We start from the raw sequence: 56040 nt of genomic DNA, 5'->3' as shown, positions 1-56040 counted from the left end.
ATTGGAAAGTCGTCGAGTCACGGTTCGACCGGTTCCGTCCGACTGTCCGTGACCGTTGGCGCGAGAACGCTGGGCCGGGCGCGGGCATTCTATTTGACCTCGGCAGCCACTTGATCGACCAAGCACTCGTCTTGTTCGGGAAGCCGGACAAAGTATCGGCCGATGTCATGGTTCAACGTGACGGGGGCCAGTCCGATGATGGGTTCCATGTGACGTTGCATTATGGAGAGAAGCGGGTCTATCTTCGCTCGAACCCGTTCATCGCCATCGAGGCGCCGCGGTTCGAAGTGCACGGGACGGAAGGCAGCTTCCTCAAATTCGGGCTCGATCCACAGGAGGCGTGTCTCCGGAACGGAGAAGTCAGATGCCCCGACCGTGAGACCGGAGCGGTCGTCACGGATTCGGAAACAACGATTGACATCGAACCGGGCGGCTATGTGACATTCTATCAAGCGCTCGCGGATAGCTATACGACACGACGTCCGCTCGTCCTACTTGAGGACGCGCTATTGACGACACGTGTCATCGAGACGGCCCGTGAGTCGTCCCGTTCCCAACGTGTCCTCGACTTCAACTCATAATTTTGTAGGGCGACCTGCCGTGTTCGGCACGGTCGTCTTTTTCCATAATTTAAAAGAAATCATGATGATTTTATTGTGAATGAACAAACTCGCTTCATGTTTGTTAACAACAAAAAGCTATCCGTCTCTTTCAAATAGTCAGCGGTGAATGGGAACAGGACATAGGAAACGACTTCAGACTGTCCTGTCACGCTTCGAACCAATGACGAATATTAGGAAGAGGGGAACGGATGATGTTCAATCAAATCGTGAAACACCGTTGGGAGTGGGAGAACTGGTTGCGGGAGGTCAACTGTGATTCGTATGACCATTACGACTACGTGTTGGCCAACTGTGAACCCGGCGAGCAGCCTGAGTTGTATATCGCGGCCAAAGATGACGGGATCTTACTCTACCCGTACATCCGTCGTCCGATCGCGCATCGCCACGACGACCTCGTGACGGCGTACGGTTATGGCGGCCCGTTCCGTAAAGGCAACTTCACGAACGAGGACGTCAAGGAGGCACGCAGACTTTTTCTGCAACGCCCTGAAAATCAAGCAACCGTCACCGAGACGATTCGTTATCATCCATGTCGCGTCGATCCGGACTTGATGCAAGTATTTGGGCAAGCCGTCCCGATTCGGCAGACGGTCCACGTCCGACTTGATGATTCGTTCGAACAGCTTGAGCAACGTTTCAGCAAGATGACGAAACGGAACGTGAAGCGTGCTGTACGTGAACAGGTGACGGTCGCTCGTGGGCAGTCGAATGAACTGTGTGAGTTCATTCGACTGTATCGGGCCACGATGGACCGGCGTGCTGCGAACGACATCTATTACTTCCCGGACCGATACTTCGAGGACCTATGGAACAGCGATACGTGTGAGACGGAATTATTGTTTGCCGTCCATGACGGCATCATCGTGGCGGGCGTGTTCATGTTGTTCGGAGATGACGGGGCCCACTATCATCTTGGCGGGTCGGAAGCGGACTATTTGGCGCTCCGGCCGAACCACTTCTTGTTCCGGGAGATGATTCGTCGAGCGGTCGAGAAGGACAAGGTGTACCTTCATCTCGGTGGCGGTGCGACCGGGGAAGATGCGCTCTTTCATTTCAAGCAGAATTTCTCGAGTGACGAGCCGCTCACGTATTACATCGGTCAAGCCGTGCTCGACGAGGTGGTCTATCACCGGTTGAATCAAGATCATCTGCTCCGCCACGGACCATCTGATTTCTTTCCGCTCTATCGGACACCGGTCGCAGAGACGGTCGCCGAAGTGCAAGCGGAACGATAACAAAAAGGTTCTCACTCCATTTCGAGTGAGAACCTTTTTGTATTAAGCGGCTTCTTCGTCAGAAACAGCCATTTTTTCGGTTTGGCGCGTGATTGGGAAGTTTTTGAACAGCTTACTACCTACGAGTCCGGCCACGATCCCGACTCCGAACAAGATGAGCGCCGTCACGGTCACGGTCTGCCAATCATTGAAGCCGTACATGACGAGCAGTCCCGGAATCCCGGCAGCAGAACCTGGGGCATCGTTCACCATGCCGGTCATGGCGACGATGAGTCCGGCAATCGCACCGCCGACGAAGTTGACGCTGTAAATCGGGATCGGGTTCGCCGAGATGAGGTCTGCTTGCGTGAGCGGTTCAATTGCGACCGATAGTTGGTCTTTCTTCGTCCCGATGTTCAAGCGCTTGAACAGCAAGAAGTTCATCGAAATCGACGCCGTCAACGCAAGGGCGGCAATGGCCATTGGCACACCTGTCAAGCCGAGCATCGCCGTGAGTGCCATCGAGCTGAGTGGCGACGTCGAAACGACCGTGACGATCCCCCCAAGGACAAGTCCCATCACGACCGGGTTCTGTGTCGCGGCGAGTTCGATGACCGCACCGATTTGTGTCAGCGTGTTCGTGACGAGCGGATCGACGCCTGTCGCCACGAGACGGGCGAGCGGAGCCATGATGATGACGTAGAAAATCATGTCGACACCGGCCGGCAAGTGCCGGTCTAATTTACGACCGGCGAGCGCGAGGATGTAGCCGGCGAAAAAGCCGGGAAGAATCCCGAAGCCCGCGACCGATAGTCCGAGCATGAGCGCGTAGACCGGATTGATGCCGAGGGCAATCGATACGAGCGCGGCTGCGGCCGGACCTGATAATGAACCGGCTGCTTGTCCGACTTCTTCATATAAAGGAAGCGGGAGCAGACCGCCGATGGCGTAGGCGTTGAATGCCTCGACCAAGAAACTGGCGATGGCGGCGCCGGCTAGGGCGCCCATCGCTTTCATCCCGAACGGAGCTTTGTAGCTGAATAATGTGAATAAGGCAAGAATCAACAGTAAAAGTGCGATACCTTGAATAATGACCATATGGTGTACCTCTTTCTCTCTGTTCTATATTTCCTCTATAGTTAACCATTCGAACGGTTCTGTAAAGCCATTTCATCCATCTGACACGACTTTTTTTGGTGGTAGCGTTTCCATCTTAGGTATTGGATAATTGTGAACAAAATTAACTGTGAAATTCACGAAAAAACAAGCTCATATGTGTCAGTCCGGTCCGGAGTGGGAACAGAAAGGGGAAAGACTTTTGATATAGGAATGACCAAGGAGGAGTAGAGATGCAAATGGAGACAAAAAACTGGCACGCACTCGAACCGGATGCGGTAAAGAGTTTGCTCGAGACGGACACAAACAGCGGTCTGTCAAAAGGGGAAGTGTCAAATCGGCAAGAGCAGTACGGGAAGAACGTACTGCCCGAGAAAGAGAAGACACCTGAAATCATAAAATTTTTGCGTCAATTCAATGATATTCTTGTCTTCGTCTTACTTGGTGCCGCTGTCGTCACCGGCTTTTTAGGGGAGTACATCGATACGATCGTCATCGTGCTCGTCGTGACGATTATCGCGGTCGTCGGTTACCTTCAAGAGAACAAGGCCGAGCAAGCGTTAGAAGGTATCAAAAAGTTACTTGAGACGAAAGCGAGCGTCATCCGTGACGGCAAGCAGAGCCAAGTCGACTCGAGTGACCTCGTCGTAGGGGACATCTTGGTCCTTGCCGCCGGGGACAAGGTCCCGGCTGACGCCCGTGTCATCCAAGCCGAGAAATTCAAAGTCGAGGAATCGGCATTGACGGGTGAAGCGACGACGGTCGAGAAGAAAATTCAAGTCGTCCCGGAAGACGCCGTCCTCGGTGATCGCAAAAACATGATTTATTCGGGTACGAGCGTGGCGACAGGAAGCGCGAAAGCAATCGTCACGTCAATCGGAGAAGGCACGGAACTCGGCCAAATCAACGCCTCGATTGCTGAAGTCGAGACGGTGAAGACGCCGCTCATTCGCCAGACGACGAAGTTTGGTCAGACGGTATCCATCGCCATCCTCGTCATCTCGGTCGTCATTTACGCGTTCGGTTACTTCGTCCGCGATTTCGATCCGATTGAGTTGATGCTGACGACAATCGGTCTCGCCGTCGCCGCGATTCCAGAGGGATTACCGGCAGTCATCTCAATCATCCTTGCGCTCGGTGTCCGGAACATGGCCGAGAAGAAAGCCATCGTCCGCAGCTTACCATCGGTCGAGACGCTCGGTGCCGTATCGGTCATCTGTACCGATAAGACCGGGACGTTGACGAAAAATGAGATGACCGTCAAACAAGTCGTCACGGCTAAACACGACATCGAAGTGTCAGGGAGCGGTTATGAGCCGGACGGTGATTTGGAATTGAACGGCCAACCGTTCGATTTGGATGATGACGAGTCGATGATCGATTTGCTAACGGTCGGGAAAACGTGTAATGACGCCCAGTTGTATGAAGAAGGCGGCGAATGGGTCGTCAATGGTGACCCGACGGAAGCATGCTTGCTCACGCTCGCCGAGAAGGCGGAGCGGCCAATCGAACGTTTGGACGTCATTTCGAAGATTCCATTCGATTCGGAGTACAAATATATGGCGACGCTCGTCGATTATAAAGGCGAGCGCATGATTTTCATCAAAGGGGCGCCGGACCGCCTGTTCGATATGGCGGAAGACACGGAGTTTGACCGCGCCTATTGGGATGAGAAACGAAAAGAGATTGCCGATCGCGGACAACGCGTGCTCGGAGGCGGCTTCAAGCGAGTCGACGCCTCGAAAGAGACGGTCGACCACGAAGACGTCGAGAACGGCATCACGTTCCTCGGGCTTTATGGTATCGTCGATCCGCCACGTCAAGAAGCAATTGAAGCGGTCGCGGCTTGTCGTGACGCAGGAATCCGTATCAAGATGATTACCGGCGACCATAAAGACACGGCCGTCGCCATCGCGCGAGAACTCGGTATGGAAGTCGAAGGTGCCCTCGAAGGGAAAGAATTGACGAACATGACCGACGAAGAAATCAAAGAGGCGTCGATTCATAATGATGTCTTCGCCCGGACGAGCCCGAACGATAAACTTCGTCTCGTCAAAGGGTTGCAACAGAACGGCTTAATCACGTCGATGACCGGAGACGGCGTCAATGACGCACCAGCCTTGAAACGGGCCGACATCGGTGTCGCGATGGGGATTAAAGGAACGGAAGTCGCGAAAGAGGCCTCGCAGATGGTCCTCGTCGATGACAACTTCAAGACGATTTACAACGCCGTCCGTGAAGGACGCCGTGTCTACGATAACTTGAAGAAGACGATTTTGTTCTTGCTCCCGACAAACGGTGGACAAGCACTTCTCGTCGCCATGAGTATCTTGCTTGGTGCAGCGGCACCACTTAGCCCGGTTCAAATCCTCTGGGTCAACATGGTGGTCGCCATCACGCTCTCGCTCGCTATCGCATTCGAGCCGCTTGAAGAGAGCACGATGAAACGGCCGCCGCGCCCTGCGAACGTGCCGTTGTTAAGTCGCTATTACATTTTCCGCATAACGTTCGTCTCGATCTTAATCGGGGGCGGTAGTTTAATTATCAACTATATGCTCGGTGATTTCGATTATTCGACCGATAAGTTGCAGACAATTACGCTCAATACGATCGTCATGGCGCAACTGTTCCACTTGTTCAACTGTCGGACGGAGCTCGCGCCAGCGTTCAACCGTCATTTCTTCGACAATAAAATCGCCTTTGTCGTCTCAGCACTACTGATCGGGCTCCAGTTGTTCATCACCTACGTCCCGTTCATGCATACGCTGTTCGGTACGGCACCGATCGAGCTGCAAGACTGGATTTATCCGGTCGCGTTCGGTCTCATCGTCTTTGTCATCGTCGAAATCGAGAAAGCCATCTCGCGTCGTGTCATCGGTAACAAAGACATACACTGATGTTTTAGTGAAGACGGAATGTGGAATTAAAGCATTATGCAGAGGAGGGATGCTCAATGAAACGTGATGAATCACAACCTGGGGTACACCCAGATCCAGTCCCGGATGAAGAGTCAGATCCGGCCACTAAACCGGCACCGACCCAACATCCAGATCCGGACCCGGAACAGGACAATGACGACTCAAACTAAGGACGCCGATGCTTGATAGGCGCTTCATACAAAAAGGGATTTCCGATCAATGTCGGAAATCCCTTTTTACTGTTATTTCTTCGGTGCCGGGCTGCGATACTCGGTCATCTTGTCGAATTCTTTCTCATTGAAATACTCGACGACGACGAAATCGCCGACCGGACATTCCCAACGGTCTTTGGCGATTTGACACTCTTTCAGTGTCACTTTCTGGTCGTACATATCAAGCTCGAGCGTGTCCTTCAAAAACTGATCGACTTGTTTGTCGTTAATTTTGAAGTATTCGCTCAAGATGATGTCTTCGCCTCTGTCGTTCGTATGCGTCATCACTTTAAAAAATCTCATTGGTGTACCTTCTTTCGTCTGTAAGCTGAATTCTCAGTATAAAGGAGCTGGACTGATTTGGGAACCGTCATCCCGGTTTCCATAGAGATGCCCCTTCCTTGTTGAATGTGAAAGGGGCTCGTCTCATTTTAATTTGTGGCGGTTCGGTGGTGCCTCGTTGAACGGTTGTTTATGGCGAATGATTAGCCAGAACAACAAACCGAACAAGGGGATATAAGGCAGAGGCCACAAACTCATCTTGTAGCGCCTGGCATCCCGATTCATCAACGTGATTTGGATGAAGGCGAGCAAGACGAAATCGACCGTCATCGTCCGGACGAACTGGTTCTGTTCGACGTAAGACCAATATTCGGCCACGTTCCCGGTCGTTGATGCGGCGATGAACAAGCCAATCGTGACGAGCAAGAGTAGCACCCCGAGCAGTCGCGTCGGGAGCGGCTTAATCGGTGTCGGATAAGGCGACTGCCGCGCGAACGCCAAGTACGGGGCAATGATGAAGCCGCCGACGATGAAACCGGTCGCTGCCGGTATGAGAGGATTCGGGCGCAACTGGTTCACCTCAGACCAAAGAAGCGGGAACAAGGCGAGCGGATAGACGCCTAGGATGCTGAAAAGGGAAAGCGAATATCCTTCATAGGCGTCCGTATTATACGTGATGAAATCGAGCAAAAACCGGCTCGAGAACGGTTCATTCGGACCGAGGAGCGCGATAGCAATCGCAGTGGACCACGGAATGAGTAAAAACTTTCTAGTCATGCCCAACACCTCGAGTCTGTCTCTGTTTCCATTAGTATACCCTGGAATCAAGCGAACAAAAAATGAGAAGTGTCAATCGACACGTTCTCATTGATTTTCACGAGCATACGCTTTAATCATCGTCACGAGTTGCTGGGTCTCGTCTGAGTCTGATTCGAGTCGGATCCCGTAATCATATAAACTTCCCATTTGTCCGCGGTGCCTGACGTGGCCCGTTAAGTCGAGCGGTTGAATCAACGGGACGAGATCCAATTTGACCTGAACTTTCAGCCCTTCGGAAAGTGGGAATAAGTAGTCGCACCGCATCTTCAGACCGTGGGCGCTGATATTGAGCAGTTGTGCTTCCCCGTCATGCAGTTCTTTGTCTTCCCAAATGAGGCGATATGGGATGAAGCGGGGATTCGGTAAAATATAGCGAAACGTTTCTTGTCGTCGATAGCGCATCGGTTCACCTCATTTCTCTACCTAGATTATCGGCTATTTGAAGTGAATCGTGAAGGGGTGAAGCCACCAAAATTTAGGAAGCGCGGTTTACAGAATTGCAAACGCTTTCTATAATAGAAAGACAGAGTTGGTGAAGGAGGGATCGTATGAACGTCAAGGACTTACTCCGACGCTATTCGATCGACGAACCAATCATCTACGCGAAAAATCTACACGGGCAGTGGATCAAATTGGAACAACTGCCGCCCTACACCATACTAGAGGTCGAGGCGACGGACGAGGCCATCGAGGCGCTCGCCATCGACGCGTACGTGGCGCTCACCGTTTGTCGGGAGAAATCGTCGCTTGAAGATGCACGCCCTTATGCGGTGCGGCTTCATATCAAAGGAAAGTAAAAACCGCGAGCCCATCGGCTCGCGGTTTTTGATTAAGCAGCTTTTTCTGTCTCGCCGTCCTGTGGGACGGTCCGTTTCGCATAATACATGAACGGTGTCGCCATCCAGGCGATAATGAACTTGGCGACATATGTCGTGATGAAGATGTTCCACCAGATATCCCATTCCATGCCCCAGAAGGCAATCGTACAGAAAGTGAGCGTATCGATGAACTGAGAGACGACGGTCGAACCGGTCGTCCGAAGCCACAGTTTTTTCTCACCCGTTTTGGCGCGAATCTTCGAATAGATGAAGACGTCGAACAGTTGCGAGACGAGGTACGCGGCGAGACTACCGAGCGTGATGAGCGGAAGCATCGAGAACAGCGCTTTGAAGCTCTCATGCATGAACAGTGCCTCTTCAAACGGCTCATAAAGCAATGCGAATTGCATGAGCACGGTCGAGACAATCAAGATGAAGAAGCCGAGCCAGACGCCTTTACGGGCGGTGTGACGACCGTATTTTTCATTCAAGATATCTGTCGCTAAATAAAGGGAACCGTAGACGATATTCCCGAGAGTAAAGATGAAACCACCGATTACAATCTGCTGCGTCACTTGGATGTTGGCGACGACCGAGGCCATCGCGATCCAGGCGAACAGTCCGACGCGTCCGAACAGCTTGTAGCTGAGGACGAGCAGACCGAGCGTGAGCAAGGCAGAAGGAATCCATAACCATTCATTGAGCATGGGGATCGTACTCCTTCCAAATCATTCATTCTGTCAACTTTACAAGTTTATAGAGGAACGGAAACTGTGTCAAGACAGTTTCCATGACCAAAAGAAAAAGCGACCTGTCCTGATAAGGAAAGGTCGCTTCATTTGATGCCTCCGACGAGAATCGAACTCGTGCTGCAGCATTGCCATTACTATTTTGGTTTTTCGTGGAAGTTGAAACATTTGAAGAATCGTGTCATTTGGGGATTCTACTAATATGAAACTTTAAAATTCTGTGGAATAAATTGTAAATTATCCTGAGCGTGGGTGTTAGGTCTGCACAGTGCTGTGCGCAAGCTCATTGTATTGAATGATATATGGGGAAGGAACGTTATTCGGAATCGCTGCTACGGAGTACGGTCCTAATTTCACTTGTTCTTCTATCTGACTATCTGACTCGGTCTCGGTTGCTTCGACATTATTAGTCTCAGATACTCCAGTATCCTTAGACGGTGAAGAAAGGTAAATCGCAAACGCGAACAATAAAACCGCTCCAGGCACACCCATTATTTGTCCAGATACCCTTCTCATTTTGAGCATTTTCTTTGTTGGGACTCCTTGCAACTCATTATCCTTTTTAATCTCGCCTTTTGTCGCAGAATGAAGTAGGAAAGAGACAGCTAATACCGAACCGGACAACATGAATAAAAGATCTAACACTATTATCACTCCTTTCATTTTGTCCATTCCATTATGTAAATTGTAGCACCCACACTACACATAACCACATTTGTTAAATAAGGTCTTTAATTGTAATTATAAACCTATTTTAATGGACTTATGGAAATGACAATATTGTTTATTTTAGGAAAGGAGCGGAAGTGACTCGAGAAATCAGTTATAATATCACTTGAAAGGTGGGCAAATTATGAAAGTTATATCGGCAGTGATTTTATTATGTAACTCTTTATGGATGACGATTTATTTGTATGGCGAGTATGCTGTCAGTTCCACTAAATTTAATCCTTCTTTAGTAATATTTCCTGTAGCACTTTTTATACTGTCTATCATTTTCTTTTTCACTTCTAAAGAGAGCTATCAACCCAAAGAAAACAAATTGAATGATCAGTTAAAAGTTTAGAAAAGACTAGGGAATGCATCAAATGAGCAATTAAGCGTCCTTAGGGGCGTTTTTGTCGTCTGTCAAAGCTTCATTCACGAATTAATAAAAAGCACCTCTTGCAAGATACAGGAAGTGCTCTGAACCTCTTGGTTGAGCGGTATTTTTGATGCTTCCGACGAGAATCGAACTCGTGCTGTAGCATCACCGTTTCTATTTTGGTTTTCGTGGGAATGCGAACGCTCGAGAATTCGCGCCGTTATGTGGGTTTAAAGTCTTGAAACTATAAGAAAATGTTTGAAAAACTTTGAATTCGCCTGTGCATGGGCGGTGAGTATGACTTTACAGTGCACAATATCAGAAGATTAACTGCTTAGCAATTTTGTCTTTTGCGCATCAAATTCATCTTGTGATAAAACGCCTGCATCGAGCAGTTGCTTGAGTTTTAATAATTCGTCCGCTGCGCTGATTGAAGTGGCAGCAACGGTTTGTTGAGTCGGTTGAGCTAGCAGATCCTCGACGTAATCACGAAGTTTTAAAGCAAGGTAGTACTCTTTTTTTACAAATAAGATTGAATTTTCATCTTTCACTGCATCCATGACGCCCGCTGTATCTTTACTTCCCGAGAAGATGAATTGGATGTAACCTGTCGTGAGTCCAGGCTTCTTCACTTGAACCCCAGAGAGCGAGCTGATGCGAATATTTTTATCACCGCCACCGTTGTTGATTCGGTTCATAAAACCACGTCGTGAAATCTTGATAAATCCATTCTCTACGGTCACTGTTGTTTTACCATTCGACTTGAAATCGAATACGTTACTCATTGCTATTTCCTCCCTAACTATAATCGGGTATATGGTGTGAGAAATTATTTAACTTTAATCTGTGTACCATTCATTTTCAAAATCTGACCATCTGAAATCGTGACATATGTCGGAGACTCGATATTGTTGTTTGTAACGATATCCATTAGGTTGCCTCGTGTGCCATTTGTGATTTCGTAATAACCCATGCCCGAAGTGGGTTCGATTTGGTATTCACCGGCGGGGATATCAGTCCCTACTCGATACATACCCTCAACGTAATATCCGCTCTTAGGCTTCAGTTCGTCATTCACTTTATCTAATGGCATGAACCAGCCGCTCGAGACAGTTAGATATTCGCCGTCGTTCATAGTTAAAATAGCATGCCCTATTATATTATCGTTTGTAATGATTGATGTAAGTTCGCCAGTCGAGTCTTTAGCGAGCTGGTAATACGTCATTCCACCATCGGCTACAATCAAATAAGTTCCAGCGTCGATATCTGTTCCAACTTTATAGTTTCCTGCAGGTTGCTTTCCTTTGGCCTCTTCAGCAGCTTGCGCTTCGGCCAGAGCTGTTTCTTGCTCTTCTTTTTTCTTAGCTTCTTCAGCCTCTTTCTTGGCCGCTTCTTCGGCCGCCGTTTTGTCTTCCTCGCTTGTGTCAGCTGTTGCGGTTGCAGGTTCTTCTACTAAAGGTTGTGTAGCCGTATCTTCCGGATCGCCTGTGAATGTTGAGAATGCAGCTAAGCCAATGACGACAGTGACGATAATTCGAGCTACTTTGTTAAACTTTTCATACTTCCACATTAGGAAAAGACCCAATGGGAAGAAGAAGATTAACGTCAGAATAACAAACCAAGTTTTTTCGAAAATCCTCATAAAAATTACCTCCTATTTTCAATTCGGCTTTAGTATATCATCGGATTTATGCAAATCGCTTTACATTAAAAGGAGATTTATAGTAATCGTTCGACAAAGAATTATTATTTTCGACAATGAAAAACAAATTGTGCAATTTTTGTTCAATGACAAAAAAGAAAGCACCTCCTGCAATATACAGGAAGTGCTCTGAACCGCTTAGTTGAGCGGTATTTTTGATGCCTCCGACGAGAATCGAACTCGTGCTGCAGCATTACCATTGCTGAGGTCTGCCACTAACCTACAGAGGCGGTTACATCTAGTATGTTACACAGTCTGTCATGAAATTTCAAGCTTTTTTAGAATAATAAGACCCCCGTCCTCCTCATGGTGAGAAGGGCGGGGGTGCGTTGGATCAAGCTTACTTCGTCCGGACCCAAACAGCTCCAGCCGAATTGTCTTTCGCTTCGCCGACGACGTCGACGACGAGTCCGTATTGTGGAAGTTTACGGCCCGCATCTGGGATGAGCGAGTTGATGTACGTTTTGGCGTCGTTGAACTGTTTCACGCCTAGTTGAGCTTTGTAGTCATAGATGCCACGGCTCGGTGAATCGATGTACCATGGGAGCGTCTTATCTAAGCTGAACGCCGCATCTGCGATCTGGTAGCGCGTGCTGCCAGCGACTGTCTCTTGACCGTTCAAGTTACCGATAAGGGCCTCAGGATGCGAGTCGACGACACCGAGGAAACCTTCACCCGGGTGAATCCCGACCCAGTTGTCTGAGAACGAATCATCCGCATACCAGACGACGAGACCTGTGTTGTACTTGACGCCACGGCCGTTCAAGAGACCTGTGTCTGCACCAGCATGGTTGCGCCATTCAAGGTAATAGTAGTGAGGTTTCGTGTCATAGCCGTCCGACTTGACGAAACCGTCGAGCGTGACTTTCTCTGCGCCTTCCGCATCGTCTGCGAGAAGCGATTGACCGCCTGACGTAATCGACAAGTTGTCGAGTGCGAACCCTTCAAGGGCAAGTCCACCGTCTGTCACGTATTCGAAGACGATTTGCACGTCTTGACCCACGAATTGAGACAAATCGTACGATTTGTTCACCCAAGCACCGTTCGTCGATTCCGCACCGTTTCCAGTGTTGTCATCGCCGTAGACGTCAAGGACGACTTCTTTGCCGCCGCTGAGTGCTTTCACGTACAAGTAGTCATAGTCAAATTCGATATCGAAACGTGTGTCGAAAGCGAGCGTACCGTCCGCGCCGAGTTTGACCGTCGGTGTTGCGAGTTCGGTATGCAAGTTATCGCCTTTTGTCGAGTAGTAGTAATACTCGCCGAATGCTGGCTCGATGCCTTTTACTTTCTTGTCTGGAAGGTTTACTTTCAACAATCCAGGGTTCGTCGATTTCGTCACGGATTGATCGAGTTTCGAGACGAAACCTTGTTGTGTGATGTCTTCAAGATCAACTTCCGTGATGTTCGCCCAGTTGCCGCCCATCAATTTTTGGAAGTACTCTTTGTTTTGTGGCGAGAAGCTCGTCGGCTCCGTACCTGCCACTTTACCAGCCCAGCTGCCGCCACTCATGATCGACCATGATTGGACCGGTTCGCCTTGACCTGTGTATTGTGTGTCGTATTCATCTGGAAGACCGAGGTCGTGACCATATTCGTGAGCGAAGACGCCGACTGCGCCGTCTTCCGGTTGAATCGTATAATCGAATGCCGCCATTTGACCGCCCCAGTACGGGACGTCTGCTGTCGTTCCAGCTACACGGTAAGGGCTGTTCCCGACGACCCAACGGTGTGACCAGACTGCGTCATCACCAAGGACACCGCCACCCGCTTCTTGGCCAGTACCGGCATGGATGATCATCAAGTGGTCAACCAAGCCGTCCGGCTCGTTGAAGTCGCCGTCACCGTCGAGGTCATATAAATCGTATTCATCGTATTCGGCGAGGTCCATGCCTGAGGCGACCGCCGCGTTCAACGTATCTTTGACGAGTTGACGCGGACCTGGTCCGATGTTGTCATTCCCGCCAGCCGGATTATCACCACCGTAGTCTTTCGCCGTACCCGGGACAGTCAACCAGTCAGAAACCGTGCCGTCGACCGTGTAGCTGCCGCCCGACTGCTCTTCATAATATTGTTTGAACGTTTGGACTTTTTCACCGTTGAACAGTTCGAACGACTCATCGCCGAACATATACTGCTCGTAGTGTTCTTTACTGAAGTTGTCGCTATAGAGATAGCCTTCTTCTTGTACAACGTTGTTATGTTTGAAGTCGCTATACTCGACGAGAAGGACGAGTACTTTGTCTTCACGGACGGCTCCGTTATAGCCAGCTTGCTTGGCCGGGTCGACTTTGACTTGACCGTTCGGCTTGCCTTTCCGATAGTTCGCTTGTCCTTTTTTCGCTTTGTCGAGGAGACGTTTCGATTCTTTCTCGAATTGGTTATGTATCTTCTCTTTCGCTTCAGCGGCTTTATCGTTCAAGCCGTGCTTATGGGCGTCTTTCGCATTGCCTTGCTTCTTCTCGATATAGGCATCGACGGCCTTGTGGCGCTCAGTAGCCGAAAGCCCTTTTTTGATGACGCCTCGTTTCTCGAGCGCTTTGGCGAGCCGATCCTCATCGATGATGTTGTGATCGAATGGAGCATTCGTGCTCGGGGTTGGTAGCGGTGAGGCGGCGAGTGGAGCGGCACCGACGGCCGGGATCGCACTGACGCTCATGACCGATGTCAGCGCGACGGCGAGCGTCGTGCGACGGATGGAACGTTTTTTCATTTGTACTAACCTCCTGTGAAAATAATGGGAAATTGTGTGAGCTTGAATCCAACATTAAACTTGTGTCGGATTAATGTCAATATTCAGAAAATAAGAATCAAAAAAAGAGACTTTCGTCCCGATTGGTCCTAAAGACCTAAGGGGTCAAGTCTCTACATCGATGATGCCGTAATGAAATTTGGACGTTTTGCGAACAATCCTTTTAAATCCAAACGTTTCGAACGTCTCACTCTCAAAATGAGCCTTTAGGACAATCCGTCTGGCCGCGACACGACGGGCCTCCGTCATGAGTTCAAAAGACAGTGGATTCGTATTGGCGAGCGATCGTAATGGGTTCAAGTGAACCGATTCTGAAATCGTCTTTTCGAACATCGGATCGAAGTAGACGACGTCGAACGAATCGTCCGGACATGTCTTCAAATAGGTGAGGGCTTCCATCCAAACTACCTCGAGTCGACGCATCGCCTCATTGACCGCGTCGTGTTTCTCTTTCCAGACGGTCAGGCCTTCCTTGACGAGCATCGCGGTGACGAACTCACTCTCGAGTCCGACGGCGCGACCGGTCGGACCGACGGCGTGACTGAGGACGATGCTGTCCGAACCGAGCCCGAGCGTGCAGTCTAGGACTCGGTCACCTGGCTTGATTGCGGCAGCATCGACGAGCGGGTCGTTCCCACCGCGCGCAAGTTGCTTCACACGGAAAACCGAGCTCGATGGGTGGAAAAAGAACGGTTCATCTCCGTCGAGCGGGGTATATTCGACACGGCGCTTATCAAAGACGAGGACGCCTGTCTGGTGGCGTTGCTTTAACGTGTCGATGGAGTGTTTGCGTCGGGGGATAAAACGGACGTCGTACGTTGCTGCGTGAGCCGCGGCCCGTTCGATGGTTGCCTCGGTCGGGCGTAAACAAGTCGTAACGATATAAGTCATAGTATCTCCTTACTGAAAAAATGAGACGCAGAGGCGTCTCATTTTTTCTTGCTGAGTAAATCCGACAATTCATCGATGAGCGCCTTATGCGAGGCGAGTTCTTTCTTCTTCTCATCGTTCGGGTTGATCGGGCGTTTCGAGCGGCTTTGAAGCGCTTCGAGCGTCTCATCGATTGACGATTTGAGCGTGTCGCGATCTTCCGGCTTGAGCGTCACTTCATGCGGGTTTTCACCGCTTGCGTCGAGTTCGCGTAGACGAGCCATCAATTGTTTTGCTTCTCGGTTCAAATCGGCGAGTAATCTGTCAATTTGTTCCAAACGAAGCTTGATTCCATCACGTTCTGTAAACATTCGTTTCACCTCTTTTGTTGGGTAACCGTTAGGTATCTTCTCATTTACTTTACCATAATTATCGAAAGACGAAACTACCGGGAATATATTCCATTTTATTTGACTGAGGGAAACACTGTTTCTCTATGCCCACACGACATTCGACTGGTATACTGACTTAGCTAATAAGGAGGTGGTCGGATGCAGTCGACAACTCATCCACCGAAAGCGCTCAAAGGCGCCATTTTATCCATCACGACGTATTTGGTCTTATCTGTCCTAAAAGTCGTATTCGGTTATTTGTATAATTCGGAAGCCGTCCTCGCCGACGGATTCAATAACACGACCGATATCATCGCTTCAATCGCCGTCTATATCGGCATTCGCATCGCCGCGCTGCCCCGAGACGCGGAACATAAATACGGGCACGCCAAGATGGAGACACTCGCCGCACTCGTCGCATCACTGATCATGGTCGCCGTTGGGGTGTTCGTTCTATTGAACAGTATCGCCACTCTGATTGGGGGCGAATACGTGGAACCGAACCCGCTCGCGGCCGTCGTCGCGTTCGTGAGTGCGCTCGTCATGTTCGGCGTATATGCGTACAATTCGAGATTGGCCAAGCAGACCCGGTCACTCGCCTTGAAGGCGGCAGCGAAAGACAATCTCGCCGACGCCATGATTTCAATCGGGGCTACGCTCGGCGTCCTGTTTGCCTACTTTAAATTGCCGTGGATGGATACGGTGCTCGCCGTCCTCATCGCGGGGATGATTATCCGGACGGCGATTCAAATCTTTCTCGACGCGACCCATCAGCTCTCGGACGGGTTCCCACCGGACCTTGTCGATTCGTATGAAGAGACAATCCAACACTTTGATGCCGTCAAGGAAGTCCGTGAAATCAAAGGACGTCACCTCGGCAATCACGTCATGCTCGATGTGACGATTGCCGTCGAAGGAAGCCTCACCGTCGAGGAGGCGCACGATTTATGTGATGACATCGAGCGCGAACTCGACGAACACCATGCCGTCGATACAGTCCACATTCACATCGAACCGGTCTGATTTCGGTTATCTTTTGCGCTTCACGGCGCCGTTCGTATATAATGAGTGTGGAAAGACAATGAGATAACTGTTAAGGAGGGCACGGGATGGAAATCGTGCGTCAACCTATTCGTCAGATTGATGAGATCGAATATGAGCATTTTAAAAAATACGGTCAAAGTTCTTACGGCATGTCAGCCGAAGAGTTAAAAGGCATCTTTGTCGAGATGGGCGAAGAGCAGGTGTACTCAGCCGACGCCCATAGCTATGGGGAAGACTTCTATTACGACCTCCGTGTCGATGGTCAAGTCGTCGGAAAAGTGTTGCTCTTGAAACTGGCTCGTGTCTATCAGCTTGATTTGATGGTGTTTGACCCATACAAAGACAAGGGCTATGCGACTGAAGGGCTTCGCCTCGCGCTCGAGCAATCCGATTTGAAAGAAGGGCATACCGTTCGTGCCGGCATCCCGCCGACTAGTCCGCATCAGAAAGCGGTACGCCATGTCCTCGAGAAGAACGGCTTCGAGAAACGGAACGGTCTTTACTATTTAAACTTTAAAAAACGATATGTAATCAACCATTGAACTGACGGCGTCTGACGCGTCAGTTTTTTCGTATGGAGGTTTTTGAGATGAAACAAGTGACAATCAATGACATCGCCAAACTGGCCGGGGTCGCGAAAAGCACCGTTTCCCGTTACTTGAACGGGGGCTCGGTCGGACAGGCGACCCGAGACAAGATTGAGCGCGTCATCCAAGAGACGAACTATGAGCCGAACCAGTTCGCGCAAAGCTTGAAGTCAAAACAGACAAAAATGATTGGTGTCATCGTCCCGCGGCTCGATTCCTATGCCGCTTCGCGGACGATGATGGGCATCGATGAACGACTGACCGAACGCGGGTATCAAATGCTCGTCGTCAACACTGCCCAACAGACCGAACGGGAGATTGAGCAGCTATATAACTTGGCGAAACAAAAAGTGGCCGGCATCATCTGGCTCGGGACGACCGTGACGGAACGGCACTTACAGGCGATAAAAGATATTCAAATCCCAGTCCTATTGATCGGTCAGGAACATGGACACGTTCATAGCCTCGTCTATCCCGACTTTGACGCGGCGTACGCCCTCGGAAAGCAGTTCATGGATTGGGGGCATCGCGATGTCATCTATGTGGGTGTCGAGGAGTACGACATCGCCGTCGGTCAAACGAGACGTGACGGTTTCTTACGCGCTTTCAACGAGGCAGGGGCGGATGTGAAGACGTACACGACGTCATTTAAAATCGATGACGCGATTCCGATTGGGGCTCAGATAGGGCATGAACTGTCGGCGTCACTCGTCGTCTGTGCGACCGACAACATCGCTCTCGGCGTATTGAAGGGACTTGCCAACGCCGGCAAGACGGTCCCGGGCGACATCTCGGTGAGTGGATTTGGAGGCTATGATTTCACCGAAGTGCTCCATCCGTCCATCACAACGGTCCACCTCCCATACCGTCGGACCGGGTCCCGAGCGGCTGACATGATTCTCCAGTTGTTAACAGGTGAAACCATCCCGATGAAAACGTTCACAATTTTTGAATTAAAATTGCGCGAAAGCGTTGACATTTTAAATTAAATCGTTTACATTTGTGTTGCGGAACCGGTTCCGCAACATTTTTTATTCGCTTATGGAACCGGTTCGATAGAAGCTACGAAGCAACACATTTGGACATGGAGGTGGACGGATGAACACCGTACATTGCATTGGTGAACTATTGATTGATTGGGTTTGTGAGGACGCGTCGAGCGACCTCGTCAACGGAACGACTTTCGTAAAGAAAGCAGGGGGAGCACCGGCAAACGTCGCCGCGGTCGTCAGTAAACACGGCGGAAGCTCAAGTTTCCTTGGTCAAGTCGGGGCAGACCCGTTCGGGCGCTTTTTAAAACAGACGCTCGTCGACAATGGCGTCGGTGTCGAAAACTTGGTGGAGGAAGGGGACACGACGTTTGCGTTCGTCTCGATTCAAGAGGACGGGGAGCGAGACTTCACGTTTCGACGCGGCAGCGATGGCGACTATGCCTTCGAGTCAATCGACTTGTCGGTCTTCAAATCAGGGGACATCGTCCACTTCGGCTCGGCGACGGCACTCCTCGACGGCGAGTTAAAGAACGCCTATTTCAAACTGCTCCAGTTCGCCAAGCGTGACGGCCTGTTCGTCTCGTTCGACCCGAACTATCGGGACGCGCTCGTGACCGACCTCGAGGCGTTCAAACAAGATTCGCTCCATTTCATCGCTGAATCCGACTTCGTCAAATTGAGCGAAGAAGAAGCGCACTTGTTGACGGGGCTTGACGATTTAGACGGCGCAATCGCGTCACTGCTTGAAGCGGGTGCGAAACGAATCGCCATCACGCTCGGCTCGCGCGGGACACTGATTGCGACGAAAGATGTCAAAGACGTGATCGCTTCAGTGAAAATCGACAGCGTCGATTCGACGGGAGCGGGCGACGCCTTCGTCGGAGCCTATCTATATCGGTTGTCGACACTCGGGATGGATGACGACCGACTCTTGCAGGACATCGAATATGCGAACGTGACCGGTGCACTCACGTGTACGGCCTACGGCGCGATTCCAGCCATACCATCACAACAACGCGTGCTTGAAGCGCTAGGAGGGAAACCAGCATGAACTACAGACAAGAAGCAGAAGCGATTTTAGAGGCGATTGGCGGGAAAGACAACGTCGCCGCCGCGGCCCACTGTGCGACCCGGCTCCGCCTCGTCTTGAACGATGAATCAAAAGTCGATGAGAAGAAATTGGACGCCTTAGACGTCGTCAAAGGAACCTTTTCGACCGGTGGCCAGTACCAAATCATCATCGGTGCAGGTACGGTCAACAAAGTGTACGCCGAATTTGCTCAATTGACAGGGCTCGGCGACATGTCGACAAGCGACGTCAAGTCGGCCGGCGCAAAGAAAGGCAACCCGCTCCAACAGTTCGTCAAGATGTTATCGGATATCTTCGTCCCGATCATCCCGGCCATCGTCGCCGGTGGTCTCTTGATGGGGATCAACAACTTGCTCACGGCACCTGATTTGTTCTTCGACGGCAGCTCATTGATTGACCAGTACCCTGGCATCGCTGATCTCGCCGCGATGATCAACACATTCGCGAACGCCGCCTTCGTCTTCCTACCTGTCCTGATAGGTTTCTCCGCCGCCAAGCGGTTTGGGGGTAACCCGTACCTTGGCGCCGCGCTCGGGATGATCATGGTTCACCCGGACCTCGTCAACGCCTATGCACAAGCAACGGTCGGCGATATCCCGGTTTGGAATATTCTCGGCTTTGAAATCGAGAAACTCGGTTACCAAGGACAAGTGTTACCGGTCCTCGTATCCGCTTATATTTTGTCGAAACTTGAAATCAATATCCGTAAATTCATGCCAGCTTCACTCGATATCTTGCTCACACCGCTCCTCTCGCTCCTCATTACGGCGTTCGTCACGTTCGCTTTCGTCGGACCGATCACGCGTGAAGCGGGTAACTTGATTATCGACGGTCTCGTTTGGACGTACGACTCACTCGGCTTCTTCGGCGGTCTCGTCATGGGTCTCTTGTACGCACCGATTGTCATCACAGGGATGCACCACAGTTTTATCGCTATCGAGACGCAACTTCTCGCCGATATCGCACGTACGGGCGGATCATTCATCTTCCCGATCGCAGCTATGTCGAACGTCGCACAAGGTGCGGCCACACTCGCTGTCTTCTTCTTGACACGTGATCAAAAGATGAAAGGTGTCGCTTCGGCATCTGGTATCTCGGCACTCCTTGGAATCACGGAGCCGGCCATGTTCGGGGTCAACTTGAAACTACGCTATCCGTTCATCGCGGCCATTATCGGCTCAGGAATCGCCTCGGCGTTCATCGTCGGACGTGAAGTCCTTGCCGTCGCCCTCGGTGCGGCAGGTCTTCCAGGGATCATCTCGATTGCACCAGCGTCAATCATCTCGTATATCATCGGTATGGCCATCGCTTTCGCGGTCGCCTTCGGATTGACGTTCGTGCTCGCAAAACGCCAAGCGAAAAAAGAAGCAGTAAAAGAAGCAGCTTAAGAAAAAGGAAGTGATGTTATGAGTTGGACGAAGGCAGAGCGTTATCGCTCGTTACGTGACGTGAGTGCCCTCGAGATGGAGACGCTCCGCACAAAGACGGCGGCTTCCCCGTGGCGGTTCGGATACCACATCCAACCGCCGACGGGACTCCTGAACGACCCGAACGGATTCACATATTACAACGGGGAATATCACATGTTTTATCAGTGGTTCCCTCTCGGACCGGTACACGGTCTCAAGCATTGGTATCATGTCACATCACCCGACCTCGTCAAGTGGACGGACCGCGGGGTAGCGTTAGTCCCGGAGACGACCGAAGATTCACACGGTGCCTATTCAGGCAGCGGGTTCGTGAAGGACGGAGAACTCCACGTCATGTACACCGGCAATCATCGGACGGATGACTGGACGCGTCACGCCTCGCAAGTAATCGGTGTGTTACGAGATGGGAAGATTGAGCGACGTAACGTCGCGATCCCGGACGTTCCGGCCGGGTACACCGAACACTTCCGTGACCCGAAAGTGTGGATCGAGGACGGTATCTATTACGCCGTCGTCGGCGCACAACGCACGGACGAGACAGGATGCGTCGTGTTGTATCGCTCAAGCGACTTGGACGAGTGGACGTTCCTTGGTGAGATTGAGACGGGACTCGATTCGTTCGGCTACATGTGGGAATGTCCTGACGTGTTCGAACTGAACGGGCAGCATGTCCTCGTCTTCTCGCCGCAAGGGATTGAACCGGATGGGCATCGCTATCACAACATCTATCAGTCCGGATTCTTGATCGGCAAGCTCGACCTTAAAACGTTGACGTTCATACACGGCGCGTTCGAGGAGCTCGATTTCGGTTTCGATTTTTACGCTCCACAGACGACAGAACAGGACGGACGTCGCGTTCTCGTCGGTTGGATGGGACTCCCGGAAATCGAGTATCCGACGGACCGGTTCGGCTGGGCCCACGCCTTGACGTTACCGCGTGTGCTCACAATCGAGGACGGATCGCTCAAGCAGCGTCCGGTAACGGAGATGACAACGCTTCGCCAAGACACATTCCTCGATGAGTCTGGAACGTCAATCAGCGTCGCGACACCGGAACGGTACGAGCTGGAGCTGAAAACGGACGGCTTAGACTTCAGCCTCGACTTGCTTCAAGTCGGAGACGAGTCGCTCGTCATCCGTTACGACGCGTCGGCGGGCGAATTGACAATCGACCGGACGAATGCCGGCGAGCCGTTCGCGACCGAGTATGGCACGACACGGACGAAAGCGATTGCCGTGACGTCGCTCCATGTGTTCGTCGACTCGTCGAGTGTCGAGTGCTTCGTCAATGACGGTGAAGCGGTCGCTACGCTTCGCGTCTTCCCGAGCGAGCTCGAGAAACAGTTGCGCTACGAAGGCGCGACTGCGAGCCTGACCGGTTGGACGTATCAATAAGGAAAAGCTGAGCTTCGGCTCGGCTTTTTTGTTTCCCATTAAATTGAGCACTATATGCTATTCTGAGAATAGGTAATAAATTACATATGATAAAGGGGATGGTTTACGTGTGGATGATTTTGGGATTACTGGCGATTGGGGCGACACTGGTCAATTTATATACGTTCAGCGTCGGGAAAGATTACAAGCTGCCGATGGCGATTGCGTTGTCCTTGACAGCATTGACAGTATGCGCGGATTACAGCTATTTATCTGTCTGGGTCGAAGCGGAGGATTGGAGTGCGTTGGCGGATGTCATACCAGGTATGGGACGGGCATTATGGGTTCTCACCAGCATCTCAATCATCTTGAACCTGTTGCCGATTTTCTTAGAGAGATCGCGAAGACAGGCATGAGTGATTCGATGTCAAAAATTGTGAAACCTTTCGTCCGGATTTTCGTAAAAGATGACTATCAACGCGAATGGGGTGGAGGGAATGAAACGAAATCGAGCCATTATGACAGTGGCTTCGGCGATGTTCAAGGCTTTCATAGAGCCGGAGGAAAGTGAATTGGATAGAGAAGAAATGATTCAAGCGCGAGTCGCCCAGTCGTCAGGGATCGGTTCGTTCAATGAGACGGATTTCATCATGTTCAATGGAATCGAGAAAGTGAGACCGTTTGCGGACATGTTGCGGAATGCAGATGAGGCGCTCGAAGATTCCATTCACGGGGAACCTGACTTTGACCTGGAACTTCATTGGAAGGGCGGCGTGATGGCACAGTATCAGCTTTGGCTCGGTCAGAAACAGCAACCGAGCTATTTGATGGACGTGACCCATCCACACTTTATCTATCGCGTGTCGGGAGACACGACGAATCAGTTGATTCAAGTGCTTGGGGTGGATGAGTGACCGACTGACGTGTGATGTGAAACTTTACCTGCTTGATTTGCGTATATCAACCATATACAGACAGAGGGAGTCTATTTTATGAAACAACGTCATATATCAGTTCTTGGTCTGACTGTATTAACACTTACTTTGACCGGCTGTGGCTCGAACGATTTCCGGACGGATGGGATGGAAGAGGTCCGTGTCTCGGAATCGGATGGATTCTCAAGTTTTCAGGAGAGTGACATCGTGACGTTCGACGAACCTGAAGCGATTCAAGTATTCGAGAACATGCTTCGTGAGGCAGACGAAATTCCAGGTGTTGCCAATGTGGTCGGACCGGAATACGATATCGAAATCCGGTTCGAAGATGGGGAGACGGACCGCTATTACCTGTGGCTCAATGATGATCCGAAATCGGACAGCAGCCTTTACGACGCGGACGACACGAACATTGGTTACCGCCTGCCCGCTGACGTGACAGAGGAATTGATTGGGCTCCTCGAGTCAGGTGACTAAAAAAGACGCCTTGCTGGCGTCTTACGAGTTGAAGCGGATAAAGCGTTCAATTCGTTGCTCACTCTTTCGCGCTTGACGCCCGATCCAAATCAAATGGCCGGGGCTGTTCAAGATGGTGAGCTGGGCATGCGGGATGAGTCGCTTCGCATGATGCGCGTGTCGGACCGGCACGGCCTTGTCATTTTTGGAGTGGACGATATACGTCGGGCACGTCACCCCGAGCAGCGCTTCATCGGTCACTTGTTGCCGCAAGTCGAACTGGGCACCGAGACCGAACGCCATTTGGTTCGCGACCCGTTTCAATAAGAAGATATCGTACGGGGTCACTTCGTCACGAATGACATCGAGTGCGAGCAGGCTCGTCGATTGAATCATGCGGGCTGTCGCTTCGAACGGCTGTTTTTGAATCGCCCGGAGGACGAACTTTCTCATCGCGAACTGTAGTGCGATGAACGCCGGTTGGGCGACGTTACGGCTGACGTAGTGCCGATACGGGAAGTCGACGACACTCGTCACTGCGGCCGCGAGCGTGAGACTGAGCGCATGCTCATTCTGCGACGCGAGCTCGATGGCGGTTGGTCCCCCGGCCGAGATGCCGTACACGTGATACTGATTTATGGCCATGACTTCCATCATGCGACGCAAGCTAGCGGCGAACGCTTGCGGTGAGGCTGAAAATGAGTACGGAGTCTCACCGTAGCCGGGACGGGATGGGACAATGACCCGGAAACCGGACACGACGAGCCGGTCCACATGGTATGGTTCGAGGCTTGACGACTGGGTCCCATGAATCAGGATGATGACCGGACCGTGACCACGGTCCATATATTCGATTTTCGTGCCGTTGACGTGCGCGTAATGTTTCAAAACGGAATGGCCTCCTTAAACCGATTGTAATGGAAAATAACTTTATTTCATGGAAATAACATGCTAATGTCTGTTTATACATATTATACATAGAGAAGTGAAAGGGGATTAAACCGTGAACAACCGAGAACGGTTACTCGAGGTGAGACGGTTTTTCGAACGCCACACAGATGACAATCATCCAAAGACGTTAGAAGACTTGCTCGAATATTTATCTACTATCGGAGATACTTCTAAGTTAGCAAAAAAATCAGTGAAAGACGACATCCAAGCATTGACCGATTCGGGGTTCGAGGTGCAGGATGAGCTCGAGAAGAACGGCCTTGCCAAAAAGTATTGGCATTCGGCCCGCCTCTTCGAAATCCATGAGCTCCGGATGATGGTCGACGCCATCGTCGCGGCCAAGTTCATCTCGGAAGACGTGACGGAGCGCATCGTCGAGAAGCTCCAAAAACTGACGAGCATTCCGGAAGCGGAGACGCTCCAGTCGATTATCAAGACACCGAAGAAGAAACACGGCCAGATTCCATACCATATCGACCGTATCCAGCGCGCGATTCAAGAGCAGAAGGCAATCTCGTTCCAATACACGGACGTCGTCGGCTTTGACGCCACGAAGCGGACGTTCCCGCTCCGTCGGGATGGTGAACGTTACGTCGTCAATCCGATTGACCTGCACTGGAACCATGAGCAGTACTATTTGATCGGCATCGATGAATCAATCGGGGAAATCCGAAACTATCGCGTCGACCGGATCGTCAACTCAGAAATCGTCGAGGACGATCAACCGCGCATGAAACATCATTTGCCGGACGACTATTTCCAAAAGTCGTTCAACATGTATAACGGGCTCGACGAGGAAATCGTCATCGCCGTCGACGAGCGGGTCCTCCCGGTCATCTTCGACAAGCTCGGCGAAGACGTATCGATCACGCAAGACGGGGACCGCTTCCTCATCCGTTTTGACGCGGCCGTATCCGACGGCTTCGTCTATTGGCTGTTGTCACTCGGCACCCAAGTCGAGGTAGTTGAACCCGTTACGCTCCGTGATCATATGCGAGAGACAATCGTAGCGATGGCAGACCGTTATGACAAAGCGAGCATTCACTGAAACGATTGAAATGAAGGTGTGATATACTGCTTGCGACACTTGTAGAAGGGGGACAGGCGGATGTTGAATTGGATGCCTTTAATCATTCCGATTGTCGCTGTCATTTTTGTCGCCGTCGTCGCACGACGCGCTATGAAAATGGATCAAGAGAAATAAGCAAAGAACGGACATCCGCCTCAGCATGAGGGGGATGTCTTTTCCATCATCAAAAGGAGGAGACCGTTGGATACGATTACACATACGCTATTCGGTTTGACGCTCTACGGAGCAGCCGATAAGCGTGAGCTACAGAAAAACGAAAAACGGGCCTTGTTCGTCACGACGCTCGTCGGGAGCCAAATCCCGGACAGCGACGTAATCTCGCGCCTATGGGACACGGAAGGCATGTATCAGATGTGGCACCGCGGCATCACCCATTCGATTTTCCTCGTGCCATTGTTCGCATTGCTGATCTACATACTCGTGCGTCTCTTGTTCAAGGTGACCGATGTCCGTTATTTCTGGTGGGCGCTATTGTCCGTGTTCATCCATAATACGGCAGACCTGTTCAATGCCTGGGGAACGGGTTACTTCGAACCGTTATCGGATGTCCGGGTCACTTTCGGCGTCATCCCGATCGTTGACTTCGTCTATTGGGGCATCTTCCTCGTCGCCTGGCTGATTGCACGTCGAACGGACGTCAGGCACACGGTGTATCGCTACGCCTGGGCAGCGATTGTCGTGCACGTCCTGATTCAAAGTGCGCAAGGCGCGTATTTGTATCAGTCGTATGCATCCGATCACGACGAGGTGGCGCTGTCGGCCTCGTTCATCTCGACCCAGTTCACCGTCATCACGAAGACCGATGAGTCGGTGTCGATTTACAGCGACTCGGTCTATCAAGAACCACAACTCCAGTATGAGTTGACGAGTGCGGATGATGCCGATTTGAATCCGCTCTTCGCCGAGAATAAAGAAGCGATCACGCTCAAACAGTGGTCCCCATTCGTTGTCGTCGTCGAGGATGGCGAGCGGCTCGGCTTATACGACCCGCGCTTCTTTGATGGCGAGTCGTCATTCCTTTATGAATACATCGAATTGTAGGTGATTCCGTGCGACGTCTCCGGTATTTATTCATTTTCGGTTACGAACAGGCACTAAGTTGTATCTTCCCGGTCGCCATCTTCGGGGCACTCGCGTTGACGAAATGGTTCGACTTTCCGATTCCGCGTTATGACGTGCTCTTCATCTGGTGTCTGTTCGTCCAAGTCGTGCTCGTCAAGACCGGGCTTGAGACGATGGAAGAGGTGAAGGTCATCAGTTGGTTCCACGTCATCGGGCTCGGTCTCGAGCTGTTCAAAGTCCAGATGGGGTCATGGAGCTATCCGGACGAGGCGTTGACGAAATGGTTTGGCGTCCCGCTCTATGCAGGGTTCATGTATGCGAGCGTCGGCAGCTACGTCGTCCAATCGTGGCGTCGCCTCGATTTGGAATTTCTCAAGATGCCACCGCCGCTCATCGCGTTCGGCCTGGGAATCGCCATCTATTTCAACTTCTTTTGGCACCACATTTGGCTCGATTTGCGCTGGGTGTTGATCGGGCTCGTCTTTCTCGTCTTCGGCCGGGCCATCGTCACGTACCGGCTCGACGACCGTCGTTTCACGATGCCCGTCGTCGTCGCCTTCTTTTTGATTGCCTGCTTCATCTGGTTCGCGGAAAATATCGTCACGTTCTACAATGGTTGGGCGTATCCGAATCAGCTGAGCGGCTGGGCGCTCGTCGACCTCGGCAAGTTGTCGTCGTGGTTCCTACTCGTCATCATCAGCATCTTGCTCGTGGCGTGGCAGAAACGAAGACAGGAGCTCTCATGAAAAACGTGTGCAACCGTCGTTGGCTGCACACGTTTTTTAGGTCGTTGGTTGTTTGGAGCGGGCGACCATATGGACGATGAACACATAGAGCGGGAACGTGAATGTGAGCGCGATGATGAACAGCCCGACGGCCGGACTAGGCCATGCCGCTTCACTAGGGGCAGGGATGATGCGTGTCCAGACATAAGTGAACAGCGCCAAATAGGGGAGCCATAACACGTATAGGGAGAGGTTCCATGGGGAAGGGGCGAGTTGCCTGATTCGTTTGACGATGAGCCGCGTGAACAAGACGAGTGAAGCAAGACCGATAGCGGTGATGAACATCATATAAATATTACCCATTATCAAATAGAGCCGTCCGCTGTTGGCGAGCAGTTGAATGTTCAATAATAGCAGAACCGCGAGGAAAATGGAGATAGATTGTAACTTGAGGAAGTGGGCCATATAGGACTCCTTAATCTGATAGGATGATGAAACATTATTCGGCAATGTTCGTATAATATGAAAGAGGTGATCAGGTTGGCACAATTAATTGCGTTTTGGTTTGTCGGATTCATATGTGTGCTTTCGACATTTGTATATATGTCACAATGGCGGAGCGAGCGCAAATTGATGAAATTGCTAGGAGCTATATTCAGCATATGCATCGCAATCATTTGTTTTATGATTGCCATACCTGATACATATGATCGCGCGCTTGGCCGTTATGAGACAGAAACTGGGAGTTGCTATGTCGTTGACAATCAGTCGAAACAAGGCGGCGTGACGCTCTGGTTTGAAGAGGAATCTTACGATTTTCCGGACATACCGGAGGACGTTGCATATGGACCAGGCACGTTGTTTGATTGTACCGTCACGTTGACGAAAGTGAATTCGACTGGAGTTGACTATGTGTCGAAGTCGAAAGATGGCGATACGCTCTTTTCAACATACTAAAGTATTCTTCTGATTAGAAGGATATTTTTTTATGGTTTTTCTGCCATTCATCCTATGAATTTAATTATTAATTGAAATTTACTTTTCCGATAAAGCAATAAGGTGAGTCCAGCGGAAGTCGTCAAGTTTTAAAGAACGCTGATTTTCATTTAGAAACTATTTAATCAAGAGACAATTTAGATTTCTGAAATTTTCGGAATATTGTTTTTATTCATAAATGATTATGATAAAATCATAACAGTGCAAATGGGGAAATTTTACTTCGGGATGAAGGATATGCTTTATTTTGGAAGCGTTTTTTTGGATTTTATAGTTTATGGTTTATAAGCAAGTTCGAAACGGTTATGAGATTGTACTTGTTTTTTGAAAGGAGAGAATCGGATGGATTGGATTGCTCAAAAATCGGCTCAGTTTTTCATCACGCTATTTGTATTGATTGCGATCAGTGCCTTGCCGTCACTCGTCGTGCAACTCGAGTTCGTGCCATCAAATTACTGGAATGGGATTCAACAACAATTCAGTCAGTTGGCGAAACTCGATGAGATTACATACTACAACGTCACCGCACAACGCGAGTTACCGTTATTGCCAGACCTCGCCCCGCTCATGAAAGAGACGGTCATCATCTTTATGACGTCACTCATCGTCTCGGTCGGGTTCGCCCTTCTGTACGCCTATTTCTTTTATCGGAGCGGAAAGCGCGTGCGCACGGTGCTCCAGCAAACGAGCCAGACGCTCGAGATGATCCCGGATTTGTTTTGGCTCATCTTCTCGCAATTTCTTGCCATCACGATTTATAAGAAGACAGGGTTCGATCGAATTGAAGTCGCAGGTGGGTTCGCCGAATACATACGCTTTTTGCCGATTGTGACGTTGACGCTCACGATTCTGTTCTTCTTCCTCAAGTGGTTGACGAAACATATCCTCGAGGAGGAGGTGTCGTTGTTTCTCGAACTGGCCCGGGCCAAAGGCGTCCGACCGGCCGCCCTGTTCTGGAGACATTTGCTCCCGAATTTGGTGTACCGCTTCTACCTCTTTTTCCGCTCGAACTTGATCACGGTGCTCTCGAGTCTGTTGATTATCGAGTATTTGTTCAACGTGCAAGGGATTTTCCGGTTCGCCGTCTATAATCCGGTCATGCCGATCCTGCTCGTTATCTTGTTGGTCGTCTATATCCCGATTTTCATATTGGATTTAGTAGCGGAATGGCTCATCCCGAACGCCTGGAAAGGAGGGATTTGATGCGACGCACGTTACTGCGGGACCCGATTTTCATCATCGGGTTCGTCATTTTTGCCAGCTTGCTGTTACTCAGTATCGGGAATACCGTATTCCGCGATGGCCAAGTCGACCAATTTTTGAACCGTTACTCCGACGAAGGTCGGTTGATTGGCATTCCACCGCTTGAACCGTCGAAAGATCAATGGCTCGGTACCGACCGGGCCGGCAACGACTTGTTCCAGATGATGATCGAAGGCTTTAAGTGGACGGTCGGTATTTGTGCGACCGTTGCGCTCGGACGGATGGCGTTCGGCCTATTGATCGGGATTCCCCTCGCTTTTCGCGGGGCGCGCGTGAACCGAATCTTCAAAATGGTGTTAGATGGTTTTTTGATTCTACCCATCTCTTTGTTGGCCATGATGATGCTGTTCCCGTCCTTTTTCTTCGCAGACTCAACCATGGTGCCACCGCTATTGGACCGCGTGACGCTGCAGTTGACGGTGTTCGTGGCGCTCGGATTGCCTGCTGTCACACTCTATTTGATTACCGAGGTCCGGCAGTTGCTCAAACAAGAGTTTATGATCGTCGCCGAGACGTTAGGCGGCAGTGTGTGGCACCGGACAAGGAAACACTTATGGCCGCACCTCGTTCCGACGTTGGTCATCGTCTTCATGCAACAGTTCGTGCAAACACTCATGTTGCTCATTCATCTGTCGTTGTTCGGCGTCTTTTTCGGAGGCACCGTCTTCCTGTTTGAAGGGGTCCGACCGACGCTGTTTGAATGGTCGTCGATGTTCGGTTTTTATTTCACGCAGTTCACAGCGACGACATGGATGACGAACCATATGTTCCTCGTTCCGGCTCTCGGCCTGTCACTGCTCGTCTTCCTCAGCAACTTGCTGACGAGCCGCCTCGAGCGGGCGTTCCGATTACGACGCCAAGAGGCGGTCGTCACGGAAGAGACGATGTCTCAAACGGAGGCGGCGGCCGCGTCGCTCGCGGATCCGTTCACACTCGTTCATACAAATCATTCGACTCAATTCAAAAAACCGCCTTCTTCTATTTAGTTAGATTGGAGAAGGGGTTCATCGAACGCAAATCGAATGAAAGTGATGTAAAGGATAGTTGGATGTCATCCAGTGTCGACGTAAAAGCGTTTAGAAACAATTCATTTCAAAGGAGATCATTAGATGGAATCAAATACAGTGACGGTGTCATCAATTATTGAAGCACCTATCGACAAAGTATGGCGACTTTGGACGGACCCTGAACACATCAAACAGTGGAATCATGCATCCGAAGATTGGCATACGACGGAAGCTGAAAATGACTTGAGAGCCGGAGGAAATTTTCGAAGTCGGATGGAGGCGAAAGACAAGAGTATGGCCTTCGATTTTGAAGGTGTGTATGATGAGGTTCAAATTAATCACCTCATTCAATATCGCCTCGAAGACGACCGTAAAGTAAGCATTTCATTTGTTTCAGAAGGTGAGCAGACTAAAATCGTTGAAACTTTCGATGCGGAATCGATGAATCCGCTCGAGTTACAGCGCCAAGGCTGGCAGGCAATCCTCGATAGTTTCGCAAAGTACGTTAGAGAAAATTAATACGAAAGACACTTTGTATACATGTTAGCATCGACATATACACAGAGTGTCTATTCTTTATTATTTATGAGCCAATTATTGGATGGATTGTATCATTTTCTATTTGGTCGGGAGACTTTACGATTCAGTGCAACCAGAAATGGAGGTAGGAGACGATAAAGATCAAGACGTTCACACTCATGTTTATCATCGTCTATGTAGTGATAAGCCTTCCCGCAATGTTAGGAATTGGCTATGTGATTGATTGGATACCGGAAGCGAGTCTGTCCCAAAAACTAAAGGGATATGTGATTGAAGGATTGACGAATGGATTTCAGCTTAAGATTGCAATCTCAGCGATAGCCAGTCTGGTGCTAATCTTCTTGCTGTCGAGACGTAGAGCCAATCAGTCGCTTCGATAGACATCAAGAGATACTTGCGTTTGTTGTGGGATTTCTTCAAGGTGCTTCTCCTTCGTGTCAGTCGTCAATCACATTTTCTCCGGCTTGCCGCAGGTTCTCAAGTGAGGCCAGCATATGCGCGATTACATCGTCCGGGTGGCGTTCCCACGCACTGAGCTCGGCCACGACTTTGAGCGGGGCTTTCGACCGGTACGACCGGGTCGGGTTGCCAGGGAAGCGTTTGTCCGTCAAGTTCGGGTCGTTCTCGAAGTCACCCATCGGTTCGACGAGATAGATACGCTCACGAGCCTCACCGCTCGCCAGTTCGGCACCCCATTTGGCGGCGTCGAGGGAGGCCGTGAAATAGATGTAGTTCGACTGCTTGTCTTGATAGTTCGAGCGTCGCTTCGGTTCAAGCAAATCCCCCAGCTTCAGTTCGGCTTTTGTGCCGTGGAAAAACGGGCCGGGGTCGAGCGGTCTCATGTCATCAGTCATGCTTCATCTCTCCTTCAGTCAGGTTGTCTTCACAGTATAGTGGATGAATTTAGGAGAAGACAGTCTGTTTTTGGCTCGTAAATCACGATATAATAAAGACGGGAAGAGCGTTCGGCTCTTCCTTTTTCGTTACATAGAAATCAAAGTTGTTTACGGAACGAATAACTCGTGATGGCGTAGTCCATCTTATCTGTATAAAAACGGTGCGCCTCGGTTCGAGCGAGTCCTGACTCGAGGGCGATGTATTTGGCACCAAGGTCGCGGGCGTATTCGTGGACGAAGTGAAGCAACATCTCGCCGTATCCGTTCGAGCGATGGTTCGCGCACGTCACGAGGTCGTAAATGAAGACGTGCTTCTCGAGATAGAGATTGACACGTACCTCGATCCCCGCGAGTGAGACGATGGTATCGTCGGCGTATAACGCATACAGTTCATAGCCTTGCGGTCGCATAGCGGCGACGAGCTCGCGATAGGCCTCGAGCGTCAGGTCGGTGCGCAGTTGGTTCATGACAAGGAACGAGTCATCGAGTTCGCGTGACGACTCGATTGGTTTGATGGAATAGATGGTCGATGGAATGGGAATCATGCCTCCTTGAGGGGATATTGTATGTAGATTTCGCTCTCGTCAGTCAGGATTCCTTTCCTTACTTATAAACGGACAGAAGGGACAGATAGATCGTGAAACATGCGTTAGTGATTGGCGGCAGCGGGATGCTGGCGGGGACGGTCCTTTGGTTGGCAGAGGTTGGGTATCACGTGTCCATCATCGGACGGGATGCCGAGAACATGAGTCGATTGACCGAGCAATCGCCGGGTCGGCTGTTTGCCGTATTGGTCGACTATCGGGACGACTTGCGTCTGAAGGAGGCACTGCGACGTTCGATGGCGATTCATGGAGATTTCGACCTGGTCGTTGCCTGGATTCATTCTGACGCAGCTGACGCCTTGCCGTGTGTGTTGTCAGTACTGCGCGGGGGCACGGACGTGTTCCATGTTCTCGGGAGCCGCTCCAACTCAAGCGATGTGAGAAACGGTCTGACAATCCCTGAAGACGTCCGTTATCACCAAGTGCAACTCGGCTATCAGGTCGAGAAGGGGGAGCGCCGTTGGTTGACGCATGAAGAGATTGCCGGAGGCGTGGTCGAGGCAGTTCAAGAGAAGAAACCTCTTTATTCAGTCGGGTTTACTTCGAAGTGAGACGATTGATTCTAAACAAAACAAATGAGAGAAGGATGTGCGGTACAAATGAGGATTCTGATCGGTCAACCCCAAATGGAGCAACACCTAGAACAATTCATTCAAGATATCAACGCGAACCCTACGGTCGACTTGATTCTGTATCCAGAGGGTTATTGTCAGGTCACACATCTGGACGAGGTCAAACAGCTTGCGAAGCGATTCCAGAAATCTGTCGTGATGGGCTATCGGAACGAGCAGAACGTGGACCGCGCCCTCATCATCAACAAGCGAGGGGAGACGTTGTTGGACCGTGCCAAGACACCGGAAACGATGCCGCTGTTCATGCCGTCAACCATCGAGGACGACGGTCACCGATACGGGTATGTGCTCTGCCGAGAAATTTTCATGGGGCTGGACGGACTCAAATCGGAAGAAGACATCCAACTCATCTTCAATCCAATCGGCGTCGGCATGTTCAGCGAAGAGCAATATGCGGACTGGTCTGACGAAGCGAAGAAAATCGCGATGCAACAACGCTTCATCATTCTCGGGACGAGCCACGCCGACAGGTCGTACCGAAACTGTGGATTTTCGATTCCGATGGCGTATTGCTTTGATAAGACGGGTGAACCCGTATTCCTCTCGAAAAACGATACGCGTACGCGGATTGTCGATACGGAAGCGAAGACCGTCGTCGTGCTTGAAGATTCGCTCCCATGTCACTGACTCAAACGATTCAAACGACCGGTGTGTCTGCGTTGAAAGCCGTGTTCTTTGATTTGGATGGCACGCTGCTGAACCGGGATGAATCCGTGCGTCGGTTCATCCATGACCAGTATGCAAGACTGAAGGGACATCTGACCGGCATCGAAGAACGAGATTATGTCACGCGCTTCATCGAACTCGACCAGCACGGCTATCGATGGAAAGACGCGGTGTATGACCAGTTGATTCAGGAGTTTGAGATTAGCGGAATCACTCGACAAGAACTGCTCGATGACTATGTGAACCAGTTTCAGCATTTCTGCGTCGCGTTCCCGAATCTAAAACCGATGCTAAGCGCCTTGAAAGCGCGTGGGCTTCGGCTCGGCATCATCACGAACGGGTTTGGCGAACTCCAAATGAAGTCGATCCATGGTCTAGGCATCCGCGATTATTTCGATTGTGTGCTCGTCTCTGAATGGGAAGGCATGAAAAAACCAGACCCCGCGCTGTTTCAACGGGCGCTCGAACGATTAGACGTTACAGCAGGAACTGCTATGTATGTCGGGGACCATGCGCTCCATGACATCCAAGCCGCCAAGCGAGTCGGCATGCGGACGGTTTGGAAACGGAATGACCGCTGGGCGGAGTCCGAAGCAGACGCCGATGAATCGATTGATGATTTGTCCGAATTGATCATGATGCGATGAATCTATCGTTAGGAGAGGAAGGTGCGTTATGCCGCTTGATGTAGCATATATCGAGGAGCGGATGAAACATCATCGCGTTCCGGGTTGTAGTATCGCCTGGCTTGAACATGGGCAACTGACGGAATCCAAACAGTTCGGTACGGTATCGGCGGGGAACGGTCGACCGGTGACGGCGGACACGCGCTTCAATGCCTGTTCGATGAGCAAGTTTTTGACCGGTGTCCTCGTTCTGAAGTTGGTTGAAACAGGACGGTTAGCGTTAGATGTCCCCGTGAATGACCGGCTCGTCTCGTGGCAACTCACAGATGTTGCCTCAAAACGTAGCGAGGTGACGTTGCGTCAAGTATTGCGTCATGAGTCCGGAATTGTCGATGCGACGGACAGTTTCGGAGAGCTTGATGTCACCTTCGGACGACCTTCGATGACCGCTTTGTTGAACGGAGACACGCTGTATCACGACGGACCGGTTCATGTGACGGGTGAGCCGGGCCAAGCGTTTCACTATTCGGACGCCGGGTTCTGTCTGATTCAACTATTGATTGAGGACGTCATGGAGCGTCCGTTTGCGAATGTGATCCGTGACGAACTGTTCATCCCGCTCCGTATGCATGCGAGTGGATATGACTTCGAGGTGGAAGGTGTGGCGTTTTCGAGCGGACACGACAAGCACGGTCATTCCGTCGCCCCCATCATCCCGCACTATCCGTATCCAGCGGCGGCCGGGCTCTGGACGACGACTGAGGATTTGACGCGCGTTGTCATCGAACTGATGGATGCGGTGAAAGGGAACGGTCGCGAACTGTCTCCTCGAGCGGTAAAAGACATGCTGTCTGCTTCGTCTTTAAACCCTTTCGTCGGACTCGGCGTCTTTTTGGATGGGGAACAGGAGCTGCGCGAACTGTCCTCGCTCGGCTGGGGGATTGGTTTTCAAAGCATGCTCGTGGCATACCCGTACATAGGCAAAGCAATGATCATCATGACGAATGCAGAGTTAGGGGTGCACCAAATGGATGGTCTGATTGGGGATATATATCGCGCGACATTCAACTGATTGCGGACATGTTCGCAATGATTTCGTCGACGACCGTGTTGCTATTTTCTCGATTCACATCATAAAACGTATCCTCATGCTTCAACGACACGTGTTCACCGCTTTGGAGCTCGTACTGTTCGAGTAACGGACGAATCCGGTCATGGACGACGCGGGTGGCCTCTAGGGACGTATGTGGATAGATGATGGCGAACGTGTCTAGGGCGATGCGGTATTTATGATCTGTTCGTCTCGTGGCCAGGTGGAGCTCGTCGCTGAAGTAATTCAAGAACCATTCATACTCGGTCCGTCCAAACCGTTCCTCGAACTGTCTCAACTCAGGAATCTGAATGAACGACACCGTGAAGGCGTCACCGTGGCGAATGAGGCGATCGCGCTCTGCAGTCAAGTCCATCCGAAACCGTTCGGCGTTATCGAGCCACGTCTCAGGGTCGACGGCCACGAGCTGTCGTGCCCGTTCCTCTAACTCGAGCCGTGATAGCTGCACGTTCTTCACGAGTTGATGGACGAGGCCGGACAAAATGGACATGACGAGTAGCAGAACTGTAAAACTGATGCCTCTGCCGTTGAAAAACTGAACGTTTCCTGCTTCATAGATGGACGCGAACCATCGGAAATAGATGAATAAAAAGAGGAGGAGCGTGACAGACAGGGTCAGCCCGACACGCATCCCGAAGATGAGGGAAGATAAGACGATGGCGGGTAAAATCAAGTAGCCGAGAAGCCCGGTGTTACTCTCAAGCAAAAGGACGGTGTACGCCATCGTGCCGACAACCATACAAGCGATGAGCCCGAACAAATAAATCGAGTCATTGGTCCATTGCTTCATGTTCATCCCTCCATTTGTTTCGAATCGGCTCGCCATGAGCCACCTCCTCAATTACCCGCTATATGTGGGGAATAACCAATCAAAGATGTCCGTCACCTTCATTATAGAACATCGATGGAAAACGACGAGCTCATTTTTCGAATCGGGGCGAGTGCGTTCTTCGAGTGAATCAAGTAAACGACACCACCGACATCTGTGCCGGTGGTGTCGTCAGTTATGGCGCTAAGTTGGTCTGGCCGTCGTGAATCAACGTGCCGAGAGATTCGCCCGAACAGATGCGCTTCATCGCGCCCATCTCTTCAAAGTCGAACACATGTACCGGGAGATGATTGTCCCGCGCGAGGAGCAGCGCTGACTGATCCATTACCTTCAAGTCATGGCGCAACACATCGTTATAGTGGAGCGACGTATATTGTCTCGCCGTGTTCGATTGATTCGGATCGTCCGTATAGACGCCGGAGATTCCGTTCTTGGCGACGAACAGGGCATCGCAGTGCATCTCGACCGCGCGTTGAACAGCCGGATAGTCGGTCGAGACGAACGGCTGACCGTTACCGCCTGCGAAGATGAGGACATACCCTTTGGTAAGATGGGTGAGCGCCTTCAGTCGGATGTACGGCTCGGCCATACTCGGAATCGGCATGGCCGTCATGACCCGAACTTCGCGGTCGGTCTTGCTCTTGAGTACACCACGCAGCATTAAGCTGTTGATGACGGTACCGAGCGTGCCGATGTTGTCGGCCTCGACGCGATCGATGCCCCATGCGTCGGCCATGTTGCCTCGGAAGATGTTCCCTCCGCCGATCATCAGGGAGACGTTGATTCCCATGTCGATCAATGACAGGATTTCATCTGCAATTTGATTGAGGTTGTGTGCGTCGAAATTTGAGTTGTCTTCGCCGGCGATGGCCGCCCCGCTTAATTTGATGAGCACGTTTTGATAATTGTTCAACGCTACACTCCCTTTCGGATTCCAAATCTCTAAAACTATATAGGTTTTTCAATTAATTAGCAATCAATTATCTGTTTTTTACCGTCACTACTAAACAAAAATAAACTAGACTTTATCAATTAGACGTGTCAATAGGTATAGTTCAGTTCATGGGAGTGGTGGTAGTCAATTATCTTCATCATCAGCTTCAAAAAAATTTTGGTCATTCATCTGTCCTTCAATTGGTTTGACATAGGATTCACAGTGCAGATTTCAATGCCATTAGGATCTTGCAACTGTAGAACGTGCTCACTTGAAATCGTAACGTGTGTCAAAACTGCGCGCTTTGCTTGAGATGCCGTAACTTCAAGGACCGGTCGATTAATTAACTCATGTAAAAACACTTCAAGGCCCATTTTTGGTGTATCAATTCGAAGATGGAGAATCTGCTCGCCCGAGTTTGATTGAATCGCATCTAGATGCGTCTGCAATTCAATTCGAAATCCGTAGGGCGTCTGAATGAAAGCACGGCGCTCATTTTCCTGAACTGTCAAGCCTAATTGTTCTGCTCGTTGCAACGTCTTCACCTTGTCCGCTTCAGTTAACAGAAAACCGATATGATCAAAGATAACTTTTTTTCCGTAACCAAATGTGATGTTGATTGTGCTTTTTTCATCTCGATGATACGGAAAAGGATGTGTTGATGTCGGAAATCGTCCCAGTCAAGCGGAGGATTAAACGCTGTGAAGTCTCCGTCATGTTTTCCAATGCGTTGCGTTACTTGAAAACCGAGCTGTTTATAAAACCTTTCTGTTTCTTCAACAAATGGTGTCCACATATGATAATGAAATAACATAAATTTCTCTCCTTTAGAACCGAAGTTGTCGATATTACACAGTTCCACAACCCGATTGTCATTTTTAGATGAGTGTAAAAATGAGCGGAATCCAGACCACAAATGACGATAATACATTCCAATTTACAGACTCGATATTCATCAACTTTTCACGAAACATTCGATTCCATCGAATCCATCTCAAACCTCCCTCGTTTCGAACGTTCAAGCACTACCCGAACCGTGACCAAGCCGACGAGTAAGAAGGCGAGCGAGAAGGCGACATATGTCGAGCGAATCCCGACATATTCAGCGAGGAGACCGATGCCGAACGTTAACTCGATAATCAAGACGGACTCCGCTACGTTGATCACCCCGGAGAAGCGGCCCATCAGGTCGGTCGGGACGTTGTTTTGATAGAACGACAAGAAGCCGGTGTTCGCGAACGACAAGGCGAATGTGAGCAAAAAGAACCCGACTGCTGCAAGCACGAATGACTCGGAGAAAGCGAAGACGAGATAGCCGACAGGCGTTAGGATGGCACCGAAGCTGATTAGGAATGGTAACGTCAGCCGGGCACTGAACGTCGCGTTGATGATGGAACCGGTGATAATCCCGGCTCCGGCGACACTGACGAGAAAGCCGTAGCGGCTCTCGGAGAAGCCAAGCACTTGCGTCGCGAACGACGCCTCGAGTGAGTCGAGCCCCGACATGAAAATCGTCATGACGCAGAATAGACCATAGACGAGTGTCACGTAACGCATGGTCGACGCGAATCGGACGACCGACTTCCAGTCCTCGATAATCATACGCAGGCTTAATACCTCGACCTCGTCGCTACCGGTGAACAATGTCGGTAGAAGTGAGAGAATCCCGACGGACGCGAGCAACGCCAACGCGTTCAACTGGATGGCTAACGTCGGTGTGCCGATCATGAACAACAATCCCGCGATAGCCGGGCCTAAGATGAACCCGGCCGATTGGACGAAGTTTTTGAGCGCGTTGAACCGTTGCCGGTCACCGCTCGGGACGAGCTTCGTCATATAGACGAGGGAGGCCGATTCGAAGACGGAGCTCGCGACATTCAAGACAAACACGAGCACATAAATGAGCGCGAGTGAGTCGATGAAGGCGAGACTGAAGACGACAATAGCGCGGAGCGCATCCAGCCACATCATCAAGCGGCGCGTATCGGTGCGGTCGATGACCGAGCCTGACCAAACGTTCGCGCATAGTGCCGCGAGCGGGACGAGGATGTAGAGGACCGACACAGCGAACGGTGATTGCGTCATCTCAAGGACAATCAAGTTGAGGGCGATGAAGTACACCCAGGCGCCGAGGTTCGAGATACCGACACCAGCAAGTAAAAGTAAAGGTTGTTTCCAAGTACGCATATCCAACGTCCCCGTTCAAAAGTAGATTTTGAACAGTATGTCACAAAAATGATTGATACACCAGAAAAATCCAAATGATTTCAAAATTTTATGGATTTGATTATCCGACTTGCTCACTTTCCATAGATTGGACAAAGAGGCTGCGATATACTTTTTGATAGAGCCAGATGGCCGTCGCCCCGAACGTAATATAGACAACCGCCATCAGGAGCGGCGGAATCAATCCATACAACGAGACGCTCACGGCGCCGATGAGCAACGCCTGGTGAATCGGGACGTACAACAACTCCCCGAGTGTGAACACGAGCGTGCCGATCAGCATCACCACGACGGAGCCGCTGACGAGGAGCAACGCGAAGCCGCCACTGAACAGGACGACCCCGGTATATAAGACCGAGCGCTCGTTGAAAGGCTTCGTCCATTTCAAGACGAGAAAACTGAACAGGAGCACGAGCACCGTGTTCTCACTCCGCAATACGCCGAGCAGCATCGTCCCGTCTAACGAGACGCCGAATAGCGACTGTGGCGTCGTGAACGTGTCTACGAAATGAATCGCGAGATAATGGGTCAGCTGCAGCTCGAGCGACAACGTTAACACGCCGGCAATCAGATAGATTGTGAACAATCGGTCGCGAAACACGATTGCGTATCCGTGACAGAGCCCGCGCCAAGAAAGTGGGGTCGTGCTCGGCTTCGGTCGATATGTATCGTTCAGTCGCATCCGGATCATCAGCATGCAAGCGAGTGAAGCCAGCGCAGCGCCTATCAAGAGGTCGAATAGATGCGCTTGAAACAGGAACCCCCCGACGATACTGCCGACAACGATGGAAATGTTGAGCGTCCAGTAACTGAGCGCGTACAAGAACTTCCGATTGTCCGTCGTACTGTCATCAATCAAAATCGCCTCGTTCGCCGGTGTGACGATGCCGTTGACAATATTGTTCATCAAAAAGAAGACGAACGTCAGTGTCGGGTCGCTCAAAAACGTGGAGTTGCAGATTGCCATACCGCCGAGGCTCAAGAAGCCGAGGCGTTCGCCGGAAACGAGCACTCGTTTGCGGCCGTAGCGGTCAGCCCAAGCGCCGCCATACAGACTGCCTATGAAGGACAGCACGGTCGTCGTTACAATCAAGACGCCGGCAAGCGTCACGCCGAACTGTTGGGCAAAGTAGATCGTCATGAATGGAAAGATGGCCGTCTGCGTCAATTTTTGAATGAAGTTGATGCTGATGCGGATTTTTAAATTGGGATGTAACGAGTGGAACATAGGGTCACCTGACTTTCATCGAATTATCGACCTGTGATTGGTCTACCTCGATTATGGAAGGTGTGGCGGTTCGCGTCGTATCGAGAATTGCGCAATTGGACCGCAATAATAGGAGGGTCATCATGCAGTTAAAGATGGAGTTGTCGAATGCGAGGATTCATGTCAGGAAGGAACGAAGTGGGTGGCAAGAGGATGTGATCGAGACGGATAGGCATCGATTGACCGTGACGCTCGTGGGGAAAATCGGGGTTCGTCTCGAATCGCGTGAATTTCGATTACAAGACGGAGAGGCGATATTAAGTGAACCAAAGGTACTGTACCAGTGTTTCGTCACGAGTGAACAGGCCACCTTCGTGACATTCGACTTCGATAAGCATGACTTCGACCGTTGGTGGCATCGGTCGAGCGGAGACGATGCACCGGTCATGTTTCAAGAGCTGTCGACGATTGTACCGGAGACGTTGAAGCGCCATCTCGGTATGTGGACGCGCGATTTCATCGAGGACGGACGAGCAAGTCTGGAAGACGATGTCTATTCGTTCCTCAAGACGTATGTCGCGGAACATGCTACGTTCAGCGAAGATGAGTCATATGACGCCGTCTTTACGTATATCGAAGAGAATATTGCATCGGTCATCCGTATCGAAGAATTGAGCCGGTTGGCGAACCAGAGCAAATATCAGTTCATCCGCAACTTTAACGCGTTGACCGGATACACCCCATCACAATACATCACCCGAATGCGGCTCCAAAAAGCGAAACATTTGTTGCGCTATTCAAATTTGAATTTGCTCGAGGTGAGCATCGCCGTCGGGTTCAGCAGCCCGGCCCAGCCGAACAAGCATTTCGCCGACTGGGTCGGCTGCAAGCCGGCACGGTTCCGGGAGAACAAGGGGGCATCGGGTCGAGACGACTTAACGGGTTGTGTCTGCGAAGTGGGCTGTAATGGCCTGAGGCACGTCCTTGAGCGGTCCCGTCAACTGGATGACGTGCGGCAAATGGTAAAACGTGCTCGTCGTCTCGAAATCGTCGAAACGATTTGCTGGGTCATAGATGAATAGCGGCACGTCCGCGCCGAGGGCGATGCCGAGCTCGATGTGACTGCTTTGGCCGGCAGGCAGCAAGATAACGACAAAGTCCGACGCTTTGATCGCCTCGAACTCACTCGTGCCGATGGCTCGCAAGTCTTCAATTGTTGTGGCACGGTCGTTCCTCGTCCAGTCGTATGTATATGTGTGACCGTCGTTGATGAGGTGATTGCGCAACGCTCTGACCTGTTCGATGTTCGCAAAGCGGGAGCCGATATAGAAGTGCATGTCAGTCCTCCTAAGTATGTCATGTCGTTTGATTCAGATTGAAGGCGAAACCTCACCATAACATAATTGTTTCGAGTGTTCGCACGAACCCAATCCCAATCCAATTTGGAGAGAACAAAAGGTACACGATGTACATGATGAGGCTCGTGCCACTAATCGTAATCGCTTGAAAACGATGCGTCACACGACGTTCCCTCATAGTTTGACTCGGTCGAATCGTGTCACCGCGAGTTTATGGATGACGAGCAACAAAATCGCGATAAAAAAGACGAGTAGCGCGACGTATTCCGGATTGGCATTTAGAAAGTAGTTAAACCCGAACAGTGGTGTCACGAACAGGATGTAGAGCGGATACTGAATCGCGAACAAGGCGTCTAACAGCACGATGTCATACACGTACGACTCGAAACTGATCAAGGTGAACACGGTCACACTGGCAAACAAGATGGCCATGATCAACCATTTGGCGACTCGATTCCGCAATAAACACGTCCCGATCATGCAAACGAGTAGTAAGCCGGATGTGACCGCATGAATCGGCAACATCGTCGCATCGGGAAACATAATGGATGGAATCAGGTTCACGATGAACGCGAGTACATAGACAGATGACAAGATGATGAGGCATTTCTTTGGATTGCCCATTAGGTCACCGCTTTCTTCATAAGGGTTATATTTACATTTACTTACAAGTGTAATTTTACACTAAAGGGATAGTATGTCAAGATGAATAGGGGAAGTCAGACCAAAAAGAAAGGTGGATCAACAATGACAAAAGACGAATTGAAGGCACTAATGTCGACGGACGAAGTCGAAATCAAACTCGAGGGTGTAGAAGGATTGCCTCGCTTCGTATTCATCAACGAGCGCGAGCGGTTCGAGGAAGTACAGTAGGTTAGAACAGAGCTTTGACGATTATTTAGGAAGGGGCAATTGTTCAAATGAGTCTGAAACAACAATTACACAAGGCGATCCTCTCAAACGACCAAGCGACCATTCAACGTCTAGTGAAATCGCTAGTACACGAAGTGGTGTTAGATACCTTTCTTGAAGTTGCGTTTGATACGGATAATTTGGCGGTCTATGAAATCGTATGCTATCTAATTCAAGTTGAACAGACCGCTGAGTTGGAAGAGGCTGCGTCGCTTCTTATGAGCCAACCGTTCTGTCACCATCCTCATGCCTACGAACGAGCCTACGAACATGCGAAACGTGCTGTCGAACTTGATACTAGACGCATAGATTTGAAGGAATACTTGCTCTTTTTCAATGCAATTCCCGACAAATTAATGACGGATGCGGAAGCGAACGACTTAGCGATCGAGATTCTAAAGTTAAGACCTTCAAGTCAGGTGGCTAAGTTGCATTTACAGTGAACTGATAATCGAAGTTGTTATTGGATGATTATTCCAAATTTAACGTTCGATGATACAATGAAAGGGAAATCAGTCATAGAGGAGGCGATGAGATGCGTTGGATGAGTCGACTTGGATTAACCGCAGTATTGACGGTAGGAGCAGTCTTCATCGGACTGCGTCTCATCAACCTGTTGATGGAATGGTGGTACCGTGCTCCGACATCAGGATTGAAGTTGCGACCGACACCTGAAGCATCGGGGTATTCGAACGCAATGTTTGAAGGGGCGATGAGAAATCCGAATGAAGAAGAACTGTCTCGTCTGAAATTGGACTATTTGGATTATACGATTGATTCCGTGACGACCGTCATTGATCGAGGCGATGGTCTCTTCTATTGGTTGCTGTTTTTAGCTTGTGTATTGCTTGGTGGACTGATTTTTACCGCAAAATATCGCCTTAAATATCGTAAACGTGCTAAAGAAACAGCTTCGTTCACGTCACGACCGTCTTTGCGTTATTCAGTCTCGAGCTCGATGGCAAGTGTCGAGGAACCAGCTTGGACCGGTGTGACGATTCGGGACGCCCTCATCGCATTCAATCAGGCGTTGCCGCCGGCGAAGAAATGGATGTCGACGGAGACGGTATTGGAATGGGCGCATCGCATCGGATTAACGGACATCGATTTCAAACCGTATTTGGACGAGCGCTATGGAATGGCAGATCCCGTGACACCAGAACAGGTTGCCCGATTCTGCATGACGCTCGAACAGTATGAGAAGACGGATTCAGTCGAATAGATGAATCAGGACAGGGGATTAAGAGATGGCGCGAATCAAGTCTTTCACATTTTGGATAACACTTTTTGCGCTACTGATTTGTCTCTATAACTGAAGCGGGTCAGATGACAAATCGATTCTCTTCTTTCTGACAAGTCCGCCGTTCTGGGTGATGGAGACGCATTGGTTCGTCGAGATGTTCACGCATCCGTCCAATATCCCGATGTGGTTCAAATATGGGGTGACCATCATCTTTTGGGCGGTGGTTGGTATAGGGATTGACCGCTTGCTCATGAGGCGGAAGACGCAACAACTACGTTAGGTCAGGAGAGATGAAACGAATGGAAATGCGTGTCGAGACGTTGTTTCAAACAAAAGGATCAAGAATAGTGGATGCCGATCTATCAGGTGATGAGCTGATTGTTCTCGTGGATGAGGAAATGCCCATCGTCTATTGGAACGATCGGACGCTGCGACTGCCGTTTCATTTGAGTTCGCTGTTTATCCGACTCTTGGATTCTAAAACGTTTCTCGTCGTCGATGTGACGCTAGAGGAGACGTCCGTCAACGCCTGGGTGATCAATGAGCAAGGTAACGTTATCCACGCGTTCCACGCGGGCAATGCCATTGGGTCGGTCGCTGTCAACGACACGGGAATTTGGATCGGTTATGTCGACGAGGGGGTGTTCGGGGAAGGCATCTCTACTGAGGCACTCGTTTGTTTCTCGCGGACAGGGAAAGTGTTACGCCGTTATCATTCTGATTTTCTCCGTCCACCGACTATCGTCGACTGTGAGCTATTGCAAGCGGATCGGACCGGGGTCTGGCTCTGTCCGTCGATTTGGTATGACTTGATTCATATCGATGTGACTGGTCAACTCAATAAATATAAGACACCGAAGCTTCTTCACGACAGTTCGGCGCTGACGATTCAAGGACAGGTGAGTTACTTCGTGAAAGACGGAATGATGTACCGCTGGCCGTTTGGTGAGCGGAAACGTCCTCATGTTGTGGCCGAGTGTTCAGGAATCGCTAGAGGGTTAGGAGAACGCGAGACGTTCCACTTTATTCGGATTGGTGATGATGAAGTGTGCGGCATTCAGATTGTCGACGAGTGATGATAAGTATGGATAGTCGTCGAATCAGTGAAAAAATTACTCCGTTCAACCCGTTGATTGCTCGTGTCGGGGACCTGATGTTTACATTCTCACCCGTTTGGACGATAGAAATGTGATTATCTTGGAATCAACTTGTCGGAATCAATTCCCTCTTTTTTGTAAATTCAGTATACTCATGTTAGTACATAAACTAATAATGATCCTTTATATTATTTCAAATACCGCATTAATGTCAATTTAATAAAGAAATAGAACGATGAACATGATAAAGCTAGTTTCAAAAGAACGCGATTATATCGATAAATTAATCTACATACAATCTTTAAAAACGAAGCGGCTTCATCGAAGGGGTATAGCAGTATGTCTGTTTTGAAGTAGAGCTTATCTTAATCTAAACCATGCAACAGTCTGCCACCTCGGTTAGTCTTGAACGAAGTCCAAAATATGTTTCTATGAAAAGAAAATGGGATACTATACCGATGAAGGAAAACTGAGTCGCAACAACTCGAATTGGCTACATAAACGTTAACGTTCGTTTCTCTTAGGGGACGAAGAATGGAACATCCACATGACTTAAAAGGGGAGATTCAACGATGTGGGATCAAACAACGAAGTTACTTATGAAAAAGGCGAAGAAACAAACGAAATGGACCGAAGGCGTGTTTGTCAATCCAGTCTTTTGGATGGTAAATGGAACGCCATATTACATGGCGGGTTTTACGAGAAACAATCAATCGGTGGCAACCGCCTACTTCACAATCGGGGAAGAGAACGTGGACGAAGTACTGATTGCGCAGCCGAACCTGTCTTATTTTGCCGATTTAAGCGGCAACCTATCGCGTATGGCGACGGACCGCGCAAACATTCCGATCTCTTATTACACGAAACCGTTAGACATTCCGATTATGAACGCGAGCCCGCAGGTTCAACAAGGGCGAGACGCGTTTGCTCACTTTTGGGAGATTCAACAAACGTTTAATCAGATGCTTCAGGACTATACGGCGTATTATAACGATGACGTATTAATCCGAAAGCACATTACGGACACAGATTTGTCTAAGATGAAAGAATTCGCCGTGCTAGCAGACATCTATCAATATCAAACGTTGAAGATTTTAACGAGTCAGGGTGAAGACATTCAAGCGTTCGCGGCGTTTCTCGAAAATACGAAAGAATGGTCCAGCCTGTCTCGAGAAGAAAAGAAATTCATAAAAGGGATTGCTGTCGGAAAAGAAAATATGCAAAAAAACATGGAGGCCTTAGACGTGCTCGAGGCCAATGATTTTGACCAAATGGTTAAGTTGAATTATGACCATTTAATCAATAAAAATAAAGCAATTATCGAGGGACAACGACAGTATATCCGTTATCCGAAAAGGATTTCTTAAGGGGGATTTGATTTTGAAACAACTCGAAGTGGCTACATATACGATGACAATCGACGCACCGACTGACCACACGTTCGCTTGTCTCGCAGAAGACGAACATATCATCAAATGGAACGACCATTTGATCGAAAATATTTATGAGGACGGTGACGCCTCACTCGTGACGGGAAAACGGTTCATCTCGGTCCAACAGTTCGAGAAAAAAGAGATTCGGGTCGAATCCGAGTTGACCCATGTCAATCGTCCTCACGAATGCGAGGTGCAGGCGGTGACGAATCAAGGGGTGTCGATTGCGACGTATACGTTGAGCGAGACGACAGACGGGACGGATGTGACGATTCGCATCTCACTCATCCCTTCGTCATGGCTATATGCCCTGTATGTAAAGGCGTTCAAATGGGCGATTCGCCTGATTTACGATGAACAGTTCAAACAGTTCCGCATCTACGCCGAGGCGAGTGCGCCAAAACCGTCACCTGCCCGAGAGGCGGAGTGATTTGCGATGATTGAACCGATTACCTCTTCGACGCGTGACGCGGTCCGTGCATTCTTTATCGATGCCTGGGGCTCACCTGAGATGGTCATCTCGACCGGGAAGTATGACTGCGCCACGCTTGACGGGTTCGTCTGGTCGGAAACAAACGTCATCATCGGCCTCGTCACGTATGTCATTCGGGAAGACGAGATTGAGATCATCTCGCTCGACAGTCTCCAGGAGAAGCGTGGCATCGGCTCGGCGCTCCTCGATGAAGTCGAGCGAGTGGCCAAGCAACATCAGCTCGTACGGCTGTCGCTCATCACGACGAACGACAACCTGCGTGCGCTCTCCTTTTACCAACGCCGAGGCTGGCGCCTCGCACGGATCATCCCGGGTGCGGTCGATGCGGCCAGGCTACATAAACCGTCGATTCCCGTTATCGGTGAGCACGGCATCCCGCTCCATGACGAAATCGTCCTTAGCAAAATCATCACAACCTAAAGAAAAGAGGGATTTTCCTATGATTCGATTCGGTATCATCGGCACAAACTTTATCACCCGTTCTTTCATTGAAGCGACCCATGAAGTCGAAGGCGCATCCGTGTCCGCCGTCTATTCCCGGACAGACGAGCGCGCGAAAACGTTCGCTGAAGAATTTGATATTCCAAACACGTTCACCTCACTCGAGGAGATGGCGTCCAGTGAGTTGATTGATGCGGTCTACATCGCGAGCCCAAACTCGCTCCACGCTGAGCAGAGCCTGCTCTTTATGCGTCACGGCAAACACGTTCTCTGTGAGAAACCGTTCGCCTCGAACGTTGAGGAAGTGAGACAGATGCTTGAGACGGCGCGCGAACATGACGTCGTTTTGCTCGAAGCGCTCCGCAATCTATTCATGCCGAACTTCGATGTGTTGCGTCAAGAACTCCATCGCGTCGGACCGGTCCGGCGTGTCATCTTGAACAAGTCGCAATACTCGTCACGCTACGACTTGTATAAGCACGGGGACAACCCGAACACGTTCAATCCTGCCTTCTCGAACGGTTCACTGATGGACCTCGGCGTCTATTGCCTCGGCCCGGCTTTGAAACTTTTTGGACGACCGAGAGGCTTACATGCCAACGCCGTCAAGCTCGAGTCAGGTGTCGACGGCAGTGGTTCGACCATCTTGTCGTATGACGGCATGGACATCATCGTGCTCCACTCGAAAATCCATGGCACGGACGCCCCATCCGAAATCATTGGGGAAGCGGGGCGCATCGTGATTGACGATATCGGTTCGCTCGACCGCTTGACATTCGTTGGCCGAGACGGGGCGACCGTCGAACTCGGTTTAGAACAGGATAGCCATATGACGTATGAGATTCAGACGTTCGTAAACATGATTGAAGCAGGGGAGCGGGAGACCGAGGTCCATTCGTTTGCCGATATGCTCACACTCGCGGACGTCATGACCGATATCCGGCAGCGCATCGACGTGCGGTACCCGGCTGACGCATAACAAAGAGCCTCGAGCACACATACTCGAGGCTCTTATTCTAAATAGAAGGTGAGGAACAATAATGAACGTACAAGAGATTTTAGAGGAGATTGAAAAGATATATTATTGGGATGCTCGTGTGCTCGGGTGTGATTGTCGGTACTACGGGGATGAAGTGTTAATCAAAATTGAAGAAGAAAATGAGAGTTATCATCACCAGATCGAATTTTTAGGATGTATCAAAGTGGACATCGTTGCTCCTTTGAACGACCGGGTGGCACCCATCAAAGAATTATCTAGATTACAGCTACCTTACTTTATGCACGATATCGCTGTCTCGAGTTACATGTTGGATGGGACCGAGGTGTTCGTCTGTAATCTGTTGTTCCCTCCCGCAAGCGCTGAAATTCATTTCACCAAAATCAGGATTGGGAAGGAATATCATTGATGCTGATTCTGTTTTAACACATCCATGACCATCGCGATTCGTTCCTCGGTCGAGTAGTCGCCTTCGATTCTTAGGATGGGACAAGCCAGTTCAGCCAGCCATTGTTCATGCGACGACTTACTTCTAACTTCTGTCCCGGCATGGTCGTAAAGGGCGGCCCAACTCAAAAACGCTTGTGATTGCTCGTATAGGCTACCGCCAGCGAGTGCTTCCTCACCATAGCGCTCGAGTTCCCGTTGTTGCAATCTGGCCAAGCGGACGTCAGGCGGAATCCATAAAAAGATGACCAAATCAAAATAGGGCATGAAGCAGTCGCCCCAGCCGACAAGTGACCCTGACAGAATCCACTGTTCAGATTGGAGCAACTCTTCCTTGAGCATCTCGCGTCGTTCAGGGACAGGTCTCGGTTCGGTGAACTTGTTGATCCAGAAATAATCGTCCGTATCCAGATGAGTATGCGGCAGGACGTTCGCCAACGCGTCGCCAAGTGTTGACGTGCCGGAGCCCGAAGCGCCGAGTATGTGAATTCTGCTTCTCATGTTTGCCTCTCCCATCAACCTATATTTTTGCGGCTTACATCGTGAACTCCTACGGTATATTCTCACCATTCCAACTTCGATGTCCGTCTTCATCGGAAAAAAATATGTAGGCGTTATCCTCTTTTTGAGGATTATAATGAAGTCACGCTGGATAATTTTACAATAAGTTTCAGTGGAATAATAGTGAATGATGACATCCATAGAACGGGAGACGATGACATGACGACCTTATATTTCGTAAGACATGCACACTCTACATATACAGCCGATGAATGGACGAGACCCTTATCTGAAAAGGGAGAGAGAGACGTCCGTAACATCACGAACACCTTGAGTGAAGAAAAGATTGATCTCGTCGTTTCGAGTCCATATAAACGAGCTATTCAAACCGTCCAAGGGATTGCTGACCAGATTGGGACAGAAGTGCTACTCATGGACGATTTGCGGGAACGGATGTTGACGACAGAGCCGGCCGAGAATTTTACCCTGGCGATGACGAGAGTGTGGGAAGATCCTACTTTTGCATGGGAAGGCGGCGAATCGAACGTTGTCGCTCAACAGCGGGGAGTCCGTGCGATTCAGTCACTACTCGACCAATACGAAGAAAAGCGAATCGCAATCGGTACGCACGGGAATATCATGGTGCTGATCCTTAATTATTTTGATGGACAGTATGGCTATACGTTCTGGAAAGAACTCCATATGCCGGACGTATATAAAGTGACGTTCAATCAACAAGAACTATTGAGCGTCGAAAAGCTTTGGGACCGTCAAGGAGTGGTTTGAAGTCGGTTTATGACGACGTGAAAAAAGGATGGGGCCGGTTTCGGTCCCATCCTTCAAAGTCTACTCTCTATTCAGATACAGATGGCGGATAAACAAGCCGAGTGCGACCGTCATGATGACGGCCGGAATCAATCCGACGAGCAACAAAGAACCCATGCGTTCAGTCCTTTCTGAGCGCAGCGAGGCGCTGTGTCATGTCTTGGAACGATTGTCGGTCCGAGAGCACGCTCAATTCACCGGCGACGAGGTCGTTCACTTCACGGTCCCAGTCCTGGCTGAGCGTCGTCTCGAGCGCGGCAAGGTGCGTCGCCGTCCGTTCGACTTGATGACTTCCGACGCGCGCAAGCTGTTCACGCACCGCCGTCTTCAAGAGGGCGCTCAAGTCGTCGCGCAACTTCGTCCGGCCATCGCCTTCGAAGAACTGGTTCGCATTCTTATAGTGCTTCAAGACTGGACGGAACGGGGCCGCCTCGAACGTGATTGGGTCGACGGCGTCGCGGAGCCAATCGATGTCGATGTCGTCTTCGAACGACAACGTCGGCAAGAGCGGACGCAGTTTGAGCGTCTCGCGCTCGATCAAGCGTTCCGTCTCCCGTTTCAAGAAGCGCTCGAGCCGATATTGGAACACTTGCAACTCTTGATGGATGTCATACGCATACTTGTCGAGTGTCCGGATGAGGGCGCGCTCTAGGCTCGCCTTCGACCCATCCACCTCGACCGGATGGAACGTCTCCTTGACGAAGTCCGACAGACGGAGGAGCGAGCGCGTCTCGAGATGGGCGAGCAACTCGCCCGTCTCGCGCTTGAACGGGTCTTCGAGCGTCGTGACGTTGAGACGATTGTCAGACGTGCGCACTTGTTCGAGCTTGTCACGGCGGGCCGCCTTGACGCTCGCATCCGCTTCGGCCTCGCGGACGACGTCCTCGAACGCGGCGACGAGGGCTTCTGCCTCGTCTTTGATGCGGACCGCGTTCGCCTGACGCAAATCGTGGTCGACGAATTGCTCGAGCTTGGCCGAGAATCGGTCGAACCCGGCGTCCGTGCCCTGGATGGCGTTTCGGCTCGAAATCGGCAGCACCGTCGGATGACGGACGCCAAGTTTCGTCAACTGGTTCGACACATAATCGGTGACGGCGAGCCGTTCCGCCTCATCCGCCGCCAAATCGGACGCGTTGACGAGGAAGAACATGTGATGGTCACCTGTCCCTTGGACGCGTCCGAGCTGGATGACGAGTTCTCGGTCGGCTTCGGTGAAGGCGTGATTGTAATACGTCACGAACAGGACGGCGTCGGCGTCACGCATATAACCGAACTGTACTTCGCTATGACGGTTGAACTGCGAGTCGGCACCTGGCGTGTCGACGAAGATGATGCCACGCTCGGCCCAAGGGGAGTCGATGGCGAGCTCGATCTCTTTGACGATACAGCTCTTCTCTTCCTCCGTGACGAACGAGCAGAACGTGTCATAGTCGACCGTCTCCTGGCTACCGAGATAGGACAGGGGAGCGTTCTTGACAGCGTTGACGAACGGGTGGTCGAGATGGAGTGCGTCGAGTGACGCCCCGTAACCGTTCAGCTCGGCCTCGAGTTCGGCACGTGTCTTGAACGTGATCAACGCACTCTTGTTGGCGCGGCCGTTCGGCGGCACGATTTTCGTGATCGACGCCGTCAGTGGGTTCGGTGACGTCGGGAGAACCGTCTCACCGAGCAACGCGTTCAATGTCGACGACTTGCCGGACGAGAACGCCCCAAAGATGGCGAGCGTGTATGTCTCGGATTCGGCCCGGGCCAATTTATGACGGAGCGACTTGACGCGTGACTTGAATAACGGATGGTTCTCTAATATTTCACATACCGTATATTCATAAGAAAAATCAAACGACAAAGCGGTGATATCATCCACCAGAAGCGAGGTCGAGGCAACTTCTTGTTGCTGATGTTCGACTTGTTTCTGCGGTAATTGGTCGGCCGTGACGTAGTGACGGGTCTCAAGGTCCGTCAAACGCGAATCCGAGAGGTCACGTGTCGTGTAATGGGTGAGCTCGTCTCTCTGTTCGGCCAGCTGACGTTGTAGCGCCAACGTGTCGAGCATGTCATACAATTCGTCTTGCTCGGTCTCGATGGCATGGATTCGGTCTTTACCTTCGGCCTCAAGATACGTTTCGACGGACGTGACCCACGGTTCGGACACTTTCGTCACCCAAGAGGCGAGGGCCGACTCGATGTCACGGCTGAATTGAAGCACCGTGTCACCACTGAGCGATGCGCCGGACTTCACTTGGTCACTGATGAGCGTGCTCGGTGCAGTCGGTAACGTATCCGGACGGGACAAAATCGCCTCGGGCAGTTTCAAATCGCGGACGATGTCTTCAGCGTACTTGATCAAGTGGGGGCGAAGGTTCGTATCGATCAATCGGTTGAACTCCTTGACAGCGATCTCTTCACGACGTAGCCGTTCCTGGCGCGTCTTGTCTTTTGAGAAGAACAGGCCGACCTTGAACTCCGGCGCACAACTCTCGAGATAGTCCCGCAACAGTTCACGGAACTCATAGTTCATGATCGGCGCGCTCGCGACGATCGGTGTCTGGTGTTTGAAGAACTCGCGACGGAACGCGGTGAGCCAAATCGCTTTCTTATCGAGGCGTTGCAGGCGGGCTTGAATCTCCGTCGGCTGCTTCTCGATGACCGGTAACTCGTTCAGGAGCGCGTCGTTCGCACGAGTGGACCGGGCGAGCAACGTGTCGACGAGCAAGTCGGCGCGCGCTTCCGCATGTTCCCGCGCGGCGTCGATGACGGTTTGGACGTACGTCCGGAGGCGTTCGACCTCATTTTCAGGGTGATCGAGCTCACGGAGCGAGATGTAGAACATATCGTCCGGATTGATGGCGTGACGGGTGAAGGCGGTCTCGAGCGAACGCTTGAACGTGCTGAATGGAAGCTCTCCTTCATCGTGCTTATCGATTTGGTTGATGATGATCGAGTAGGGACGTCCTTCGGCGCTAAACTGTTTCATCAGTTTGATGTTTTGTTCGGACTGGACGTGATTGTAGTCCATCATGAAGAACAGATGGTCGGCGAGAAAGAGCGAGCGTTCCGTCGCTTGACGGTGCCGTTCATCGGTCGAGTCAATCCCAGGCGTGTCCATAAGGACAACGTCGCTTCCAAACGGGAAGCGGGGCAGGGCGTACTCGACTTCTTTAATCTCTTCGATTTTGCAGTAGTCGCTCAAACGGTCGAGCTCATCCGGCGCGAGTCGAATCCAATCTGTATCGTTGACGGCGACGGATGCCCCGATTTCCCCATGTCGAAGCGTCACGATATTCGCACTCGTCGGAATCGGGCTCGTCGGTAACACACCGTCCCCGAGCCAATTGTTGAGAAGTGTCGACTTACCGGCCGAGAAATGACCACAGACCGCGATCCAAATCTCGTTTTGTGTCACTTTTCGGAGTGCGGTCTTGGCGAGACGAGCCGACTCGGTCTCAGTTTGTGTGTCAAATACGTCGGTCAATTGCGCGAGGCGTATGCGTTGTTCGTTCATAATTCCCCATCCCCTACTTATGATTCCGTCGTGATGCCGACGCGATGTCTACGATATGAGTTGTTTTCCCAGGCTTGAATGACGAGATCTGCTACATCGTCACGCGAGATTGGTCCCGAGTTCTGTGTCCCGAGCACGTTAGCTGTGATGACGATGTTCCCGACGGACGCGTCTTCAATCAATTGGGTCGGGCAGACGATTGTATAATCGAGCGTTGATGCATCGAGCAGTTCATATGCCCGGGCGTGATCCTCGGCCGCGGTCGTCATCGAACGTTTCGACTCACGGGTCTCGAAACGATAGTTGTCAGAATCATGTGCCTGCAAGATGCCGGCCGTCCCGACTGTCAGGATGCGCGTAATCCCGGCTGCTTGCATCGCTGAGATGATGAGCGGTGTGAAGCGGGACAAGACGTCCTGCTTATCCGTACCGAGCGCCGACATGACGACGTCGGCCGATTTCACCGTTTCTGCGATGGCATCCGCATCGGTCGCGTCACCGATGATGACCGTGAGACGATCCCTCGGTTCAACCTCGCGACGTGACAAGAGTCGGACGTCGTGGCCGTCTTTTAACAAACGTTCAAGCAACCGCATCCCCGTGCGGCCGCTCCCTCCAAATAAAGCAATGGTTGACAAGTAAACCCCTCCCAATCAAGATTAAAGAAAATATCCAACGCCATCATACCACGGAAGCGCTATCGAAACAGGAGACAACGGCTTGAAGTTGTGAGGTTTCAGGGCAGGGTAAGTGGGATACAAAAAGTTAAGACGTGTATAAGGGAGGAAGACACTTCGTTGTCGACACCGCATGAGATTTGGAGCTAGAACCATCAAGACCGGGATATCCGTCGCCTTGGTATTGCTCATCGCCGAGGCATTTCAATTTCAACAGATTGTCGTACCGGCACTCGCGGCCTCGCTCGCGTTATTGCCGTCCGTTTATCAGACGGGTGTCCGGCTATTAGAAGAACTAAAAGGGAACTTGATCGGGGCTTTGCTCGCCGTCTTCTCATTAATGTTGACGCCGAACCCGACACCGATCGCCATCGGAGTCGTCATCATCATCGCCATCTCGATCCTTCTCTTTTTGAACCTCGAGTCGACGACCCGGACCGTCATCTTGACGACGATTCTGATTATGGAAGGGGCGAGCCAGTCGGACATGCCCGTCTGGATGTTCGCAGGTGAACGTTACTTGCTCATCATGATGGGGATCACCGTGGCGCTTGTCGTCAATGCGCTCTTGTTCCCGCCGCGCTATGAGCGGAAGCTTGAGGACGAGATCGCGACCGTCTCCCAAATGGCCGTCCGCATCGCGCGACTGTTCTCGGAAACAGAGGGAGGACGCTCGTCATTTGAGTCACTCGATGAGACGAAAAAGAAACATCGAGCCTCAAAGACGACGTACGACTTCTTTGAAGAAGAGATTAAAGCCAACCGCTGGCTCGAGAAGAAGACGCCGATTTATCGCCGGGCCGTCTTGAAGTCGAAGATGATTGATACGAATAGTGCCGCTATCCACGTGCTCGACAAGCTGCATGACGATTTTCTGACGCTCGAACATCTACCGCCCCAGCTCGAGGACGAACTGATGCGTCATATGCGGCACTTGCTCAGACGGCATGAGCGTCTATTCTCGGCTTATGAATTAGAAAACGAGCACATCATCGACCGGGAAGAGGATTTAATCCATGAGAACTTCGACTTCGCGAAGTTGATGATCGAGAAGATGCGGGATGAAGAGGAAGACCTCATCCTGACCGTCGTCCCGCTCGTCGCGACGATGACAGATTGGGTCAAGGCGATGAATGAGCTCGAACGCTACCTCATAACCGAGATGAAGAAGCACGGGGACAACCTGAAAGTGGAACCGCGTAAGAAGTGGTTCTTTGAAGACTAACAAATCGCCAAGTCGCAGAAGCGGCTTGGCTTTTTTTATGGAGCGAAAAGGAATACCGGAAGTT

63 protein-coding genes, 1 tRNA gene and 1 pseudogene (1 of these 65 cut by a window edge) are annotated in these 56040 nt (G+C 50.8%); 38 read left to right on the top strand and 27 right to left on the bottom strand.

What is annotated here, in order from left to right; genetic code table 11:
* Both KNP81_RS08820 and KNP81_RS08815 read left to right on the top strand, forming a co-directional pair.
* Positions 1–581: the 3' portion of a Gfo/Idh/MocA family oxidoreductase gene (locus KNP81_RS08820; protein WP_214719664.1), read on the top strand. It extends 418 nt beyond the left edge of the window; the window shows 581 of its 999 coding nt (coding positions 419–999); the start codon falls outside the window, past its left edge; it ends in the stop codon at positions 579–581.
* A gap of 230 nt (positions 582–811) precedes the next feature.
* Positions 812–1858 (top strand): lipid II:glycine glycyltransferase FemX, encoded by a 1047-nt coding sequence (locus KNP81_RS08815; protein ID WP_214719663.1) that lies wholly within the window; start codon positions 812–814, stop codon positions 1856–1858.
* A gap of 42 nt (positions 1859–1900) precedes the next feature.
* Here KNP81_RS08815 and KNP81_RS08810 read toward each other — a convergent pair whose 3' ends face one another.
* Positions 1901–2935 carry a PTS sugar transporter subunit IIC gene (locus KNP81_RS08810; protein WP_214719662.1) on the bottom strand — a complete coding sequence of 345 codons (1035 nt, stop codon included), beginning with the start codon at positions 2933–2935 and terminating at the stop codon, positions 1901–1903.
* A gap of 251 nt (positions 2936–3186) precedes the next feature.
* On the opposite strand from KNP81_RS08810, the gene KNP81_RS08805 reads away from it, so the two are divergent.
* Both KNP81_RS08805 and KNP81_RS15380 read left to right on the top strand, forming a co-directional pair.
* Positions 3187–5850, top strand: coding sequence for a cation-transporting P-type ATPase (locus tag KNP81_RS08805; protein WP_214719661.1), 2664 nt, complete (start codon positions 3187–3189; stop codon positions 5848–5850).
* A 56-nt stretch (positions 5851–5906) separates the two neighbouring features.
* Entirely contained in the window at positions 5907–6041 is a 135-nt protein-coding gene (locus KNP81_RS15380) for a hypothetical protein (protein ID WP_021067349.1), read from the top strand.
* Between the two features lie 72 nt (positions 6042–6113).
* On the opposite strand, the gene KNP81_RS08800 is transcribed toward KNP81_RS15380, so the two are convergent.
* The 3 genes from KNP81_RS08800 to KNP81_RS08790 form a co-directional block, all read right to left on the bottom strand.
* On the bottom strand, positions 6114–6386 hold the full coding sequence (locus tag KNP81_RS08800; protein ID WP_021067350.1) for a hypothetical protein: 273 nt from the start codon (positions 6384–6386) through the stop codon (positions 6114–6116).
* 123 nt (positions 6387–6509) lie between these two features.
* On the bottom strand, positions 6510–7142 hold the full coding sequence (locus tag KNP81_RS08795) for a hypothetical protein (RefSeq protein WP_214719660.1): 633 nt from the start codon (positions 7140–7142) through the stop codon (positions 6510–6512).
* A gap of 87 nt (positions 7143–7229) precedes the next feature.
* Entirely contained in the window at positions 7230–7586 is a 357-nt protein-coding gene (locus tag KNP81_RS08790; protein ID WP_021067352.1) for a PilZ domain-containing protein, read from the bottom strand.
* A gap of 146 nt (positions 7587–7732) precedes the next feature.
* On the opposite strand from KNP81_RS08790, the gene KNP81_RS08785 reads away from it, so the two are divergent.
* Complete coding sequence (locus tag KNP81_RS08785; RefSeq protein ID WP_214719659.1) at positions 7733–7981, top strand: hypothetical protein; 249 nt, start codon at positions 7733–7735, stop codon at positions 7979–7981.
* A gap of 32 nt (positions 7982–8013) precedes the next feature.
* Here KNP81_RS08785 and KNP81_RS08780 read toward each other — a convergent pair whose 3' ends face one another.
* From KNP81_RS08780 to KNP81_RS08745, 8 genes are all read right to left on the bottom strand, one after another.
* Complete coding sequence (locus KNP81_RS08780) at positions 8014–8709, bottom strand: queuosine precursor transporter (protein ID WP_214719658.1); 696 nt, start codon at positions 8707–8709, stop codon at positions 8014–8016.
* 297 nt (positions 8710–9006) lie between these two features.
* A complete protein-coding gene (locus KNP81_RS08775) occupies positions 9007–9396 on the bottom strand; it encodes a hypothetical protein (RefSeq protein ID WP_214719657.1) in 390 nt (129 codons plus the stop codon).
* A 765-nt stretch (positions 9397–10161) separates the two neighbouring features.
* Positions 10162–10620: an SHOCT domain-containing protein gene (locus KNP81_RS08770; RefSeq protein WP_214719656.1), complete on the bottom strand. Its 459-nt coding sequence runs from the start codon at positions 10618–10620 to the stop codon at positions 10162–10164.
* A gap of 44 nt (positions 10621–10664) precedes the next feature.
* Positions 10665–11477 carry an Rv1352/Rv1906c domain-containing protein gene (locus KNP81_RS08765; protein ID WP_214719655.1) on the bottom strand — a complete coding sequence of 271 codons (813 nt, stop codon included), beginning with the start codon at positions 11475–11477 and terminating at the stop codon, positions 10665–10667.
* A gap of 219 nt (positions 11478–11696) precedes the next feature.
* A tRNA-Thr gene (locus KNP81_RS08760) sits at positions 11697–11767 on the bottom strand.
* A gap of 110 nt (positions 11768–11877) precedes the next feature.
* Positions 11878–14250: an immune inhibitor A domain-containing protein gene (locus tag KNP81_RS08755; protein WP_214719654.1), complete on the bottom strand. Its 2373-nt coding sequence runs from the start codon at positions 14248–14250 to the stop codon at positions 11878–11880.
* 144 nt (positions 14251–14394) lie between these two features.
* Positions 14395–15180, bottom strand: coding sequence for a class I SAM-dependent methyltransferase (locus KNP81_RS08750; RefSeq protein ID WP_214719653.1), 786 nt, complete (start codon positions 15178–15180; stop codon positions 14395–14397).
* Between the two features lie 38 nt (positions 15181–15218).
* Positions 15219–15530 carry a hypothetical protein gene (locus tag KNP81_RS08745; RefSeq protein WP_021067357.1) on the bottom strand — a complete coding sequence of 104 codons (312 nt, stop codon included), beginning with the start codon at positions 15528–15530 and terminating at the stop codon, positions 15219–15221.
* Between the two features lie 180 nt (positions 15531–15710).
* Between KNP81_RS08745 and KNP81_RS08740 the strand changes: the two genes are divergently transcribed.
* From KNP81_RS08740 to KNP81_RS08700, 9 genes are all read left to right on the top strand, one after another.
* A complete protein-coding gene (locus KNP81_RS08740) occupies positions 15711–16574 on the top strand; it encodes a cation diffusion facilitator family transporter (RefSeq protein WP_021067358.1) in 864 nt (287 codons plus the stop codon).
* Between the two features lie 86 nt (positions 16575–16660).
* Positions 16661–17137, top strand: coding sequence for a GNAT family N-acetyltransferase (locus KNP81_RS08735; protein WP_214719652.1), 477 nt, complete (start codon positions 16661–16663; stop codon positions 17135–17137).
* A gap of 47 nt (positions 17138–17184) precedes the next feature.
* A complete protein-coding gene (locus KNP81_RS08730; protein ID WP_214719651.1) occupies positions 17185–18171 on the top strand; it encodes a LacI family DNA-binding transcriptional regulator in 987 nt (328 codons plus the stop codon).
* Positions 18172–18280: 109 nt separating this feature from the next.
* A complete protein-coding gene (locus KNP81_RS08725) occupies positions 18281–19225 on the top strand; it encodes a carbohydrate kinase family protein (RefSeq protein WP_214719650.1) in 945 nt (314 codons plus the stop codon).
* A complete protein-coding gene (locus KNP81_RS08720; protein WP_214719649.1) occupies positions 19222–20652 on the top strand; it encodes a sucrose-specific PTS transporter subunit IIBC in 1431 nt (476 codons plus the stop codon). Before KNP81_RS08725 ends, KNP81_RS08720 begins: the two co-directional genes overlap by 4 nt.
* 18 nt (positions 20653–20670) lie before the next feature.
* The gene (locus tag KNP81_RS08715; RefSeq protein ID WP_214719648.1) at positions 20671–22089 is read left to right on the top strand and encodes a sucrose-6-phosphate hydrolase; all 1419 of its coding nucleotides are present in this window, start codon (positions 20671–20673) and stop codon (positions 22087–22089) included.
* Positions 22090–22196: 107 nt separating this feature from the next.
* Positions 22197–22484: a hypothetical protein gene (locus KNP81_RS08710; protein ID WP_214719647.1), complete on the top strand. Its 288-nt coding sequence runs from the start codon at positions 22197–22199 to the stop codon at positions 22482–22484.
* A gap of 81 nt (positions 22485–22565) precedes the next feature.
* A complete protein-coding gene (locus KNP81_RS08705) occupies positions 22566–22982 on the top strand; it encodes a YhfM domain-containing protein (RefSeq protein WP_214719646.1) in 417 nt (138 codons plus the stop codon).
* Positions 22983–23060: 78 nt separating this feature from the next.
* Positions 23061–23480, top strand: a complete 420-nt coding sequence (locus KNP81_RS08700; RefSeq protein ID WP_214719645.1) for a YhfM domain-containing protein — start codon at positions 23061–23063, stop codon at positions 23478–23480.
* A 21-nt stretch (positions 23481–23501) separates the two neighbouring features.
* Here KNP81_RS08700 and KNP81_RS08695 read toward each other — a convergent pair whose 3' ends face one another.
* Positions 23502–24347 (bottom strand): alpha/beta fold hydrolase, encoded by an 846-nt coding sequence (locus tag KNP81_RS08695; RefSeq protein ID WP_214719644.1) that lies wholly within the window; start codon positions 24345–24347, stop codon positions 23502–23504.
* 115 nt (positions 24348–24462) lie between these two features.
* Here KNP81_RS08695 and KNP81_RS08690 point away from each other — a divergent pair, with 115 nt between their 5' ends.
* From KNP81_RS08690 to KNP81_RS08680, 3 genes are all read left to right on the top strand, one after another.
* Positions 24463–25458 carry a helix-turn-helix transcriptional regulator gene (locus KNP81_RS08690; RefSeq protein ID WP_214719643.1) on the top strand — a complete coding sequence of 332 codons (996 nt, stop codon included), beginning with the start codon at positions 24463–24465 and terminating at the stop codon, positions 25456–25458.
* A 222-nt stretch (positions 25459–25680) separates the two neighbouring features.
* Positions 25681–26541, top strand: a complete 861-nt coding sequence (locus KNP81_RS08685; protein WP_214719642.1) for a metal-dependent hydrolase — start codon at positions 25681–25683, stop codon at positions 26539–26541.
* 8 nt (positions 26542–26549) lie between these two features.
* Entirely contained in the window at positions 26550–27308 is a 759-nt protein-coding gene (locus KNP81_RS08680; protein ID WP_214719641.1) for a DUF817 domain-containing protein, read from the top strand.
* Positions 27309–27344: 36 nt separating this feature from the next.
* On the opposite strand, the gene KNP81_RS08675 is transcribed toward KNP81_RS08680, so the two are convergent.
* Entirely contained in the window at positions 27345–27752 is a 408-nt protein-coding gene (locus KNP81_RS08675; RefSeq protein WP_214719640.1) for a hypothetical protein, read from the bottom strand.
* A gap of 75 nt (positions 27753–27827) precedes the next feature.
* Here KNP81_RS08675 and KNP81_RS08670 point away from each other — a divergent pair, with 75 nt between their 5' ends.
* The 4 genes from KNP81_RS08670 (at position 27828) to KNP81_RS08655 (ending at position 31072) form a co-directional block, all read left to right on the top strand.
* A complete protein-coding gene (locus KNP81_RS08670) occupies positions 27828–28244 on the top strand; it encodes a hypothetical protein (protein ID WP_214719639.1) in 417 nt (138 codons plus the stop codon).
* A 381-nt stretch (positions 28245–28625) separates the two neighbouring features.
* Positions 28626–29486 (top strand): ABC transporter permease subunit, encoded by an 861-nt coding sequence (locus KNP81_RS08665; protein ID WP_214719638.1) that lies wholly within the window; start codon positions 28626–28628, stop codon positions 29484–29486.
* Positions 29486–30532 carry an ABC transporter permease gene (locus KNP81_RS08660; RefSeq protein ID WP_214719637.1) on the top strand — a complete coding sequence of 349 codons (1047 nt, stop codon included), beginning with the start codon at positions 29486–29488 and terminating at the stop codon, positions 30530–30532. Before KNP81_RS08665 ends, KNP81_RS08660 begins: the two co-directional genes overlap by 1 nt.
* 123 nt (positions 30533–30655) lie before the next feature.
* Positions 30656–31072, top strand: a complete 417-nt coding sequence (locus KNP81_RS08655) for an SRPBCC family protein (RefSeq protein ID WP_214719636.1) — start codon at positions 30656–30658, stop codon at positions 31070–31072.
* Between the two features lie 458 nt (positions 31073–31530).
* On the opposite strand, the gene arr is transcribed toward KNP81_RS08655, so the two are convergent.
* The gene (gene arr, locus KNP81_RS08650) at positions 31531–31947 is read right to left on the bottom strand and encodes an NAD(+)--rifampin ADP-ribosyltransferase (protein WP_214719635.1); all 417 of its coding nucleotides are present in this window, start codon (positions 31945–31947) and stop codon (positions 31531–31533) included.
* Positions 31948–32087: 140 nt separating this feature from the next.
* Positions 32088–32534: a GNAT family N-acetyltransferase gene (locus KNP81_RS08645; protein ID WP_251128930.1), complete on the bottom strand. Its 447-nt coding sequence runs from the start codon at positions 32532–32534 to the stop codon at positions 32088–32090.
* Between the two features lie 92 nt (positions 32535–32626).
* Here KNP81_RS08645 and KNP81_RS08640 point away from each other — a divergent pair, with 92 nt between their 5' ends.
* From KNP81_RS08640 to KNP81_RS08625, 4 genes are read left to right on the top strand one after another with little or no spacing between them, the layout of a single operon-like run.
* Complete coding sequence (locus KNP81_RS08640) at positions 32627–33145, top strand: Rossmann-fold NAD(P)-binding domain-containing protein (RefSeq protein WP_214719634.1); 519 nt, start codon at positions 32627–32629, stop codon at positions 33143–33145.
* Between the two features lie 48 nt (positions 33146–33193).
* Complete coding sequence (locus tag KNP81_RS08635; RefSeq protein WP_214719633.1) at positions 33194–33853, top strand: hypothetical protein; 660 nt, start codon at positions 33194–33196, stop codon at positions 33851–33853.
* Positions 33844–34539 carry an HAD family hydrolase gene (locus KNP81_RS08630; protein ID WP_214719632.1) on the top strand — a complete coding sequence of 232 codons (696 nt, stop codon included), beginning with the start codon at positions 33844–33846 and terminating at the stop codon, positions 34537–34539. Before KNP81_RS08635 ends, KNP81_RS08630 begins: the two co-directional genes overlap by 10 nt.
* A gap of 28 nt (positions 34540–34567) precedes the next feature.
* Complete coding sequence (locus KNP81_RS08625) at positions 34568–35590, top strand: serine hydrolase domain-containing protein (protein WP_214719631.1); 1023 nt, start codon at positions 34568–34570, stop codon at positions 35588–35590.
* Here KNP81_RS08625 and KNP81_RS08620 read toward each other — a convergent pair.
* The 6 genes from KNP81_RS08620 to KNP81_RS08600 all read right to left on the bottom strand — a co-directional run bounded on the left by KNP81_RS08620 (position 35583) and on the right by KNP81_RS08600 (position 40846).
* Positions 35583–36419: a GGDEF domain-containing protein gene (locus tag KNP81_RS08620; protein ID WP_214719630.1), complete on the bottom strand. Its 837-nt coding sequence runs from the start codon at positions 36417–36419 to the stop codon at positions 35583–35585. The genes KNP81_RS08625 and KNP81_RS08620 overlap by 8 nt on opposite strands.
* 214 nt (positions 36420–36633) lie before the next feature.
* Positions 36634–37371 (bottom strand): UMP kinase, encoded by a 738-nt coding sequence (pyrH, locus tag KNP81_RS08615; RefSeq protein ID WP_214719629.1) that lies wholly within the window; start codon positions 37369–37371, stop codon positions 36634–36636.
* A gap of 206 nt (positions 37372–37577) precedes the next feature.
* The gene (locus KNP81_RS15280; protein ID WP_251128928.1) at positions 37578–37928 is read right to left on the bottom strand and encodes a hypothetical protein; all 351 of its coding nucleotides are present in this window, start codon (positions 37926–37928) and stop codon (positions 37578–37580) included.
* A gap of 23 nt (positions 37929–37951) precedes the next feature.
* On the bottom strand, positions 37952–38206 hold the full coding sequence (locus tag KNP81_RS15275; protein ID WP_251128927.1) for a hypothetical protein: 255 nt from the start codon (positions 38204–38206) through the stop codon (positions 37952–37954).
* Between the two features lie 149 nt (positions 38207–38355).
* Positions 38356–39579 (bottom strand): MFS transporter, encoded by a 1224-nt coding sequence (locus KNP81_RS08605; RefSeq protein WP_214719628.1) that lies wholly within the window; start codon positions 39577–39579, stop codon positions 38356–38358.
* Between the two features lie 100 nt (positions 39580–39679).
* Entirely contained in the window at positions 39680–40846 is a 1167-nt protein-coding gene (locus tag KNP81_RS08600) for an MFS transporter (protein WP_214719627.1), read from the bottom strand.
* Between the two features lie 53 nt (positions 40847–40899).
* Here KNP81_RS08600 and KNP81_RS15460 point away from each other — a divergent pair.
* A pseudogene (locus KNP81_RS15460) lies at positions 40900–41721 on the top strand (helix-turn-helix domain-containing protein); the annotation flags it as partial.
* Positions 41722–41760: 39 nt separating this feature from the next.
* Here KNP81_RS15460 and KNP81_RS08595 read toward each other — a convergent pair.
* Together KNP81_RS08595 and KNP81_RS08590 are read right to left on the bottom strand one after the other, a co-directional pair.
* On the bottom strand, positions 41761–42162 hold the full coding sequence (locus tag KNP81_RS08595; protein WP_214719626.1) for a group-specific protein: 402 nt from the start codon (positions 42160–42162) through the stop codon (positions 41761–41763).
* A 195-nt stretch (positions 42163–42357) separates the two neighbouring features.
* Complete coding sequence (locus tag KNP81_RS08590; RefSeq protein WP_214719625.1) at positions 42358–42807, bottom strand: hypothetical protein; 450 nt, start codon at positions 42805–42807, stop codon at positions 42358–42360.
* Between the two features lie 123 nt (positions 42808–42930).
* Here KNP81_RS08590 and KNP81_RS15375 point away from each other — a divergent pair, with 123 nt between their 5' ends.
* The 10 genes from KNP81_RS15375 (at position 42931) to KNP81_RS08545 (ending at position 49208) form a co-directional block, all read left to right on the top strand.
* Complete coding sequence (locus KNP81_RS15375; RefSeq protein ID WP_285800943.1) at positions 42931–43056, top strand: hypothetical protein; 126 nt, start codon at positions 42931–42933, stop codon at positions 43054–43056.
* Positions 43057–43103: 47 nt separating this feature from the next.
* Positions 43104–43538, top strand: coding sequence for a hypothetical protein (locus KNP81_RS08585; protein WP_214719624.1), 435 nt, complete (start codon positions 43104–43106; stop codon positions 43536–43538).
* Positions 43539–43630: 92 nt separating this feature from the next.
* Positions 43631–44317: a hypothetical protein gene (locus KNP81_RS08580; protein ID WP_214719623.1), complete on the top strand. Its 687-nt coding sequence runs from the start codon at positions 43631–43633 to the stop codon at positions 44315–44317.
* A 151-nt stretch (positions 44318–44468) separates the two neighbouring features.
* Positions 44469–44618 (top strand): hypothetical protein, encoded by a 150-nt coding sequence (locus tag KNP81_RS08575; RefSeq protein ID WP_214719622.1) that lies wholly within the window; start codon positions 44469–44471, stop codon positions 44616–44618.
* Positions 44619–44628: 10 nt separating this feature from the next.
* Positions 44629–45414, top strand: coding sequence for a hypothetical protein (locus KNP81_RS08570; protein WP_214719621.1), 786 nt, complete (start codon positions 44629–44631; stop codon positions 45412–45414).
* Positions 45415–46007: 593 nt separating this feature from the next.
* Entirely contained in the window at positions 46008–46802 is a 795-nt protein-coding gene (locus KNP81_RS08565) for a hypothetical protein (RefSeq protein WP_214719620.1), read from the top strand.
* Positions 46803–46815: 13 nt separating this feature from the next.
* Entirely contained in the window at positions 46816–47298 is a 483-nt protein-coding gene (locus tag KNP81_RS08560; protein WP_214719619.1) for an SRPBCC family protein, read from the top strand.
* Between the two features lie 6 nt (positions 47299–47304).
* On the top strand, positions 47305–47781 hold the full coding sequence (locus KNP81_RS08555) for a GNAT family N-acetyltransferase (protein WP_214719618.1): 477 nt from the start codon (positions 47305–47307) through the stop codon (positions 47779–47781).
* A 19-nt stretch (positions 47782–47800) separates the two neighbouring features.
* A complete protein-coding gene (locus KNP81_RS08550) occupies positions 47801–48781 on the top strand; it encodes a Gfo/Idh/MocA family protein (RefSeq protein WP_214719617.1) in 981 nt (326 codons plus the stop codon).
* Between the two features lie 61 nt (positions 48782–48842).
* The gene (locus KNP81_RS08545) at positions 48843–49208 is read left to right on the top strand and encodes a hypothetical protein (RefSeq protein WP_214719616.1); all 366 of its coding nucleotides are present in this window, start codon (positions 48843–48845) and stop codon (positions 49206–49208) included.
* On the opposite strand, the gene KNP81_RS08540 is transcribed toward KNP81_RS08545, so the two are convergent.
* The gene (locus KNP81_RS08540; protein ID WP_214719615.1) at positions 49202–49747 is read right to left on the bottom strand and encodes an ATP-binding protein; all 546 of its coding nucleotides are present in this window, start codon (positions 49745–49747) and stop codon (positions 49202–49204) included. The genes KNP81_RS08545 and KNP81_RS08540 overlap by 7 nt on opposite strands.
* A gap of 219 nt (positions 49748–49966) precedes the next feature.
* Here KNP81_RS08540 and KNP81_RS08535 point away from each other — a divergent pair, with 219 nt between their 5' ends.
* Positions 49967–50533 carry a histidine phosphatase family protein gene (locus KNP81_RS08535; protein WP_214719614.1) on the top strand — a complete coding sequence of 189 codons (567 nt, stop codon included), beginning with the start codon at positions 49967–49969 and terminating at the stop codon, positions 50531–50533.
* 160 nt (positions 50534–50693) lie between these two features.
* Here the strand turns inward: KNP81_RS08535 and KNP81_RS08530 are convergent, their stop codons facing one another.
* Both KNP81_RS08530 and KNP81_RS08525 read right to left on the bottom strand, forming a co-directional pair.
* Complete coding sequence (locus tag KNP81_RS08530; RefSeq protein ID WP_214719613.1) at positions 50694–54074, bottom strand: dynamin family protein; 3381 nt, start codon at positions 54072–54074, stop codon at positions 50694–50696.
* A gap of 17 nt (positions 54075–54091) precedes the next feature.
* On the bottom strand, positions 54092–54712 hold the full coding sequence (locus KNP81_RS08525; protein WP_214719612.1) for an NAD(P)-dependent oxidoreductase: 621 nt from the start codon (positions 54710–54712) through the stop codon (positions 54092–54094).
* Between the two features lie 172 nt (positions 54713–54884).
* Here KNP81_RS08525 and KNP81_RS08520 point away from each other — a divergent pair, with 172 nt between their 5' ends.
* The gene (locus KNP81_RS08520; protein WP_114166163.1) at positions 54885–55976 is read left to right on the top strand and encodes an FUSC family protein; all 1092 of its coding nucleotides are present in this window, start codon (positions 54885–54887) and stop codon (positions 55974–55976) included.
* Positions 55977–56040 lie beyond the last annotated feature (64 nt).

This window comes from Exiguobacterium sp. s149 (genome assembly GCF_018618395.1).
In the GTDB taxonomy this organism is placed as follows: Bacteria; Bacillota; Bacilli; order Exiguobacteriales; family Exiguobacteriaceae; genus Exiguobacterium; species Exiguobacterium chiriqhucha.
The sequence above is the reverse complement of the archived record's forward strand: the minus strand, read 5'-3'. Positions and strand labels throughout refer to the sequence as shown.

What these genes read in the sequence shown, in the direction of transcription:
- KNP81_RS08630 (WP_214719632.1), top strand. Translation starts at nt 33,844, where the DNA reads ATGTCACTGACTCAAACGATTCAAACGACCGGTGTGTCTGCGTTGAAA.
- KNP81_RS08785 (WP_214719659.1), top strand. Translation starts at nt 7,733, where the DNA reads ATGAACGTCAAGGACTTACTCCGACGCTATTCGATCGACGAACCAATC.
- KNP81_RS08590 (WP_214719625.1), bottom strand. Translation starts at nt 42,807, where the DNA reads ATGGGCAATCCAAAGAAATGCCTCATCATCTTGTCATCTGTCTATGTA.
- KNP81_RS08585 (WP_214719624.1), top strand. Translation starts at nt 43,104, where the DNA reads ATGAGTCTGAAACAACAATTACACAAGGCGATCCTCTCAAACGACCAA.
- KNP81_RS08530 (WP_214719613.1), bottom strand. Translation starts at nt 54,074, where the DNA reads ATGAACGAACAACGCATACGCCTCGCGCAATTGACCGACGTATTTGAC.
- KNP81_RS08790 (WP_021067352.1), bottom strand. Translation starts at nt 7,586, where the DNA reads ATGCGCTATCGACGACAAGAAACGTTTCGCTATATTTTACCGAATCCC.
- KNP81_RS08700 (WP_214719645.1), top strand. Translation starts at nt 23,061, where the DNA reads ATGAAACAACGTCATATATCAGTTCTTGGTCTGACTGTATTAACACTT.
- KNP81_RS08720 (WP_214719649.1), top strand. Translation starts at nt 19,222, where the DNA reads ATGAACTACAGACAAGAAGCAGAAGCGATTTTAGAGGCGATTGGCGGG.
- KNP81_RS08750 (WP_214719653.1), bottom strand. Translation starts at nt 15,180, where the DNA reads ATGACTTATATCGTTACGACTTGTTTACGCCCGACCGAGGCAACCATC.
- KNP81_RS08605 (WP_214719628.1), bottom strand. Translation starts at nt 39,579, where the DNA reads ATGCGTACTTGGAAACAACCTTTACTTTTACTTGCTGGTGTCGGTATC.
- KNP81_RS08555 (WP_214719618.1), top strand. Translation starts at nt 47,305, where the DNA reads ATGATTGAACCGATTACCTCTTCGACGCGTGACGCGGTCCGTGCATTC.
- KNP81_RS08520 (WP_114166163.1), top strand. Translation starts at nt 54,885, where the DNA reads ATGAGATTTGGAGCTAGAACCATCAAGACCGGGATATCCGTCGCCTTG.
- KNP81_RS08575 (WP_214719622.1), top strand. Translation starts at nt 44,469, where the DNA reads ATGGAGACGCATTGGTTCGTCGAGATGTTCACGCATCCGTCCAATATC.
- KNP81_RS08725 (WP_214719650.1), top strand. Translation starts at nt 18,281, where the DNA reads ATGAACACCGTACATTGCATTGGTGAACTATTGATTGATTGGGTTTGT.
- KNP81_RS08755 (WP_214719654.1), bottom strand. Translation starts at nt 14,250, where the DNA reads ATGAAAAAACGTTCCATCCGTCGCACGACGCTCGCCGTCGCGCTGACA.
- KNP81_RS08805 (WP_214719661.1), top strand. Translation starts at nt 3,187, where the DNA reads ATGCAAATGGAGACAAAAAACTGGCACGCACTCGAACCGGATGCGGTA.
- KNP81_RS08810 (WP_214719662.1), bottom strand. Translation starts at nt 2,935, where the DNA reads ATGGTCATTATTCAAGGTATCGCACTTTTACTGTTGATTCTTGCCTTA.
- KNP81_RS08740 (WP_021067358.1), top strand. Translation starts at nt 15,711, where the DNA reads ATGCAGTCGACAACTCATCCACCGAAAGCGCTCAAAGGCGCCATTTTA.
- KNP81_RS08705 (WP_214719646.1), top strand. Translation starts at nt 22,566, where the DNA reads ATGAAACGAAATCGAGCCATTATGACAGTGGCTTCGGCGATGTTCAAG.
- KNP81_RS08800 (WP_021067350.1), bottom strand. Translation starts at nt 6,386, where the DNA reads ATGAGATTTTTTAAAGTGATGACGCATACGAACGACAGAGGCGAAGAC.
- KNP81_RS08745 (WP_021067357.1), bottom strand. Translation starts at nt 15,530, where the DNA reads ATGTTTACAGAACGTGATGGAATCAAGCTTCGTTTGGAACAAATTGAC.
- KNP81_RS08715 (WP_214719648.1), top strand. Translation starts at nt 20,671, where the DNA reads ATGAGTTGGACGAAGGCAGAGCGTTATCGCTCGTTACGTGACGTGAGT.
- KNP81_RS08540 (WP_214719615.1), bottom strand. Translation starts at nt 49,747, where the DNA reads ATGAGAAGCAGAATTCACATACTCGGCGCTTCGGGCTCCGGCACGTCA.
- KNP81_RS08780 (WP_214719658.1), bottom strand. Translation starts at nt 8,709, where the DNA reads ATGCTCAATGAATGGTTATGGATTCCTTCTGCCTTGCTCACGCTCGGT.
- KNP81_RS08550 (WP_214719617.1), top strand. Translation starts at nt 47,801, where the DNA reads ATGATTCGATTCGGTATCATCGGCACAAACTTTATCACCCGTTCTTTC.
- KNP81_RS08635 (WP_214719633.1), top strand. Translation starts at nt 33,194, where the DNA reads ATGAGGATTCTGATCGGTCAACCCCAAATGGAGCAACACCTAGAACAA.
- KNP81_RS08660 (WP_214719637.1), top strand. Translation starts at nt 29,486, where the DNA reads ATGCGACGCACGTTACTGCGGGACCCGATTTTCATCATCGGGTTCGTC.
- KNP81_RS08595 (WP_214719626.1), bottom strand. Translation starts at nt 42,162, where the DNA reads ATGCACTTCTATATCGGCTCCCGCTTTGCGAACATCGAACAGGTCAGA.
- KNP81_RS15375 (WP_285800943.1), top strand. Translation starts at nt 42,931, where the DNA reads ATGACAAAAGACGAATTGAAGGCACTAATGTCGACGGACGAAGTCGAA.
- arr (WP_214719635.1), bottom strand. Translation starts at nt 31,947, where the DNA reads ATGACTGATGACATGAGACCGCTCGACCCCGGCCCGTTTTTCCACGGC.
- KNP81_RS08655 (WP_214719636.1), top strand. Translation starts at nt 30,656, where the DNA reads ATGGAATCAAATACAGTGACGGTGTCATCAATTATTGAAGCACCTATC.
- KNP81_RS08675 (WP_214719640.1), bottom strand. Translation starts at nt 27,752, where the DNA reads ATGGCCCACTTCCTCAAGTTACAATCTATCTCCATTTTCCTCGCGGTT.
- KNP81_RS08570 (WP_214719621.1), top strand. Translation starts at nt 44,629, where the DNA reads ATGAAACGAATGGAAATGCGTGTCGAGACGTTGTTTCAAACAAAAGGA.
- KNP81_RS08770 (WP_214719656.1), bottom strand. Translation starts at nt 10,620, where the DNA reads ATGAGTAACGTATTCGATTTCAAGTCGAATGGTAAAACAACAGTGACC.
- KNP81_RS08730 (WP_214719651.1), top strand. Translation starts at nt 17,185, where the DNA reads ATGAAACAAGTGACAATCAATGACATCGCCAAACTGGCCGGGGTCGCG.
- KNP81_RS08580 (WP_214719623.1), top strand. Translation starts at nt 43,631, where the DNA reads ATGCGTTGGATGAGTCGACTTGGATTAACCGCAGTATTGACGGTAGGA.
- KNP81_RS08665 (WP_214719638.1), top strand. Translation starts at nt 28,626, where the DNA reads ATGGATTGGATTGCTCAAAAATCGGCTCAGTTTTTCATCACGCTATTT.
- KNP81_RS08545 (WP_214719616.1), top strand. Translation starts at nt 48,843, where the DNA reads ATGAACGTACAAGAGATTTTAGAGGAGATTGAAAAGATATATTATTGG.
- KNP81_RS08620 (WP_214719630.1), bottom strand. Translation starts at nt 36,419, where the DNA reads ATGAAGCAATGGACCAATGACTCGATTTATTTGTTCGGGCTCATCGCT.
- KNP81_RS08600 (WP_214719627.1), bottom strand. Translation starts at nt 40,846, where the DNA reads ATGTTCCACTCGTTACATCCCAATTTAAAAATCCGCATCAGCATCAAC.
- KNP81_RS08645 (WP_251128930.1), bottom strand. Translation starts at nt 32,534, where the DNA reads ATGATTCCCATTCCATCGACCATCTATTCCATCAAACCAATCGAGTCG.
- KNP81_RS08625 (WP_214719631.1), top strand. Translation starts at nt 34,568, where the DNA reads ATGCCGCTTGATGTAGCATATATCGAGGAGCGGATGAAACATCATCGC.
- KNP81_RS15275 (WP_251128927.1), bottom strand. Translation starts at nt 38,206, where the DNA reads ATGTTATTTCATTATCATATGTGGACACCATTTGTTGAAGAAACAGAA.
- KNP81_RS08735 (WP_214719652.1), top strand. Translation starts at nt 16,661, where the DNA reads ATGGAAATCGTGCGTCAACCTATTCGTCAGATTGATGAGATCGAATAT.
- KNP81_RS08535 (WP_214719614.1), top strand. Translation starts at nt 49,967, where the DNA reads ATGACGACCTTATATTTCGTAAGACATGCACACTCTACATATACAGCC.
- KNP81_RS08795 (WP_214719660.1), bottom strand. Translation starts at nt 7,142, where the DNA reads ATGACTAGAAAGTTTTTACTCATTCCGTGGTCCACTGCGATTGCTATC.
- KNP81_RS08765 (WP_214719655.1), bottom strand. Translation starts at nt 11,477, where the DNA reads ATGAGGATTTTCGAAAAAACTTGGTTTGTTATTCTGACGTTAATCTTC.
- KNP81_RS08565 (WP_214719620.1), top strand. Translation starts at nt 46,008, where the DNA reads ATGTGGGATCAAACAACGAAGTTACTTATGAAAAAGGCGAAGAAACAA.
- KNP81_RS08815 (WP_214719663.1), top strand. Translation starts at nt 812, where the DNA reads ATGATGTTCAATCAAATCGTGAAACACCGTTGGGAGTGGGAGAACTGG.
- KNP81_RS15380 (WP_021067349.1), top strand. Translation starts at nt 5,907, where the DNA reads ATGAAACGTGATGAATCACAACCTGGGGTACACCCAGATCCAGTCCCG.